This is a genomic window from Rhizobium sp. CAU 1783 (assembly GCF_054551725.1).
Genome location: NZ_JBTOLM010000002.1, coordinates 115,344 through 171,049, shown reverse-complemented (window position 1 = coordinate 171,049; position 55,706 = coordinate 115,344). Strand labels below are relative to the sequence as shown.

Sequence of the window (55,706 nt, the reverse complement as noted above, 5' to 3'; positions counted from 1 at the left end):
ATGCCCGGGCGCAAAGCCCGTGGCTCATTTCGCGGCCGCTTTCGACCACCACACCGTCGGGAAGCCGATCGCGTAGGTCGGCAATTCCGCCGGGTGTTCGAACTTGTCCCAATAGGCGATGCGCGCCGTGCTGCCATAATAGAGCGGGACGACATAATCGTGGGCCAACAGGACCCGGTCCAACGCCTTCGTCGCGGCGACCAGTTCGTCACGCCCCTTCGCAAAGATCACCTTGTCGATCAGGGCGTCGACGCCGGGATCGGCGATGCCGGCATAGTTGCGCGAGCCGGGTCGATCGAGGGAGGTCGAGCCCCAAAAGTCGCGCTGCTCGTTTCCGGGGTTGAGTGTCTGGGCCCACACGATCCAGGTCATGTCGTAGTCGAAACTGCGGGTACGGTTGGCATATTGGGAATCGTCGACGGTCCGGACACGGGCCTCGATGCCAATCTTGCGCAGCGCTTCACCATAAGGAACGGCAACGACCTCAAGCATCGGATTGGACAGCAGGATCTCGAAACTGAGGGGCGCCCCGGTCTTGGCGTTGACCATCCTGCCTCCCCTGATCTCGTAGCCGGCCTCCTTCAGCAGGCCGACCGCCTTGCGAAGGTTTTCCCGCTGGGCCTGCGGGTTTCCGCCGACGGGGTTGGCGTATGGCGTCGCAAAAACTTCGGCCGGAACCTTGTCCTTGATCTCGTTCAGGATTTCCAGCTCGCGCCCCTCCGGCAGGCCCTTCGACGCAAGCTCGGTGCCGAAGAAGAAGCTGTCGACACGCTTATAGGCGCCATGGAAGACCGTGCGGTTCATTTCCTCGAAATCGAAGACGTAGTTCAGCGCCTCGCGGACCCGCTGGTCCTTGAACTGTTCGCGCCGCATGTTGGGCACGAGCGCCTGCATCACACCCGTGGCGCGGAAGGGATTGGGCAGTTCCTCGCGTTTGACCCGGCCATCCTTCACTGCCGGAAAATCATAGGCCGTCGCCCAGCGCGCAGCCTTGGTCTCCATCCAATAGTCGAAATTGCCGGACCGGAAGGCCTCGAACTGGACGTCGAGATCGCCGAACATGGTGTAGCCAACCGAGCGGAAGTTGTTCTGCCCGACGTTCACATTGAGGTCCTTGCCCCAATAGTCATCGCGCAACTCGTAGCGAACCGTCGCGCCGGCCTTGAACTCGGCAATGCGATAGGGGCCGGACCCCATGACCGGTTCCAGCGTGGTCCGGTTGATGTCGCGCGGCTTGCCGTCGGCGCCGTTCGCCTCCCACCAATGTTTCGGCAGGATCTGGAACTGGCCGAGGATCATCGGCAGTTCGTGATTGTTCTTTTCGTCGAAACGGAAGGTCACGTCGCGTTCGCCGGTCTTTTCGACCGCAACGACATGCCTGTAGTAGCTCATGTAAAGCGGATTGAGTTCCTTCGACTTCTCGAAGCTGAAGATTACGTCTTCCGGGGAGACGGGTTTGCCGTCCGCCCACTTGGCCTCGACCCGCAGCCGGAAGGTCGCTGACGAGACGTCCTCGGGATAGGAGACACCCTCGGCGAGCAGACCGTAGGAGGTCGAGATCTCGTCGTCTGCATCCTTCATCAGCGTGTCGAACACCAGGTTCAGCCCGGGCGCCGCCTCTCCCTTTTCGAGGGTCGGATTGAAGGTATCGAAGGTGCCGGTCGCGGCGAGCTTCAGCTCTCCACCCTTGGGCGCGGCCGGGTTCACGTAGTCGAAATGGCCGAAGCCGGCGGGGTACTTCACTTCACCCGACAGTGACACTCCGTGACGCAGCGGTTCGTCTGCCGAAAGCGCGGCAGGCGCATGACCGGAAATGATCAGGAAAAACGCCAGGAACAAACCCGCCTGCGCCCTAGACAATCCCATGCAAATCACCCCACAAAATTACTGGATTGAAAGAACAATAAGCCAAACCGCGGCAAAAAACAGACGTCCACCACGGCCGCGATGCGCAATCGCGGAAAACACGGATTCACCAAAATCCCGTTGCAGGCTATCTTTCTGGCAAATCACCCGCGGACAGGCGGGCGATCCTATTCGCGGTGGAAGACTGGATGACGATGACGCATGGACGATGGAGAGGCCTGGCAAAGGGCCTTGCAGTGGCGGCGGGCCTGATCGGCGCGGTTGCCGACGGCGCGCTGGCCGAAAGCCGGCCCGCGAAGGAACTGTTCGGCGGCATGAAACTGCCCGTGCGCGCGGCCCCCGCCCCCTACGGGTCCTATGCGAAGGGCTGCATCTCCGGTGCGGTCGCCATTCCAGTCGACGGACCCAACTGGCAGGCCATGCGCCTTTCGCGCAACCGTCGCTGGGGTCATCCCCAAATGATCTCGCTGATTGAACGATTTTCAAAGGATGCGCCGAGCGTCGGATGGCCGGGCATCCTGATCGGTGACGTGTCGCAGCCTCGCGGCGGGCCGATGCTGTCCGGGCACGCCTCGCACCAGATCGGCCTCGACGCGGACATCTGGCTCACACCGATGCCCAACCAGCGCTTGTCGGCCAAGCAGCGCGAAGACCTGCCCTTCACGAGCATGCTCAGGGAAAACAAGTTCCTCACCGTCGATGACCGGGTCTGGAAGCCGGCCCATGCCAGGCTGATCATGCTGGCGGCGAGCTATCCGCAGGTCGAGCGCATCTTCGTCAATCCGGCGATCAAGAAGAAGCTCTGCGACACCTGGACCGGCGACCGCTCGGCACTCGGGAAGGTTAGGCCCATCTACGGGCACGACGCCCATTTCCATATCCGCATCAAGTGTCCCCAGGGCGCCAAGGGGTGCCAACCTCAGGCTGCCGTTCCTGCAGGAGACGGTTGCGACAAGTCGCTGGCATGGTGGTTCACCGACGAACCCTGGGCAAAGCCGAAGAAGGATCCGAACGCGCCGCCGCCGAAGCCCCCGCGGCCGATGCAACTCACGGACCTTCCAAAAGCCTGCGCGGCCGTACTGAAGGGACCAGCCGCCGACAGCGAATTGGCCGCCACCTACGGCGGAGATGCGGGGCTCGTGTCGGCGCTTGCCGCCGCACCGGCAACCCAGAACGACGCGGTTCCCGCGATCTCGGCGCAGATGCCGCTGGAGCTGCCGGACATCGTGCCGATCCCGCTTCCGCGTCCCGCCGGCTACTGACCCGAGCCGGCGCCGATGGCGGGCTTTTCAAGCGAACCGTCCTGAGCTAGAAGGCAATCAAATCGATTTAAACCGGCAGGCACCCATGACATCGTCCCGCTGCATCGCCTTGATTGCCCATGACCAGAAGAAGGACGACATGGCGGATTTCGCCGCCCGTCATCAGTCGACCCTTGCCGACTGGCGCATCGTCGCGACCGGCACCACGGGCGGAAGGATCAAGGCCGCCTGCCCGGAGCTCGAGGTGACGCGGCTCAAAAGCGGCCCCCTCGGCGGTGACCAGCAGATCGGCGCATTGATTGCCACGGGCGAAGTGGACATGCTGATCTTCCTCGTCGATCCTTTGACATCCATGCCTCATGATGTCGATGTAAAGGCGTTGATGCGGCTCGCAACCGTCTACGACATTCCGATGGCGCTCAACCGCGCCACCGCCGAAATCCTGATGACCATGCACGCGCACTGAGGAGCCCTCCGACAGTCGCAGCCCGAAACGGAACCGGACATGCCCAAGCCCATCGACAACGACCAGCTGACGTTTCCCATCCTGATCGGTGACATCGGGGGAACGAATGCGCGCTTTTCCATCCTGATCGACGCCTATGCCGAGCCGAAGCAGTTTCCCATCGTGCACACGGCGGATTTCGCCACGATTGACGAGGCGATCCAGGCTACAGTGCTGGACAAGACGTCCGTGCAACCGCGTTCGGCCATTCTCGCGATTGCCGGACCGATCAAGGGTGACGAGATACCGCTCACCAATTGCGACTGGGTGGTTCGGCCGAAGGCGATGATCTCCGATCTCGGCTTCGGCGAGGTCATGGTGGTCAACGATTTCGAGGCCCAGGCGCTGGCGGTGGCTTCGCTTTCGGAGGAAAACCGGGAGACAATCGGCGACAATCCGATGAGCCCTATTGCCTCGCGCGTGGTGCTCGGCCCGGGAACCGGCCTCGGCGTCGCCGGCCTCGTCCATGCCCAGCATACCTGGTTCCCGGTTCCTGGCGAAGGCGGCCATGTGGACATCGGCCCGCGCAGCGCCCGCGATTTCGCGATCTTCCCGCATCTGACGCCGATCGAGGGACGGATTTCGGCCGAGCAGCTGCTCTGCGGGCGCGGCATTGTCAACATTTACACGGCCGTCTGCATCGCCGACGGCGTCGAGCCGAAGTTCACCAATCCGGCGGACATCACCGCCACGGCCCTTTCGGGTGTCGATCCCCAGGCGGAGGAAACCATCAGCCTGTTCGTCACCTATCTGGGGCGCCTCGCCGGTGACCTTGCCTTGATCTTCATGGCGCGTGGCGGGGTCTTCCTGTCAGGCGGCATCTCGCAGAAGATCATCCCGGCGCTGAAGCGTCCGGAATTCCGGCTCGCCTTCGAAGACAAAGCGCCGCATTCCGCCCTGATGCGGTCGATCCCGACCTTCGTCGTGACGCATCCGCTCGCCGCCCTTTCGGGCCTTGCCGCCTTCGCCCGGACGCCGAGCAATTTCGGCCTGGCGGTCGAGGGGCGGCGCTGGCGGGGCTAGTTGGCGATCCGGCTGCAACGGAATGACTATGGCCAAAAGGGTTCCGACTGGCTATAGAGCGGCCAGCGCGGCCCAAAGGGACCTGCCGCGGCCCATTTCCACGGGGAACGCCCTTATTTGAACGCCAGCAGGACACACCACGAACCGGTCAGCTCCACAAGCGTGACAGCGATCCTCAAGCGCATCATCGCGGAAAACGGCCGCGAACATGTGCGGGGCTACATCTTTGCCATCATCTGCCTTGCAACGGTGGCGCTGACGACTGCCTTCACGGCATGGATCATGGAATCGGTGGTCAACGAAGCCTTCGCCAACAAGCGGGCGGACCTCGTCTGGCTGATCTGCGGATCGATCCTCGGCGCCTTCGTGCTGCGCGGCTTTGCCGGCTATGGCCAGGCGGTGACGCTTTCCTACATCGGCAACAACATCGTTGCCCGTTACCAGCGCCGCCTCTTCTCGCATCTGATGACGCTGTCGCTCGGCTATTTCACGGAGTCGCGCTCGGCCCACCTCGCGGCCCAGATCAGTCAGAACATCAACGGCATCCGCGACGTCCTCAACCTGACCGTTACCTCGACCGCACGCGACCTTCTGAGCCTCGTCGCCCTGATCGGGGTGATGATCTTCAAGGACCCGATGCTGACGCTGATCGTCTTCGTCGCGGCGCCACCGTTGCTCTATGCATTGCGCTACATCTCCAAGCGGCTGCGCAGCGCGACGAAGGAATCCATCATCTTCAACAGCCATGTGCTGGGGGCGATGCAGGAGACAGTTCAGGGTATCGCGATCGTCAAGGCCTTCACGATGGAAAGCGCGCTCGAGAGCAAGATCGGCACGACGATCGACGCGGCCGAGAAGCGTTCGAACCGGATTGCCAGGCTCAGCGAGCGGACGTCCCCGATCACCGAGACCTTTGCCGGCGTCGCGATCTCCAGCGTGCTCGCCTATGCCGCGTTCCGGTCGATCTATGGCGGCATGCTGCCGGGCGCATTCTTCTCTTTCGTCACCGCGCTGCTGATGGCCTATGAACCGGCCAAACGGCTTGCGAAGCTGCAGGTGCAGATGGAACGCGCCGTCGTCAACGCGCGGATGATCTACGAGATCCTCGACATGCAGCCGCATCAGCGCGAAAAGCCCGGAGCGACCGACCTCGTCGTCAGCGAGGCAAGGATCGAGTTTCGCGGCGTTTCCTTCGCCTACGCGAACGGCGAAGCCGTGCTCAAGGGCATCGACTTCGTGGCTGAGGGCGGCAAGACGACCGCGCTGGTGGGGCCGTCGGGCGCCGGCAAGTCGACGGTCATCACGCTCATCCCGCGTTTCTACGATCCCAGCGCCGGCGAGATCCTGATCGACGGACAGAACATCGCCGACGTCACGAAGTCCTCGCTGCGCAAGCACATCGCCTATGTCTCGCAACAGCCTTACCTCTTCGAAGGCACGATCCGCGACAACATCCGCTACGGCCGGCCGGAAGCGACCGATGCCGAGATCGAAGAGGCCGCAAGGCTCGCCTATGCACACGATTTCATCAAGGGCCAGCCTCTCGGCTACGACACGCCGGTCGGCGAGAACGGCGTGACACTTTCGGGCGGGCAGCGGCAGCGCCTGTCGATCGCCCGCGCACTGGTTAGAAACGCTCCGATCCTGCTGCTCGACGAGGCGACATCCGCCCTCGACACGGAATCGGAGGCTGCGGTGCAGAAGGCGCTCGACACGGCCATGACCGGACGCACCGTCGTGGTCATCGCGCATCGCCTCTCGACCATCATTAAGGCCAACAAGATCATCGTGATGCAGGCGGGCGCGATTGCCGAGGAAGGCACGCATGACAGCCTTGCACAGCGTCAGGACGGCATTTACGCTCGACTGAACCAACTGCAGCCGAAAGCCGCTGCGGACGACTTCATCTAGGAAACGCCATGCAGGATGCAATGAAACTCGTCGTCGTGGGTGCCGGTGGCCGCATGGGCCAGACGCTGATCCGCATCATCCATGCCACCGACGGCGCGACACTGCACGCCGCCGTCGAGCGTCCGGGCTCGCCCCTGATCGGCCGGGACGCGGGAGAGGTCGCCGGGCTCGGGCAGAACGGCATTGTGATCGGCGACGATCCACTCTCCGCCTTTCTCCATGCCGACGGCGTGATCGACTTCACGTCGCCGCAGGCTTCGACCGACTATGCCGGCCTTGCCGCGCAAGCGCGTATTGTGCACGTGATCGGCACCACGGGATGCCTGCCCGAACACGATGCGGCGATCGAGGCCGCGGCAAGACACGCCCGGATCGTGAAGTCCGGCAATATGAGCCTCGGCGTCAACCTGCTCTCGGTCCTCGTCCAGCAGGCGGCACGCGCTCTCGATGCCGCAGGCTGGGACATCGAGGTCCTGGAGATGCATCACAAGCACAAGGTCGACGCGCCCTCCGGTACGGCACTTCTGCTCGGCGAGGCGGCAGCCCGTGGCCGCGGCATCGACCTTGCGGAAAATTCGGTGCGCGTGCGCGACGGACATACCGGCGCCCGCGAGGCGGGGTCGATCGGTTTTGCCACGCTGCGCGGCGGTTCGGTGATCGGCGAGCATTCGGTGATCTTGGCCGGCGAAGGCGAACTCGTGACGCTCAGCCACAGTGCCGGCGACCGCTCGATCTTCGCGCGCGGCGCGGTCAAGGCTGCACTCTGGGCCCGCGACAAGAAGCCCGGTTTCTATTCGATGCTCGACGTGCTCGGGTTGTCTTCATCCATCTGACATCAATGCGGAGGATTTTCCGATGAGTGGTACCCTCGTGCTCGTGCGCCACGGCCAGAGCGAATGGAATCTCAAGAACCTGTTCACCGGCTGGAAGGACCCGGGCTTGACCGAGCTCGGCGTGCAGGAAGCCAATGCCGGCGGCAAGGCGCTCGCCGACTACGGCATCAAGTTCGACATCGCGTTCACGTCCGCCCTCTCGCGCGCCCAGAGGACCTGCCAGATCGTTCTCGACAATGTCGGCCAGCCTGATCTCGAAACCATTCGCGACGAAGCGCTCAACGAGCGTGATTATGGCGACCTCTCGGGCCTCAACAAGGACGACGCCCGCGCCAAGTGGGGCGAAGAGCAGGTGCATGTCTGGCGTCGTTCCTACGACGTCCCGCCGCCCGGCGGCGAAAGCCTGCGCGATACCGGCGCCCGCGTCTGGCCCTACTTCATGACCGAGATCCTGCCGCGCGTGCTCCGGGGCGAGACCGTGCTGGTCGCCGCCCACGGCAACTCGCTGCGTGCGCTGGTGATGGTGCTCGACCGCCTGTCCAAGGAAGAGATCCTGAAGCTCAACCTCGCGACCGGCGTGCCGATGGTCTACAAGCTCAACCCGGACTCGACGGTCAAGTCGAAGGAAGTCCTGGGCGACATGTCGGGCGCGCACTGACGCGCCCCTTCTCCGTCAGTTGTTGATGGTGAATTCGACGCGGTCAGCGGGAAACCGTGTGACCGCGTATTGCATCGGAACACCATCCATGTCGGTGTTGAGCGCCCGCGTCACGAGAACGATCGCACCCGGCGTCAAAGCCAGTTCCGCCACATCGTCGGGTTCGGCATGGGTGGCCGAGATCTCGGTCGTCGCGCGGAGGTAATCGCCGACCCCGAACTCGCCGAGCGCCCGGGTGATCGAGCCAGAACGCCGGAACGCCTCATCGATGCCGGCGAAACGCAGATCGGGAAACCAGATCGTCGAGCGCGACAGCGGTCGCCCATCGGCTTTGCGGACCACTTCGAGCCGCACGACCTTAACCTCCAGCGCAACTCCGAGCCACCGGCCGACCTCGCGACCGGCGTCCTCGACGCCGGAGGCCAGCAGCACCCCTTCGAGATCCTTGGCCTGATCGCCGATGCCCTCGGTGAAACGGGTGCGTCGTGCAATCGGGAAGGAGAATTTTTCCTTGCGGTCGATCATCGTTCCGCGCCCCTGCACGGCACGCACGATCCCCTCCTGGGCGAGCGCCGCCAGGGCGCTGCGAACCGTGTGGCGATTGACACCGAACTCCGCCGCCAGCTGTGTTTCGGGAGGCACCATGCCACTGGCATCGTAGTCTCCACGGGCGATCGACGCCCGGATCCGGTCGGCGATCTGACGCCAGACCGCCACTCCCTTGAGCCTCTCGACTGATTTCAGCTCCATCATGTCACACGCTTGTCATGCCCGATTGCTAGCCATAAAGTCACTTGTATGGTTGTCTATATTACTAGACATTTAGAGGCCTGACAATGGAAGCAAGAGAAGAAATCGCGGCAAGCCCGGCGCCGGAGCGCAAACGCGTGGTGGACCTGCTCGCCCGCGCCACGACCGAGGATCTGACCCGCGTCTGGAGCAGTCTCGACGCCGTGCCGGAGGTGCAGATGCTGCGCGGGCCGGAGATCGGTCTCGTAATGGTGCGCGGCCGGATCGGCGGCGGCGGTTCGCCGTTCAACCTCGGCGAGGCAACCGTCTCGCGCGCAACCGTCCGGCTCGGCAGCGGTCTCGTCGGCCATGGCCATGTGCTGGGCGCCGATCTCAAGCGCGCCCGCCTCGCCGCGATCTTCGATGCGCTGTGGCAGGATCCGGCGCATCGCGCGCTGGTCGAACGCGAACTGCTCGAACCGGCCGATGCCCACCGAACCGCCGAGGCCCGCCGCAAGGCACAGGAGACGGCCGCGACCCGCGTCGATTTCTTCACCATGGTACGGGGAGAGGACTGATGAACCCGAAGATCGAGGCACTCACCGGCGGCTTCGCCGAGCCCGTACATCAGGCGCAAAGCGTCTTCCGCATGATGATGGATTGCCTGGCCCGCCCGGGCACGATCCAGTCCATTCTTCCCGAGATCGAACCGCCGGCGCCGATGGGGGCCGCTGCCGGCGCGATCGCACTCACACTCTGCGACCATGATACGCCCGTCTGGCTGACGCCGACGCTCGCCAAATCGGCGGTCGCGGACTGGATCGGCTTCCACACCGGCGCTCCGCTGACACGCGAGAAGTCGGATGCCCGATTTGCCTTTGCCGAGGCCGGCAGCGTGATTTCGTCCTTCGGCTGCTTTGCCGCCGGTACGCAGGAGTATCCGGACAGGTCGACCACGATCGTTCTCGAAGTCGCAAATCTCGATCGCGGGGCGCCGCTGCTCCTGACAGGTCCGGGCATCCGCGACACCGCGCGCATCGCACCGCAGGGATTGCCGGAGATGTTCCTCAGGCAATGGTCCGACAACCGGGCCCTCTTTCCGCGCGGCGTCGACGTCATCCTCACCGCCGGACGCCACATGCTCGGCCTGCCGCGCACCTGCAAGATCACGTCCAGGGAGGTCTGAACCATGTATGTTGCCGTGAAGGGCGGGGAAGCCGCCATCGACAATGCACACAGGCTGCTTGCTCACAAGCGTCGCGGGGATCGCTCCCTGCCGGCCCTAACTATCAACCAGATCGTCGAGCAGCTGGGGCTCGCCGTCGACCGCGTGATGGCCGAAGCCTCGCTGCATGATCGGGCGCTCGCAGCCCTTGCCGTAAAGCAGGCGCGGGGCGACATGATCGAGGCGATCTTCCTGCTGCGCGCCTATCGCACCACGCTGCCGCGGTTCGGCTATTCGGTCCCGATCGAGACCGGTCGCATGCAGGTCGAACGCCGCGTTTCGGCCACCTACAAGGACCTGCCCGGCGGGCAGCTGCTCGGGCCGACCTTCGACTACACCCATCGCCTGCTGGACACCTCGCTGCTCGACGACGGCGAGGTGAGCGAACCGGTACACAAGGAACCGCTCGGCGAAGCCGTGATGCGGGTCTCCGATATCCTCGACGGCGAGGGCCTGATCGAATCCGACGGGGACATGCCAGAAGACCACATCGCCGGCGACATTACCCGCGAACCCATCGAATTTCCGATGGAGCGCGACACGCGACTGCAGGCGCTGGCACGTGGCGACGAAGGCTTCCTGCTGGCACTCGCCTATTCCACCCAGCGCGGCTACGGCCGCACGCATCCCTTCGTCGGCGAGATCCGGATCGGCGAGGTCGAGGTGGAGATAGAGATTGCCGAACTCGGCTTCGCCGTCTCGCTCGGCACCATTCGCGTGACCGAATGCCAGATGGTCAACCAGTTCAAGGGATCGGCCAAGGCGCCGCCGCAGTTCACGCGGGGATACGGACTGGTGTTAGGCCAGAGCGAACGCAAGGCCATGGCCATGTCACTCGTCGACCGTGCGCTGCGCGCCACGGAATTCGGCGAGGACATCGTCGCGCCCGCGCAGGACGAGGAATTCGTCATCTCGCATTCGGACAATGTCCAGGCGACGGGCTTCGTCGAACACCTCAAGCTGCCGCACTATGTCGACTTCCAAGCCGAACTCGATCTGGTTCGCCGCATGCGCGGAGAGTTCGAAGCGACACGGAAGCGTCAGCAGGGCAGCCTTGCCGAGGCGGCCGAATGACCGGGCACCCGTCAATCGTGGTTCTGCTCGTTGAACCAGTAAGCACTGCCGACCGTGGAGGCGATCATGACCGCGATGATGATCGTGAGAATGACACTGATTTCCATTTCCAGCACTCCCTTCTGATCCAGGATAACGCCCGATGACGCAGGAAGTTTCACAGCATTCCGGCCTGGCGACCTACAATTTCGCCTATCTCGACGAACAGACCAAACGGATGATCCGCCGGGCGATCCTGAAGGCGATCGCCATTCCGGGCTATCAGGTACCGTTTGCCAGCCGTGAGATGCCCATGCCTTACGGCTGGGGCACGGGCGGCGTACAGGTTACCGCCTCGATCATCGGCGCCGACGACGTGCTGAAGGTGATCGACCAGGGGGCCGACGACACCACCAATGCAGTCTCGATCCGCGCCTTCTTCCAGAAGGTGGCAAACGTCGCCGTGACCACCCATACCCGGGACGCGACGATCATCCAGACGCGCCATCGTATCCCCGAGGAGAAGCTCCAGGGAAACCAGGTGCTCGTCTACCAGGTACCGATTCCCGAGCCCTTGCGCTTCCTCGAGCCCCGCGAGACCGAGACGCGCAAGATGCATGCACTCGAAGAATACGGCCTGATGCATGTGAAGCTCTACGAGGACATCGCCAAGAACGGACGGATCGCCACAACCTATGCCTATCCGGTGAAGGTCGCCGGACGCTATGTCATGGATCCGTCGCCGACGCCGAAGTTCGACAATCCGAAGATGCACATGTCGGAGGCGCTCCAACTCTTCGGCGCGGGCCGCGAGAAACGCATCTATGCGGTGCCACCCTTCACGGAAGTCGTCAGCCTCGATTTCGAGGACCATCCGTTCGAGATCCAGAAATTCGACAAGCCCTGCGCGCTCTGCGGTGCCGAGCAGGTCTATCTCGACGAGGTCGTCCTCGACGACAAGGGCGGACGGATGTTCGTCTGCTCCGACACCGATCACTGCGAAGAACGGCGCGAGCACGGCCATGTGGGCCACCTCGGCGTCGCGAAGGAGGCCGCCGAATGACCGACATGCCGCTTCTCAAGGTCCGTGACCTTTCCAAGTTCTACGGCAAGCGCATCGGCTGCTCCAATGTCGCATTCGAGCTCTGGCCGGGCGAGGTTCTGGCGATCGTCGGCGAATCCGGATCGGGCAAGACGACGCTTCTCAACTGCCTGTCGACCCGGCTCATGCCGACGACCGGGACCGTCGAATACCACATGCGGGACGGAGCCTATCGCGACCTCTACCACATGAGCGAGGCCGAGCGCCGGTTCCTGATGCGCACCGACTGGGGCTTCGTCCACCAGAACCCGGCCGACGGGCTCCGGATGACGGTCTCGGCCGGCGCCAATGTCGGCGAACGGCTGATGGCCGTCGGCAACCGGCATTACGGCAATATTCGCCGCACGGCCAGCGAGTGGCTGGAGCGGGTGGAGATCTCTACCGACCGCATCGACGACCAGCCGCGCGCCTTCTCCGGCGGCATGCGCCAGCGCCTGCAGATCGCCCGCAACCTGGTGACCGGGCCGCGCCTCGTCTTCATGGACGAACCGACCGGCGGTCTCGACGTCTCGGTGCAAGCGCGCCTGCTCGACCTGGTCCGTGGCCTGGTGAACGACCTCGGGCTTTCCGCCATCGTCGTCACCCACGATCTCGCGGTGGCGCGCCTGCTGTCGCACCGGATGATGGTCATGAAGGACGGCCATGTCATCGAGCAGGGGCTGACCGATCGCGTGCTCGACGATCCGCGCGAGCCCTATACCCAGCTCCTCGTCTCTTCGATCCTGCAAGTCTGACAGCCTGGAGAGGAATTACCCATGGCAACGCCCCTCGTCGTCTCGGAAGTCTCCAAGAGCTTCACCATGCACCTGCGCGACGGCCTCCGCCTCCCGGTGGTGGCCAACGTGTCCTTCTCCGTCGCCAGCGGCGAATGCGTCGTGCTCGGCGGCCCCTCCGGCATCGGCAAGAGTTCCATTCTGAAGATGCTCTACGGCAACTATGCCGTCGACAGCGGGCAGATCCTGATCGACCATCAGGGACGGATCATCGACATCGCCAGTGCCGACCCGCGGTCGGTGCTCGACGTGCGGCGAACGACGCTCGGTTATGTAAGCCAGTTCCTGCGCACCGTGCCGCGCGTCGCAACCATCGACGTCGTGGCAGAACCGCTCGTTGCCCGTGGAGTTGCTGCCGAAGAGGCGCGCGCCCGCGCCGCCGAACTGCTGGCCAAGCTCAACCTGCCGCGCGACCTCTGGCAGCTTCCTCCGGCCACCTTCTCCGGTGGCGAGCAGCAGCGCGTCAACATCGCGCGCGGCTTCATCACCGACCACCGCGTTCTTCTGCTCGATGAACCGACGGCATCGCTCGACGCTGCAAACCGCGCCGTGGTCGTCGAGATGATCCGCGCCAAGAAGGCCGCCGGCATCGCGCTTCTCGGCATCTTCCATGACGAAGAAGTGCGCGAAGCGGTCGCCGACCGCATTCTCGACGTCTCGCAGTTCTCGCCGCGAAAGGCCGCCGCATGAGCAAGAAGCTTGGACTGGAACCGCATATCCACGAGACCGCCAGCGTAAAGAACTCGACCCTCGGTCGCTATACGGAAGTCTCCGAGCGCACGCGCCTCGACGAGGTGGAGATGGGCGACTATTCCTACATCATGCAGGACGGCTCGATCTGGTGCGCAACGATCGGCAAGTTTGCCAATATCGCTGCGGCCGTGCGCATCAACGCCACTAATCATCCGACATGGCGCGCCACGCTCCATCACTTCACCTACCGTGCCGCCGACTATTTCGACGGCGCCGACATGGAGACCGACTTCTTTGCCTGGCGCCGCGAAAACCGGGTGGTGATTGGCCACGACGTATGGATCGGCCATGGCGCGACCGTTCTTCCCGGCGTCACCGTCGGCAACGGCGCGGTGATCGGTGCCGGGGCCGTCGTTTCCCGCGATGTGGCCCCCTACACCATCGTCGGCGGGGTGCCTGCCCGGCTGATCCGCGAGCGCTTTTCCGCCGAGACGGCCGAGGGAATGGAAAAACTTGCCTGGTGGGACTGGGACCACGAGCGCCTGTTTGCCGCTCTCGGCGATTTCCGCTCCCTCGACGCTTCGGAATTCGTCGCGAAATATTCCTGATTTTCAAAAAAATTCAATAGCTTGGTCAATTTAACAAATTCTACACAAATCTGACATTGGCACTTCATGGACCCCCGCTAAAGCCATTCTCGATCGAATGGACATGACGCCGAAAGAGCCGAGATGAGATTTCAGCTGAAGAATGTGACCCGCAAGTTTGGCCAGCACGTCGCCGTCGACGGTGTCAATGTCGACATCGAGCGGGGCGAGATGGTCGGGGTCATCGGTCGCTCGGGCGCCGGCAAGTCGACGCTTCTGCGCATGATTAACCGTCTTGTCGATCCGTCCGACGGCTCGATCCACTTCGGCGACGTCGAGGTGTCCGCCCTGCGCGGCGCCGGCCTTCGCAACTGGCAGCGTGACTGCGCAATGATCTTCCAGCAGTTCAATCTGGTCCCCCGCCTCGACGTACTGACGAACGTGCTTCTCGGCCGGCTCAACCACCGCCCGACCGCGCTCAGCATCCTCAACATTTTCACCCGCGAAGAGCGGCTGATGGCGATCGCCGCACTCGAGCGCCTCGGCATCGAGCAGACCGCATTGCAGCCGGCCGGCACGCTGTCCGGCGGACAGCAGCAGCGCGTCGCAATCGCCCGCGCGCTGATGCAAGGTCCCAAGGTCGTGCTGGCCGACGAACCGATCGCATCGCTCGATCCGCTCAACGCCAAGATCGTCATGGACGCGCTCAAGGACATCAACGAGCGCGAGGGCATTACCGTGATGACCAACCTGCACACACTCGACACCGCCCGCAACTATTGCTCGCGCATCATCGGCATGGCGCGCGGCCGGGTCGTCTTCGACGGCACACCGGACGAACTCACCGCCGAGACGGTCCAGGAAATCTACGGCGCCGACAGCCATGGCGCCGGCATCGACGAGAGCATGACGTCGACCAGCATCCGCATTCCCACCGCTGCGAATGCAGCCGCTGCCCAATCCGCTGATTTCAAGGCCCTGGCCGTCGCCGAGGCCTGAGATCACGACGATCGAACGCCCGCGTGAAGGGCAACCCCGATAACAGACAAGATTCTCACCGGAACATCCGGAAAACAGGAGATGGACTCATGTTGAAGAAGACCCTTCTTGCCGCCGTGGCACTCGTATCGCTCGCCGGCGCCGCTGCTGCCGAAGACCTCAAGGAGTTCCGCATCGGTATCCTTGGCGGTGAAAACGAAGCCGACCGCCTGCGCAACTACCAGTGCATGGTCGACAAGCTGCCTGCCGTTCTCGGCGTCGAAAAGGTATCGCTGTTCCCGGCCGCCGACTATGACGGCGTCATCCAGGGCCTGCTCGGCGGCACCCTCGACTACGCCGAACTCGGCGCTTCCGGCTTCGCCAAGATCTACCTCGCCGACGCCAAGGCCGTCGAGCCGATCCTGACGACCGTCCAGACCGACGGCTCGATGGGCTACTACTCCATCATGGTCGCCCGCAAGGATTCGGGCATGACCAAGGTCACCGACATCAAGGGCAAGAAGCTCGGCTTCGCCGACCCGGACTCGACCTCTGGCTACCTGATCCCGACCGTCACGCTTCCGGAAGCGCTCGGCGGCCCGGTCAAGGAATATGTTGCTGAGACCGGCTTCGGCGGCGGCCACGAAAACCTCGTCCTCGAAGTCCTGAAGGGCACCTTCGACGCCGGCACGACCTTCGGTTCGGGCGTTGGCGAATTCAAGGACGGCTACACCTCGGGCAACCTGAAGAAGATGGTCGACAAGGGTGTTCTGAACATGGACGACCTCGTCGAACTCTGGAAGTCGCCGCTGATCCCGAACGGTCCGATCGTTATCCGCACTTCGATGAACGACGACATGAAGGCCAAGTTCAAGACCTTCATGATGGACCTGCCGAAGACCGACGCTGCCTGCTTCTCGGCCATCCAGGGCGGCGACTTCACCGGCTTCACCGAAGTCAACGTCGACTTCTACAAGCCGATCATCGACGCCCGCAAGGCCACCATCGGCGGCTGATAGCCACCCCATCGATCGCCGCCGGATGACAAACCTTCCGGCGGCGATTTCATGTCATGCCATCCCCGAGCGGTCGAAAGCGGTACCCCATGAGTGCTTCCCTCTTGCAGCCCGGCCTCAGCGAACGGGGCTCCGTCGTCGAGCGCCACTGGCAGGAACTCGCCCGCAGCCGGCGTCTTTATACGGCAATCGGTTTCATCGGGTTGGCAGTGGTCCTGTTCGGATCGCTGTGGTTTGCCAACGAGAGCAATTCCGGGAAGTTCATCGAACGCCTGCCCCATGTCTTCGATTTCGTCGGCGATCTCGTGCCGCGTGACGGCATGGAGATCTGGCGGGCGATGTTCGACCTGCCCTCCCCCTATTACGACGGCAGCCTGCAATACGACTATACCGAAGGCCGCTACTACGTCACCGAGACGCTCTACATTCCCGAATACTTCTACAAGATGGCAGAGACGCTCAACATCGCCATCCTGTCGACGCTGATCGGCTTCATCTTCGGATCCGGCCTCGCCTTCTTCGCGGCGCGCAACATGACGCACAACCGGATTGTCAGGATGGCCGTGCGCCGTTTCATGGAGATCCTGCGTGCCTTCCCGGAGATCGTTCTCGCCGGTTTCTTTCTCGCGATCCTGTCGCTCGGCCCCATTCCGGCGATCATCGCGGTGTCGATCCACACCATCGGCGCGCTCGGCAAGCTGTTCTTCGAGGTGATCGAAAACGCCGACATGAAACCGGACGAAGGCCTGAAGGCCGTCGGCGCCAGCTGGATCGAGCGGGCGTGGTTCGGCATGGTGCCGCAGGTACTGCCGAACTTCATGAGTTACTTCCTGATGCGCCTTGAGATCAACGTTCGCGCCTCGACGATCATCGGCGCGGTCGGCGGCGGCGGCATCGGCGAGCAGCTTCGCCTGTCGATCAGCCGCGGCCATGAAGCAAAGACCCTCGCAATCGTCCTTTTGCTCTTCTTGACGATCATCGCCGTAGACCAGCTTTCCGCATGGCTTCGCCGCAAGCTCGTCGGCGACCAGGCCTTCCAGGCCGTGATCTGAGGAACACCCCATGAAAACGCTGAGCCCCGCCGAACTCGACGCGATCGCCGCCCGCCACGGAAACCTGTTGCAGCCCTCGTTCTGGATGCGTTTCCGCCTCCTGCTGATCGGCGGCGCAGTTTTGCTCTATTTCCTCTTCTGCTGGTGGTTCTTCGCGATCGGCCAGGTGCTCGGTACCGCCAACTGGGGCATTGCCGGCACGTATCTGGCGGACTGGGTCTCCTATGAAGTCCGGCCCGACATCGAGATCGGCGCCGACGGCAATATGAGCATCGTCTATCCGCGCTTCGATCCGATCGGCCCCAATCCCAATCCGGACTGGCTGGTCGCCGAGCGCGAGACCGTGACCCGCACGATCGAGATCCCGGCAGAAGGACAGGGTTCGGCGCCCAAGACCAGCTCGTCGTTCTCATTCATGGCGCCGAACACCGCGCAACAGGCGCTCTCCGCGGCGCGGACGGAAACGCGCACCGAGGAGGTCGTGACCCGGGCCAGCGTCCAGTTCAACACCTCCGACCGCATCGACGTCTCTCGCGACGGCGTTCGCGTGACCCGGGGAGACGAAGTACTTCAGCTGACCCTTTCGAAGGATGGCCGCGTCGACACCGATACCGCGTTGCCGACATGGGCGACACAGCGTGCCCCCGGCGAGAAGATCGTTCTGGCCTTCGGTTTCTCCGGCTGGGCGGAGGTTCGCGGCGACGTGGTCAAGATCCACAAGCGCTTCCTGGGCTGGGCAAACTTTTTCTTCGACACCAACTCCGCCTTCTTCGGCAAGAGCTTTGGCGAGGTGACGCAACTCGTTCTTTCCGGCGAACGGCTCGATCCGGCGCAGAGCAACCTGTCGCTGGCATGGACCGACATTCTCTACAATCCGTCCTGGCAACACCTCGACGTCTGGACGAAGCTGCTGCAGACCATCGTGATGGCTTTCGTCGGCACCTTCTTCGCCATGCTGGTCGCCTTCCCGCTGTCCTTCATCGCCGCGCGCAACATCATGCACAACGGCGTCATCAACCAGCTGACGAAGCGCTTCTTCGACTTCCAGCGCTCCGTCGACATGTTCATCTGGGCGCTGTTCTTCACCCGCGCCTTCGGGCCGGGGCCGCTCGCGGGGATTTCGGCGATCTTCTTCACCGACACGGGCACGCTCGGCAAGCTCTATTCGGAAGCGCTCGAAAACATTGACGACAAGCAGCGCGAAGGGGTCAAATCGGTGGGCGCGAGCCCACTCGCCGTACAGCGCTTCGGCGTGCTGCCGCAAGTCATGCCGCTCTTTGCATCGCAGGCTCTCTACTTCTGGGAATCCAACACCCGTTCGGCCACGATCATCGGCGCGGTCGGCGCCGGCGGCATCGGTCTCAAGCTGTGGGAAGCCATGCGGACCAATTCCGACTGGGAAAACGTCGCCTACATGGTGGTGCTCATCCTGGTCGTCGTCTTCATCTTCGACGGCATCTCGAACGCCCTTCGCTCGCGACTGATGGGCACGCACCACTGATTTCGACGAAACGCCGAAATCATCATTAATCTGTCATGCGCATCGGCTAGCGAAACCGGCTTGTACGGCGCATGCCTGAAAGGTCATTCTGGCGGCGCCCACCGACACGAGGATTTGCCCCTTGCGCTATGCGCTCTACTTTACCCCTCCCGCCGATGATCCCCTGACGCAGACAGCCGCCGCCTGGCTCGGTCGCGATGCCTTCCACGGTCGGGATCTGCCGATCGGCAAGACCGGGACCTTTCCGACCGAGGTCTTTCACGGCCTGACCGCCGATCCGCGACGCTACGGTTTTCACGCGACGATCAAGGCACCCTTTTCCCTCGCGAACGACCGCAGCGAGGCGGATCTCGTCGAAGCGTTCGGCAGGTTCTGCAGCGCGCAGCCTGCCTTCGACATTCCCTCCGTCGTGGTGGATCAACTCGGGCCATTCTTTGCCATCGTTCCCGCCGACACCCACAAGCCGCTCCAGGATTTTGCCGCCGCCGCCGTCGAGGCGTTCGAGCCGTTTCGCGCGCCGCTGTCGGACGCCGACGTCGCAAGGCGCAAGCCCGAGCGCCTGTCGGAGGCGCAGCGGGATAACCTGATGCGCTGGGGCTATCCTTACGTGATGGATGAGTTCCGTTTCCACATGACGCTTAGCGGTCCCGTGGAAACGCACCTTGCTCCGGCGATGAAGGCGCTCGCGACCGAATGTTTTTCCTCTTTCACCCAAAGGCCAATTCGCATTTCCGGCCTCGCGCTCTTTGTCGAACCCGAACGGGGCGCACCCTTTACCGTCCATACCTGGAAGCCGCTTACCGGCACAGAAACCCTCTGAAAGCTCGCCCATGTCCGCCGAAACCATCTTTTCCAACGCCCGCATCGTCCTGGATGACCAGATCATCGAGGGCTCCATACAGATCCGCGACGGCCTGATCGCCGACGTTTCGGAAGGCAGCACGCGCGCCGGCGAGGATTTCGGCGGCGACTACCTCATCCCCGGCCTCATCGAACTCCATACCGACCATCTGGAATCACACTACTCGCCGCGCCCCGGCGTCCGCTGGCACAAGACCTCGGCGATCCAGGCCCATGATGCCCAGGTCGTGACGTCCGGCATAACCACCGTGTTCGACTGCCTGCGGATGGGGTCCGACGAGGACGGCGGCTTCGACAAGGGCGAGATGCGCGACATGGCCGACGCCATCCAGGCCGCGGAACGCGAGGACCGGCTGCGTGCCCAGCATTTCATCCACCTGCGCTGCGAGGTGGCTTCCGACAACGTTCTCGACCATTTCGCCGACTTCGAGAGCGATCCGCATGTAAGGCTCGCCTCGCTGATGGACCACTCTCCGGGTCAGCGCCAGTTCCAGACGATGGATCAATACACACTCTACTACAAGACTAAGCGCGGACTGACGGACGAAGCCTTTGCCCGTTTCGTCGAGAGCCGGCTGGCGCTCTCCGCGCGCTATTCCGCCCATCATCGCGACACGCTGGCAGGGATCTGCGCAGCGCGCGGGATCACCGTTGCCAGCCATGACGATGCGACGCTCGCGCATGTCGAGGAAGCCAAGGGACACGGGGTCAAGCTCGCCGAATTCCCGACCAGCCTTGAGGCTGCCGAAGCCTCGCACAAGGCCGGCATGAGCGTCCTGATGGGGGCGCCGAACGTCGTTCGCGGCAAGTCGCATTCCGGCAACATCGCCGCGCGCGACCTCGCCGAGCGCGGCGTTCTCGACGTTCTCTCCTCCGATTACGTGCCGCTCAGCCTGCTGCATGCCGCCTTCGTCCTTGCAGACGAATTCGGTACGATTTCGCTACCGCGGGCGCTTGCCATGGTGACTTCGACGCCGGCGCGCACCGTCGGCCTCGATGATCGCGGCAGGATCGCGGCCGGATTGCGCGCTGACCTCGTTCGCGTCCGGCGCCCGGACGGCGTGCCGGTGGTTCGCTCGGTATGGCGCGAAGGACAGAGGGTCGCCTGATGGACGGAAAGCCGGCGGCAGCGATGTCGAGGAACGCGGCCGGCACGATGGTCGCGATCGTCGGTCCGAGCGGCGCTGGCAAGGACAGCCTCATCCACATCGCAAAGGCGCATTTCGCCGGGCGGCCCGAGGTGGATTTCGTCCGCCGCGTGATCACCCGACCGACCGACGCCGGCGGGGAGGCGCATCTCGGCGTTTCGACGTCCGACTTTTCCACGCTCAAGCAAGGCGGCGCATTCGCCGTCGACTGGGACGCTCACGGCCTGCGTTACGGTATTCCGGCGGCCGTGCACGAGAAGCTGGCGCTCGGTCACCTGGTGATCGCCAACGGTTCCCGCTCGGCGCTTCCTCACTTCGCCAGGGCTTTCTCGCCGCTGGTGGTCGTCAACGTCACCGCCTCCCCCGAGGTACTCGCCGAGAGGCTGACCGCTCGCGGCCGCGAGAGCCGGGCGGAAATCCTCGAACGCCTGAAGCGTGGGTCGCTGGCAGTCGACGGCGACTACGATGTGGTCGACATCGACAACAGCGGACTGCTCGCCGACGCAGGCGGAAAACTGATCGCGGCGCTGGAGGACATCCTGGCAGGCCGCCGCAATCGATAAGCCATCACGCCGGACGTCCCCGTTCCTTTTCAGAACGGGGAGCGCTGCCGTTGGTCAGGCCTTCTTGAGAAAGCGCTGCAACAGGTCAGCCAGATCCTCCGGCTGCTCGACGCAGGGGATATGGCCACAGCCCTCGATGACCTCGAGGCGCGCGCCCGGAATCCGGTCCGCGGTTGCCTTCACGACATCCAGCGGCGTCGAGCCGTCCTGATCGCCGACGACGCAGAGGACCGGCACGGAAATCGTCTCCAGGACATCGGAGAAATCGGCATCGCGGATGGCCGCGCAGGTGGTGGCGTATCCGGCTGCCGACTGGCGGGTCATCATGGTCCGGTAGCCGGCCAGTTCGTCGGCGCGCTCGGCGTGGAAGTCCGCCGTGAACCAGCGCTGCATCACATCGTCGGCTATGCTTTCCAGGCCACCCTTGGCAATTGCATCAATGCGGGCGTTCCAGGTGTCGGCCGTGCCGATCTTCGCGGCGGTGTCACAGAGGGCGAGTTTCTTGACGAGATCCGGCCGCTTCTTCCAGACACCTTGGGCGACAAGACCGCCGACGGAAAGGCCGCAGAACACGGCGCGCTTGATGCCGAGATGCTCGACCAGCGCAATCTGGTCATCGACGAGGTCGTCGATGCCAAAGACCGTGTCGGCCCCGCCGGTCAAGCCATGGCCGCGGGAATCGTAGAGCAGGACAGACACGTCGTCGCCCAGCTCATCGAAGACCGGGAGCCAAATGCGGAAATCGGTGCCAAGCGAATTCGAAAAGACGACGAGGTTCTTCGCGTTCGCTTCCCCGATCAGTTCGTGATGCACGTTGATTCCGTTGATGGTGGCGAATGCCATGGCGGTTTCCTTGGGTGGTGCCGGTACGTCTTCGCTGCGGCTTGATTGTTTCGACGGATTTTGACGGCCAGACGGGTAAAGGCCGAAGAGGCGCCCCTGTCAGTGCGCCTCGTCCCAGTTGTGGGCGGCCCGGGCATCGACCTTCAGCGGCACGCGCATTGCGATTGCCGGCATGGCTGCGTGCTCCATGGTCTCAACGATGATCGGCATGGCGGCCTCGATGGCCTCGTCCTCGACTTCGAAGATCAATTCGTCGTGGACCTGCAAAAGCATCCGCACCCTTTCGCCGAGCCCCGCCCCCGCAAGCACCGGCTCGATCTTGATCATGGCCCGGCGGATGATGTCCGCCGCCGATCCCTGGATCGGAGCATTGATCGCGGCACGCTCGTTAAAGGCCCGCATCGACGGGTTGGACGACTTTATCTCCGGATAATGGGCACGTCGGCCGAAGATCGTCTCGACATAGCCGTTCTCGCGGGCAAAGGCCTTGGTGCTCTCCATGTAGTCCTTGATGCCGGGGAACCGCTCGAAATACTTCTTGATGTAGTCACCCGCCTCGGAACGCTCGATGCCGAGCTGGTTGGCCAGACCGAAGGCTGAAATGCCGTAGATGATGCCGAAATTGATGGCCTTGGCGCGACGTCGGACTTCCGACGGCATGCCTTCGACCGGGACACCGAACATTTCGGAAGCCGTCATAGCGTGAATGTCGACACCATCCGCAAACGCCTGACGCAGCTGCGGGATCTCGGCGACATGGGCGAGCACGCGCAACTCGATCTGGCTGTAGTCGGCGGAGAGCAGCTTGTGGCCCGGGGTCGCGATGAAGGCGGTGCGGATCTTGCGGCCCTCGGCGGTCCGCACCGGAATGTTCTGCAGGTTCGGTTCCGACGACGAGAGGCGGCCAGTCGTGGTGGCGGCCAGCGAGTAACTCGTATGGACCCGTTTCGTCTGCGGATGGACATAACCCGGCAGGGCGTCGGTATAGGTGGATTTCAGCTTGGTCAGCTGGCGCCAGTCGACGATCTTGCGCGGGAGCGGCGCACCTTCCGCGGCCAGGTCTTCGAGAACCTGGGCCGAGGTCGACCACTGGCCGGTCTTGGTCTTCGATCCGCCCGGCAGGCCCATCTTGCCGAACAGGATATCACCCAGCTGCTTGGGCGAGCCGACGTTGAAGCGCTCACCGGCCAGTTCGTAGATCTCGTCCTCGAAGGCCGCGGCCTTCTGCCCGAGTTCGCCGGATAGGCGCGAGAGGATCTGGCGGTCAATCGAGATGCCGCGCTCTTCCATATCGGCAAGCACGGGCACCAGCGGACGTTCCAGACGTTCGTAGATGCGGGTCAGCTTTTCGGCGGCCAGGCGGGGCTTCAGCACCATCCACAGCCGCAAGGTCACGTCGGCATCTTCCGCCGCATAGGCGGTCGCCTTGTCGATGTCGACCAGATCGAACGTCAGGGACGACTTTCCGCTGCCGGCCACATCCTTGTAGGCAATCGGCGTGTGACCGAGCCAGCGCTCGGAGAGCCCGTCCATGCCGTGGTTTCCCTTGCCGGCATCCAGCACGTAGGACATCAGCATGGTGTCGTCGAAGCCCTTGATGACCACGCCGTAGCGCTTCATCAGCAGGTAGTCGTATTTCAGGTTCTGTGCGACCTTGAGGATCGAGGGGTCTTCCAGCATGTCCTTGAGAACGGCCAGTGCCTCGGCCATCGGGATCTGCCCGTCCGCCATGCCGCCACCCAGGAGATCTCCGACACCGGTCTTGTGGGTCAAAGGCACATAGGCCGCACGGATCTCGGGCGAGCCCGACTGCAGGGCATTGTCGGCGATCGCGAGCGAGAAGCCGACGAGATCGGCGAGCATGGGATCGATGTTCGTCGTTTCCGTATCGAAGGCGACGAGGCCGGTTTCGCGCGCGGCGGCGATCCAGCCCCTCAGAGTGTCGAGATCACGGATCGTCTGGTAGCTTGTGATGTCGATCTTGCGCCCGTGGAACGCGGCTGCGCGAGCGGCTGCGAGATCGGAGGGCGTCGGATCGCCGTTGGCAGCAGTAGTAGCCGGCGATACAGCCGGTGCGCCGGAAACAGCGCCCGGTGCCGCTTCGGAGGTCGGCGCTGCTGCGTCGAGATCGGGGCCGTGAGCAGCCCGCCCCCATTCGATCTTGACGATCGAAGGCTCGATCGCCGAGGCGTCGCAATCACAGGCTTCCGCCACACGACGCGTGAGCGTGGTGAATTCCATGGTCTTCAGGAAGCCGATCAAGCGCGGGCCGTCCTGCTTCTCCAGCGACAGCGCATCGAGCGGCAGGTCGAGCGGAACATCCGTCCGCAAGGTGACGAGCTGGCGCGACAGGCGGGCCAGTTCGGCATTCGCGACGATGTTTTCGCGGCGCTTGACCTGCTTGATCTCCTCGGCGCGGGCGAGCAAAGTGTCCAGATCGCCATATTCCTCGAGCAACTGCGCCGCCGTCTTCGGGCCGATGCCGGGAATGCCTGGAATGTTGTCGGTCGAATCTCCGGTCAGCGACTGGAGGTCGATCATCTTTTCCGGCGGCACGCCCCATTTCTCGACGACGTCGGGAATGCCAATCTGCTTGTCCTTCATGCTGTCATACATGTGGACGTTCGACGTGACGAGCTGCATCAGGTCCTTGTCCGAGGAGACGATCGTCACGTCGGCGCCGATCGCCTCGGCTGCACGGGCATAGGTGGCAATGATGTCGTCCGCTTCGAAGCCTTCGGTCTCGATGCAGGGCAGATTGAAGGCGCGGGTCGCCTCGCGGATCAGGCCAAACTGGGGAACCAACTCTTCCGGTGGTGCCGAACGGTTCGCCTTGTATTCCGGGTAGAGCTCCTTGCGGAAGGTCTTCGAGGAATAGTCGAAGATGACCGCGAGGTGGCTCGGTGTCACCCCGACGCTGGTGTCACGTGCGTCTGTCAGCAGCTTCCACAACATGTTGCAAAAGCCCGAAACCGCGCCGACCGGCAAACCGTCGGATTTGCGGGTCAGCGGCGGCAGCGCGTGAAAGGCCCGAAAGATGAATCCGGAGCCGTCGATGAGGAAGAGATGATCGCCTTTTTTCATGGCTGCATGGATAGCGCGAGGCGTTCGGGGCGTCCATACAAAGTTCGAAATCCCGAAGACGGCGCCGAACACGCAAACGTTACAAATTTGTAATCCGGCCTTCCCTTGAAAAACCATATTCTGCCGCACATTTCTTAGTCACCGGCGCCTGATCACGCCGCTGTCTGAAAGAGGCCCGTCCCCCGCCGCTTCAGACTGGACAAAGGCCTTATCCCCCTCTCCGGGCCTTTGTCCCCTTATTTCGAAGCCGCCATGGCGTCCGCCTCCAAGCCATGGCGGCTTCTGAAATCCTCCCCCACATTTGTATTTCCAAAAATCGTCATATGAGAACTATATCGCCTGCGATTTAATCTTGAGAGCGGCGACGAACCGGCCTATCGATTGTCATGGCTTTCAATCGTTCCGATTCCGCCACCTACCTCGCCGGCCAACTGGCCAAGGAATTTGCCCGCGCCCTGCAGACGCGTGCGGCAAAGCTGGGATTTTCGGCCGGCCAGTTCCCGATCCTCCTCGAACTCTGGAACGAGGAAGGACTGACCCAGAAACAGCTCCTGGAACGTGTAGACGTCGAGCAGGCGACGATGGCCAACACGCTGGCCCGCATGGAGCGGGACGGGCTGATCGAGCGACGTCCTCACCCCTCCGATCGCCGCGCGCAGCTGGTCTTCCTGACCATCAAGGCACGAAACCTGAAGGACGAGGCGCTTTCGGCGGCCAGCGAGGCCGACCAAGCGCTGTTTGCCGGGTTCCGCCGTTTCGAGAAGGAGCTCATGCTCGAATACATGCGCTGGGCGATCGAGAACGCCCGCAAGCTGTAGAGCCTCAGCACAGCACCCCAACCGCGAGATTTTGTTTCAACCGCCCTCGAAACGGGCGGACCTTTGGTCTATCGTCCGGCCGATTTGCAATGTCCAGGATGGATACCATGACCGATATTTCCGCCGTACTCGACAGCGCCGACAAGGCCCTGCCGCAAAGCCTCGACCGCCTGTTCGACCTGGTGAAGATCCGTTCGATCTCCACCGACCCGGCCTTCAAGGCGGAGTGCCGCAAGGCGGCCGAATGGCTGGTGAAGGAGCTTACGGCGCTCGGCTTCGACGCCTCGGTGCGTGACACCCCCGGCCACCCGATGGTGGTCGCCCATCATGCCGGTGCCAAGACTGACGCACCGCATGTGCTGTTCTACGGCCATTACGACGTCCAGCCCGTCGATCCGCTCAATCTTTGGGAGGATGACCCCTTTGCGCCGGCGATCAAGGAGATCGAGCCAGGCCGCAAGGTGATCACCGGCCGCGGCACCTCCGACGACAAGGGCCAGCTGCTCACCTTCCTGGAGGCCTGCCGCGCCTACAAGGCAATCCATGACAGCCTGCCGGTCAAGGTCACCATCCTGTTCGAAGGGGAGGAGGAGTCCGGTTCGCCGTCACTCAAGCCCTTCCTGTCGGCCAACGCAGACGAACTGAAGGCCGACTATGCGTTGGTCTGCGACACCAGCATGTGGGACCGCGAGACGCCGGCGATCGCCGCCGCGCTGCGCGGACTGGTCGGCGAGGAGGTCACCGTCACCGCCGCCGACCGCGACCTTCATTCCGGTCTTTTCGGCGGTGCTGCCGCCAATCCGATCCATATCCTTGTCGACATTCTCGCCGGCCTGCATGACGAAACGGGACGCATCACGCTTTCCGGTTTCTACGAGGGCGTCGAAGAAACTCCGGCCAACATCAAGGCCTCGTGGGAATCGCTCGGCCGCACCGCCGAGAGCTTTCTCGGTGAGGTGGGGCTTTCGGTCCCGTCGGGTGAAAAGGGCCGCTCCGTTCTCGAACTGACCTGGGCCCGTCCGACTGCGGAAGTGAACGGCATCACGGGTGGCTACACGGGGGAAGGCTTCAAGACCGTGATCGCCGCCAAGGCCTCTGCCAAGGTTTCGTTCCGCCTGGTCGGGGAGCAGGATGCGGCCAAGATCCGCGAAAGCTTCCGCGCCTATGTACGCTCCAGGATCCCTGCGGACTGCTCGGTCGATTTCCACGAGCACGGCGGCTCGCCGGCCATCCAGCTTTCCTATGATTCACCCGTGCTGACCAAGGCAAGGAACGCGCTGTCGGACGAATGGCCGAAGCCGGCCGTGGTCATCGGCATGGGTGGCTCGATCCCGATCGTCGGCGATTTCCAGAAGATGCTGGGCATGGATTCGTTGCTCGTCGGCTTCGGCCTGACCGACGACCGCATCCATTCACCGAACGAGAAGTACGACCTCAACTCCTTCCACAAGGGCATCCGGTCGTGGATCCGCATCATGGATGCGCTGGCCTCGTCGTAAGAGGCCCGAAAAAAGCAAAAAGGCCGGGGGTTACCCGACCTTTCGTCCCTTGTTTCGACGCCCCTGCCAGTACATCCGTGGTCAGGGGCGGAAACAAGCAATGCACATTTTCGAACGTCGGAGCCTTGAAGGTTTCCTTCGTTCCATGATCAGCAGGATGGCGCGAAGTGATTAACCGATGGTTAATGCCGCGCTGCCGCTGATCCGAAATGCTGCAACTCATCTTTCGGCGGCCGCTGCACTGGTTGACCTTAAAGTGGGGTTGCCGGGACACGATATCAAGAGGACGGCGAAAACCCGTCTTGTCGACCGGCCGCGGTTGCGCATAGAAATACCGCATGAGCCTCGAATCCGTCCGTTCCTTCTTCGCCGAAAAAGCCCCCGACATCGATGTGATCGTCACCGACGCGAGTTCCGCGACCGTGGCGCTTGCCGCAGAGGCCCATGGTGTCGAACCCGACCAGATCGCCAAGACGATATGCCTGCGGATCGGCGAAGAGGTCGTGCTCGTGGTCGCAGCTGGGACGAAGCGTCTCGACAACCGTAAATTCAAGGATCGCTTCGGCGTGAAGCCGCGCATGCTGGGCGCCGAAGAGGTCGTCGAGGCGACGAGCCATCCGGTCGGCGGTGTCTGCCCGTTCGGACTGCCCGGGACGCTCAAGGTCTATTGCGACGTGTCGCTCCAGTCTTTCGACCAGGTGGTTCCGGCGGCGGGTGCGACCAACTCGGCCGTCCATATCGCGCCCTCTCGCATGGCGGAACTGACCAATGCCGAATGGGCCGATCTCTGCCAGTAGGACCGGATACCCGCGCCTAAAGCGGCAAACGGGCGATTTTCGATTTGTTTACCGGCTGTTAACCCCCCCTTAAATCGCCGTATTTAAAATGCAATTCTTCGGCCGCGCCTTCCTGCTTGTCATGCGGCCGCAACATTTCGCGTCGAACGCGCTCCGGGCATCACCGGATCGGGGACGCTCAGGTTTCTGGAGCACGATCGCCAGCCATGGCAAGCAGAGGAAAATCCCGCGAACGCGTCGAGCCGACCTTCGGGGACGGCCCCGAGGAAGACGACGACGAGATCCGTCTGGATGCCGGCGACCGCATCGGCGGGAAACGCACGGCCAGCCGTTCGAAAACCCGTGCCGCCAAATCCGAGCCGAAGACATCACGCGGGAGCAAGCAAAAGCGCGGCCGGAAGCGCCGTTCCTCCGGGGGACTGTCCGGGCTGATCAGCCGGATGATCTACTGGTGCATCGTGCTCGGCATCTGGGGCGGCATCGGCATTGCCGGCGTCGTCGCCTATTACGGCGCGCGCATGCCGAGCGCCAATGTCTGGTCGATCCCGGAACGCCCGCCGAACGTCAAGATCGTCTCGGTCGAAGGTACGGTGATCGCCAATCGCGGTGCGACGGGCGGCGAAGCTCTCGCGCTCGAAGACATGTCGCCCTTCATCCCGCAGGCCGTCATCGCCATCGAGGATCGTCGCTTCTATTCGCATTTCGGTGTCGACCCGCTGGGGCTCGCGCGTGCCGTGGTGACCAATCTTGTCAGCGGACGCACCGTGCAGGGTGGCTCGACGCTTACCCAGCAGCTGGCAAAGAACCTCTTCCTCTCGCCGGAACGCACGCTGGAACGAAAGGTGCAGGAGGTTCTGCTCTCCTTCTGGCTCGAGCACAAGTTCACCAAGGATCAGATCCTCGCGATGTATCTCAACCGGGTCTATTTCGGGTCGAACGCCTATGGCGTCGAGGCGGCCTCGCGGCGCTACTTCTCGAAATCGGCGCGTGACGTCAATCTCGGCGAGGCAGCCCTTCTCGCCGGCCTGCTGAAAGCCCCGTCCCGCCTTTCGCCGGCGCGCGATCCGGAGGCTGCCGAAGCGCGCGCCCAGGTCGTTCTCGGCGCGATGCGCGAGGAAGGCTTCATCAGCGAAGACGAGATCAAGACCGCGATGTCGCAACCACCCACCCAGGCCAAGCGCTATTGGACGGGTGCAGGCCAGTACGTGGCCGACATGGTGCTCGACGAGGTGAAGATGCTGGTCGGCACGGTCGGCGAGGATCTAGTGGTCGAGACGACCATCGACATGAACCTCGAAAGGAAAGCCGAAGAGGCGATCGTCGAGACGCTGGAGGCCGAAGGCGACAAGCTCAAGGCGTCGCAGGCCGCACTGGTGTCAATCGACGGAACCGGGGCCATCCGGGCGCTGGTGGGCGGCAAGGACTATGCCGACAGCCAGTTCAACCGTGCGGTCAAGGCCAAGCGCCAGCCGGGTTCGGCCTTCAAGCCCTTCGTCTATGCAGCCGCGCTCGAGATGGGAGCACGCCCCGATTCGACACGCAACGACGCACCGATCAGGATCGGCGCCTGGACGCCGGAAAACTATGACGAAAAATATCGGGGGCCGGTGACGCTCAGCAAGGCGCTCGCCGAGTCGCTGAACACGATCGCCGCCCAGCTGGTCATGGAGGTCGGCCCCGACCACGTGATCAAGCTCGCCCACCGGCTGGGCATCGAATCCGAACTCCAGTCGAACGCCTCGATTGCGCTCGGCACGTCGGAGGTCTCGCTGCTCGAACTCACGGCGGCCTATGCGCCCTTCATGAACGGCGGCTACAAGGCGACGCCGCACATCGTGCGTCGCATTTCCAACGTCGACGGCAAGGTGCTCTACGAGAACGACTATGCCGAGCCGCCACGCGTGCTCGGAGAACCGATCGTCGCGAACATGAACCGCATGATGAAAGGCGTCATCGAAGAGGGCACCGGCAAGAAGGCGCGCCTTGAGCGCTGGGAAGCGGCCGGCAAGACGGGTACGACGCAGTCGTTCCGCGACGCGCTGTTCGTCGGCTATACCAGCAACCTGACGACGGGCGTGTGGTTCGGCAACGACGACGGCCAGTCGATGAAGAAGGTGACCGGCGGCGGCCTGCCCGCGAAAGCCTGGCACGACTTCATGACAGCGGCCCATGCCGGGCTGACGCCGGTACCGCTTGCCGGCGAAGGCTATGTCGAGCCTCAACCCGAACCGACCACGATCGGAACGATCATTTCGGATGTGTTTTCCGGCGGGGAGGAACGTTATCCGACGGCCCGCCCAACAGCGCAACAGGGGCTTCCTCCGGAAGACCTACCGCCCGCGGGACCGCCGCAGGACAACTCCGAACAGGGTGGCTACGACGGGCCGGTCCCACCGGCCGACGTCGGCGGCGGATCGCCCGTGCAGCCCGCGACCCGGCGCACGACACTCCTCGACATCATCATGGGCCAGTGATCGAGCGGGAACCACGTCCGGGCGCTTGCAAAGCGGCACTGCCCGCTCCATCTTTCGGATGCAGCCCGGCGCAAGGCTTGCCTGCTAGCCCTCCTTGCCAACGGGACGGTTTTCGTGCGCCACAAAAGGCGGGGAAACAAGGCGCCAATCTGTTCTTTTTACTGGATTACAGCCGATTTCCAGCCTTGCAGTCGGAAAAACCGCTTCTTATATACGCGACATAAACCGCAGCCAGACTGCGAAATCCCAGACCATCCACGTCGAGGGGCCGTCAGGGGAATGCCTTACCGGGGTTCCGACGGCCTGCTTCAAGGAGAGAATGACATGGCTAAAGTAATCGGTATCGACCTTGGAACGACCAATTCCTGCGTCTCCGTCATGGACGGCAAGGATGCGAAGGTCATCGAAAATTCGGAAGGTGCACGCACCACCCCGTCGATGGTTGCCTTCACGGAAGATGGCGAACGCCTCGTTGGCCAGCCGGCCAAGCGCCAGGCGGTCACCAACCCGACCAACACCCTCTTCGCCGTCAAGCGCCTGATCGGCCGCCGCTACGAAGATCCGACCGTCGAGAAGGACAAGGGTCTCGTCCCCTTCCATATCGTCAAGGGTGACAACGGCGACGCGTGGGTCGAAGCTCAGGGCAAGGGCTATTCGCCGTCGCAGATCTCGGCCATGGTTCTCCAGAAGATGAAGGAAACCGCGGAAGCCTATCTCGGCGAGAAGGTCGAAAAGGCCGTCATCACCGTTCCGGCCTACTTCAACGACGCCCAGCGCCAGGCAACCAAGGACGCAGGCCGCATCGCCGGCCTTGAAGTCCTGCGCATCATCAACGAGCCGACCGCAGCCGCCCTCGCCTATGGCATGGACAAGCGCGAAGGCAAGACGATTGCCGTCTACGACCTTGGCGGCGGTACTTTCGATATCTCCATCCTCGAAATCGGTGACGGCGTCTTCGAAGTGAAGTCGACCAACGGCGATACCTTCCTCGGCGGCGAAGACTTCGACATGCGCCTCGTCGAGTACCTCGCAGCTGAGTTCAAGAAGGACAACGGCATCGACCTGAAGAACGACAAGCTCGCTCTGCAGCGCCTGAAGGAAGCTGCGGAAAAGGCCAAGATCGAGCTCTCCTCGTCGCAGCAGACCGAAATCAACCTGCCGTTCATCACGGCTGACGCTTCCGGTCCGAAGCACCTGACGATGAAGCTGACCCGCGCCAAGTTCGAGAGCCTGGTCGACGACCTCGTCCAGCGCACCGTCGCTCCGTGCAAGGCAGCTCTCAAGGACGCCGGCGTTTCCGCCAGCGAAATCGAGGAAGTGGTTCTCGTCGGCGGCATGAGCCGCATGCCGAAGGTCCAGGAAATCGTCAAGCAGCTGTTCGGCAAGGAGCCGCACAAGGGCGTGAACCCGGATGAAGTGGTTGCCATGGGCGCCGCGATCCAGGCTGGCGTTCTGCAGGGCGACGTCAAGGACGTTCTGCTTCTCGACGTGACCCCGCTGTCGCTCGGCATCGAAACGCTCGGTGGCGTGTTCACCCGCCTGATCGATCGCAACACCACGATCCCGACCAAGAAGAGCCAGACCTTCTCGACCGCGGAAGACAACCAGAATGCCGTGACCATCCGCGTCAGCCAGGGCGAGCGCGAAATGGCGGCGGACAACAAGCTGCTCGGCCAGTTCGACCTCGTCGGCCTGCCGCCGGCACCGCGCGGCATGCCGCAGATCGAAGTCACCTTCGACATCGACGCCAACGGCATCGTCCAGGTTTCGGCCAAGGACAAGGGCACCGGCAAGGAGCAGCAGATCCGCATCCAGGCTTCCGGTGGTCTGTCTGACGCCGACATCGAGAAGATGGTCAAGGACGCCGAGGCTCACGCCGAGGACGACAAGAAGCGTCGTGCTGCAGTCGAAGCCAAGAACCATGCGGAGAGCCTTGTCCACTCGACCGAAAAGTCGCTCAAGGACTATGGCGACAAGGTTTCCGAGGCCGACCGCAAGTCCATCGAGGATGCGATCGCAACCCTGAAGACCGCCATCGAGGCTTCCGAGCCCGATGCCGACGACATTCAGGCCAAGACGCAGTCGCTGATGGAAGTGTCCATGAAGCTCGGTCAGGCGATCTACGAGGCCCAGCAGGCCGAGGAAGGCGCCGGCGCTTCGGAAGGCGGCAAGGATGACGATGTCGTCGATGCCGACTACGAAGAGGTCAAGGACGAAGACGCGAAGAAGTCGGCCTGATGCAGCGGCCGCAGCGACGCTTCACCTTCAAGGGGCTGGCCTTCGGGCCAGCCGCATTTTCATTGGCCCTCTGCACAAGCGCCGTCCTGGCGCAGGACAAGGGGCAGATGGAAACCGTCTTTCGCAAGGTGAGTGCCGCTGAGGCCACCATCGTCAAGGCGATCGGCGCCGGCGACAGTCGGCAGCTTTCCAAGACAGGCAGCGACCTCGGCCGCGTCATCGAAGCAGCGCTCAAGCGCCGCGAAGAAGGCGGCAGCGTGACCTCCTGCGACATGGCAGCCCATTCGCTCGCCTTTCTCGCCGTTTCTGCGGCGGACGGACTGGCGAACAAGGGCGAGCCTCGCCGCATGCTGATCGAGGATGCCCGCGCCGCGGCTTCCGACTTCCAGAAAGACATGGCAGCCTGCGAGAAGCAGGCAGGCAAGAAGACTGGCAGCCACACGAGTGTGGAGAAGGCTTTGAGAGCTTTGTAAGACCATGGCAAAAGCAGATTTTTACGAGACCCTCGGGGTCGCCAAGACGGCTGACGAGAAGGAGCTGAAGAGCGCCTTCCGCAAGCTGGCGATGAAGTATCATCCGGACAAGAATCCGGACGACGCCGAAGCTGAAAAGAAGTTCAAGGAAATCAACGAGGCCTATGAGACGCTGAAGGATCCGCAGAAACGCGCGGCCTATGATCGTTTCGGCCATGCCGCCTTTGAACAGGGCGGTGGCGGCGGCTTCCATCCGGGTGGCGGCGGATTTGCCGGCGGCGGCTTCTCCGACATCTTCGAGGATATCTTCGGCGAGATGATGGGCGGCGGTCGCGGTGGCCGTGCACGCTCGAGCGGCGGTCGCGAACGCGGCGCCGATCTTCGCTACAACATGGAGATCTCGCTCGAGGAGTCCTTCACGGGCAAGACGGCGCAGATCCGCGTGCCGACCTCAATCACCTGCGAGGCCTGCACCGGCACCGGCGCCAAGCCGGGCACCAAGCCGACCACCTGCACCACCTGTCAGGGCAGCGGCCGCATCCGGGCGGCCCAGGGCTTCTTCTCCGTCGAGCGGACCTGCCCGACCTGTCACGGTCGCGGCCAGACGATTTCCGACCCCTGCGGCAAGTGCCACGGTCAGGGTCGCGTGACGGAAGAACGCTCGCTTTCGGTGAACATCCCTGCCGGGATCGAGGACGGCACCCGCATCCGCCTGCAGGGCGAAGGCGAGGCAGGCCTGAGGGGTGGTCCTTCGGGCGACCTCTACATCTTCCTGTCGGTCAAGCCGCACGAGTTCTTCCAGCGTGATGGCGCGGATCTCTATTGCTCGGTGCCAATCTCGATGACGACGGCGGCGCTCGGCGGGACGTTCGACGTGGTGACGCTCGACGGCGCCAAGTCGCGTGTGACGGTTCCGGAAGGCACGCAGGCGGGCAAGCAGTTCCGCCTGAAGGGCAAGGGCATGCCGGTCCTGCGTTCGGCGCAGACGGGCGACCTTTACATCCAGATCCAGATCGAGACCCCGCAGAAGCTGACCAAGCGCCAGCGCGAACTGCTGCAAGAGTTCGAACAGTTGTCGTCGAAGGAGAACAATCCGGAGTCGACGGGCTTTTTCGCCCGGATGAAGGATTTCTTCGACACGCTGAGCGACTGAAGTCACTTGACGTCGTCAATTGAATGCAAAGCGAGCCGGAAACCTCTCCGGCTCGCTTTTCTGTTTGTTCATGCGGCCACGGCGCGGGGCTGGCGCAGGATGAACCAGCTGAACCGCCGCTGGATGGCAGGGGCGATCGCGTAGACGATGCTGAATACCATTACCGGTGCCAGAATGAGGGTGCGCGCCCAGATCGGCCATCCTTCGGTCAGAGGCAGCAACACATAGAGAATTGCCGTTACGAACGGGTAGACCGCGGCCAGCATGAGTAGAGCCAGACGAAGCTTGGACGGGATCGGTCGGGAGGCATTTTCGGTAGACATATCTTTCTCCATAGAAACGAGACGTTTCGTTCTATATAGAAACGGATCGTTCCGTTCAATAGAAATTTGTGCTAAGGCTCAAGAAAATGGAGACCAAGAGCCAGATGGCCAAACAGACAGCGGATCGCCGTACTTCGATCGGATCGCAGCGCAACCCCGCAAGCGAAGAGGCGATCCTTGCCGCCGCCGAAGCCATTCTGCTCGAGGGCGGTCTGAACGCCTTTTCGATCGAAGCGGTCGCAAAGCGCGCCAAGGCGGGCAAACCGACGATCTATCGCTGGTGGCCGTCAAAGGCAGCCCTGCTTCTCGATCTCTACCACCGGCAGAAGGATGTCGTTCCCCATCTCGACAGCGGCGACGTGAAGAACGATCTCACGCAGTTTCTCAGGGGCCTGATCGGCTTCTGGCGGGACGGCGGCGGCGCGATCTTCCGCTCGATTATCGCCGAGGCACAAAGCGATCCGGCAGCGCTCGACGCCCTGCGCGACTATGCAGTGTCCCGTTGCCGCCAGAGCGGCTCGATCCTCGCCCGGGCCCAGGCGCGGGGCGAGATCCGCAACGACGTCGATCCGGAACTGCTGATCGAACTCTTCTCGAGTTTTGCCTGGAACCGGCTGCTCACCAGCCGGCTCGACGTGACGGACGCGGAGATCCGGCAGATCGTCTCGGCCATCGTGGACGGTGTGGCGGTTCGGACCTAGCGCTCAGTAGTGTGGCGGCCTGGTGATCGCCGGCGCTTCGAGCGCCTGCTCCTCCAGGGAAAGAAACCGTTCGGTCAGCCGGTCAAGCTTGGCGCGCGTCTGCTCGACGACCTTCCACTGTTCCGCCAGCTGGTCGGAGAGTTCCTCGATCACGCGGGTCTGGTGTGCGACCGTTTCTTCCAGCCGCAGGACGCGGTCATCGTTTTCGGTCATGGCCTTTCGCTCCGTGGGTTCGACCGCGCGGTTCTGGCGGATCGGAACAAGACCGTCAATCGAAAAGGAATGGCGTTCAGGGTCGACTAGCGCTGTTTCTTCTTCTTGTAGGGCATCAGCATGATCGCGGAGGCTGTGACGGCAGCGGCGAAGGTGAGTGCCAGCGGTACGGCGATCATCGCGGCGGGCAGGAAGGGATTACGGGCGCGCGCAAGGTGGCTGCCCAAGCCGCCGATGTCGAGCCATATCAAAGCGACGGCCACCATCATTCCGATCCCCGCGCCGAATAGGGCATTGCCGGCAAGGAACCGCAGCATTTCCCAGTGGTCGCGGCGCGCCTCTTCCGGCGTCAGTTCGTCTCGATCGGGAGCCATTCGGTGATCTCCGCTTTTGCGTCCTGCCCATTTCCATACACCTGCCCCATGCACCGGTCCATGCGTCGCAACGTCTCCCAGCCCCGGTCCCGTTCCGCCCATGCTTAGGGAAAACAGTCGAACCGCCTTGTCATGGGACGGCTTTACGCCTAGCTCATGGGACGACCAAGACCGGACCATCATGACGCACAAGACAACGATCCATCGGCTGAAGCTCACGGATTTCCGCAATTATGCCGCGGCTTCGCTGTCGCTGGACGGTCGGCATGTCGTGCTTACCGGCGAGAACGGGGCCGGCAAGACCAATCTCATGGAGGCGGTCTCCTTCCTGTCGCCGGGCCGAGGCCTTCGCCGCGCCAGCCTTGCCGATGTCGCCCGGGTCGGCGCACCCGGCGGATTCTCGATCTTCGCCGAGGTGGACGGCATGGAGGGCGAGGTCGAGATCGGCACCGGGAGCGACGGAGAAGGCGAAGCCGTCGTCCGGCGCCTCCGTATCAACGGCACCGCGGCCAAGTCCGTCGATGAACTTACCGATCACCTCCGCGTCCTCTGGCTCACGCCGGCGATGGACGGGCTCTTCACCGGCCCGGCAGCAGACCGGCGACGGTTCCTTGACCGGCTGGTCCTTTCGCTGGATCCGGCCCATGGCCGGCGCGCCAGCAATTTCGAGCGCGCCATGCGCAGCCGCAACAAGCTACTCGCAGAAGGTCGTTTCGATCCGGCCTGGCTCTCCGGCCTCGAGCGGCAGATGGCAGGCCTGGGCGTTGCCATGACCCTGGCGCGCAGAGAAATGCTGGGGCTGCTCGCGGGCCTGACCAGGCGCACCGACGAGGCTTCGACCTTCCCGTCCGCCATGCTGGCGCTCCGCGGCTTTCTCGACGAGGAGGGCGATGTCCCGGCCATCGAGATCGAGGATCGTTACATGGAAATGCTCGCGGCCGGGCGTCATCGCGACGCGGGCGCCGGGCGGACCCTCGAAGGCCCCCACCGTGCCGACCTGCTGGTGCGCCATGCCGACAAGGACATCGAGGCGGAGCGGTGTTCTACCGGCGAACAGAAGGCATTGCTGGTCGGGCTGGTACTCGCCCATGCCAGGCTGGTCGCCACCATGACCGGCCACGCCCCGGTTCTCCTGCTCGATGAAATCGCCGCGCATTTGGACGAAGGCCGCCGCGCCGCACTCTTCGACCGGATCGATGCCCTGGGCGGCCAGGCCTTCATGACCGGCACGGACAGATCGATGTTCTCCGCCCTCGGCGAGCGCGCGCAGTTCGTCAGCGTGCACGACAGCGTACTGACGGCCTAGGCTTTCGCCCGTCCGACAACCGTGCCATCATTGTCGCCATGGACCCGCTCAGCCCCGAAGAGATCTCCCGTTACCATCGCCATATCCTGCTGCCCGAAATCGGGGGGCAAGGACAGCAGCGCCTGAAATCCTCCCGCGTCCTGGTGATCGGCGCGGGAGGCCTCGGCGCACCGGTACTGCAATATCTCGCGGCGGCAGGCGTCGGCACGCTCGGCATCGCCGACGACGACCGGGTTTCGCTCTCGAACCTGCAGCGGCAGGTGATTCACGACACCGGAACGATCGGCGAGGAGAAGACGGAGAGCGCCGCGCGCGCCATTGCGCGCCTCAACCCGAATGTGCGGGTCCGTCGCTATGAGGAACGCTTCGGCCCCGCGTTTGCCCGGACGCATCTCGGCAGCTTCGACCTCCTGATCGATGGCTCCGACAACTTCGACACGCGTTACGCGGCGGCGGACGCCGCCGAACAGGCGGGCATCCCGCTGGTGACCGGTGCCGTCGGCCGGTTCGATGGCTCGCTGACAGTCCTCAAACCCTATGAACACTGCCCGGACGGGCAGCAGAACCCCTGCTATCGCGACCTCTTCCCCGAAGCGCCGCCCGAGGGGCTCGTGCCGGCCTGCGCCGAAGCCGGGATCGTCGGCGCCTTGACCGGTGTCATCGGCACGCTGATGGCGATGGAAGCGATCAAGCTGATCACCGGTGTCGGCGCCCCCCTGGTCGGGCGACTGCTGCTTTACGACGCGCTGTCGGCCCGCTTCGAGACCATCCGCTATCGCCGGCGTGCTGCAAGATCGTCCAGATGAAAATCGAGATCCGCCGCGTCGACCAGGACTTCAACCGCCATGGCGACTTGTTGGAACTCATACTGCGCGCCTTCGCTTACATGGACGGGCGTATAGACCCTCCCTCCTCCGCCCACCGACTGACGCCTGCATTGCTGAAGAAGAAAGCTTCACAGGAGTGCGCCTTCGTCGCACAGGACGGTGAGCACCTCGCCGGCTGCATCTTCCTGAAGCCGGAGCCGGACGCGCTTTACATTGGTAAGCTCGCGGTCGAACCGACGATGCAAGGCCGCGGCATCGGGCGGCGTCTGCTCGCGACAGCTGAGGCGACGGCGTGGCAGTACGGCCTCAAGGCTCTTCGCCTCGATACACGGATCGAACTTATCGAGAACCACCGCGTGTTTTCCGGCTGGGGCTTTCGCAAGACGGCAGAGAACCGGCATGCCGGTTTCGACCGGACCACATCGATCGAGATGCGTCGAGATCTCGACTGACCTGCCCTCAGGTCCGGCTCGGCAGAACCCGGTTCGGGGGACGGTGGCCGTCGAAATAGGTCCGGATGTTGATGATGACCTTGTCGCCCATGTCGATACGGCCTTCGATCGTCGCGGATCCCGTATGCGGCAGCAGGACAACCTTGCCCTCCCCCGCGAGCCTGATGAGCTTCGGATTTACCGCGGGTTCGTTCTCGAAGACATCGAGACCGGCGCCGGCGATCCGGCCCTCGCGCAGGCACTGGATCAGCGCATCCTCGTCGATGATGTCGCCGCGGGCGGTGTTGACGATGTAGCTGGTCGGCTGCATGAGCGCCAGTCGGCGCGCCGACAGGAGATGGAAGGTCGCCGGGGTTGAAGGGCAGTTCACCGAGACGATGTCGACACGGGCGAGCATCTGGTCGAGGCTGTCCCAATAGGTCGCTTCGAGCTCGTCCTCGGTGGCAGGGTTGACGCGCTTGCGATTGTGGTAGTGGATCGACAGGCCGAAGGCCTTGGCACGGCGCGCAACCGCGGTGCCGATCCGCCCCATGCCGATGATGCCTATGCGCTTGCCCCAGATGCGGCGGCCGAGCATCCAGGTGGGCGACCAGCCGGTCCACTCGCCGGGCTTCTCGATCAGCACGCGCGCACCCTCCACCAGACGGCGGGGCACGGCAAGGATCAGCGCCATGGTCATGTCGGCCGTGTCTTCCGTCAGGACGTTCGGCGTATTGGTTACGGTGATGCCCTTTCGTGCGGCAGCATCGACGTCGATGTGGTCGAAGCCGTTCGAGAAACTGGCGATCAGCTTGAGCTGTGGCCCGGCCTGCTCGATCAGCGCCGCGTCGATGCGATCCGTGACGGTCGGCACGAGAACATCGGCGGTCTTCACGGCAGCGACCAGCTCCGGCTGGGTGCGGGGCGTGTCGTCGATGTTGAGCTCCGCCTCGAACAATTCGCGCATCCGGGTTTCCACGGCGTCCGGCAGTTTCCGGGTTATGTAAACCTTGGGTCGTTTCCTGTTCGTCATGGAAGATTCGAGGCCTTGTTCAGAGGTCATTAACCAAGACGGGGATAATTTCCCCGTTCAGGGCATTTTCTACCAAACCCGTTGGCGAAGACAAACAAAACCTCACGGCTTCGTGTCCGATTTATCGCGAAGCGCGTGCAACCGTCGGGGAACTGCAGGAAATACCCTTGAATTCGTTGAGGGATCGGAACAGCCATGCGTCATTTCGTGCTTCGTGCCCTGCTCGCCGGCTGCACCGCGCTGGGGACTACGGCGACCGGGACGGCACCGGTCAAAGCCCAGGCCGTTTCGAAGGGATCGAGCGGACTGCCGCTTCCCCGCTTCGTCAGCCTGAAGGCCAAACGCGTCAACCTGCGCATCGGCCCAAGCACCGACTACGCGGTGTCCTGGCTGTACCTCAAATCCGGGCTGCCGGTCGAGATCATCCAGGAATACGAGAACTGGCGCCGCATCCGTGACGCGGACGGCACCGAGGGCTGGGTCAGCCAGACGCTGCTGTCGGGCGAGCGGTCGGCGATTGCCGCCCCGTGGATGCGGGGCAACAACGTCTTCGTCAACATGCGGGTCGATTCCCAGACGACGGCCGGCGTGGTGGCCAAGCTCGAACCCGGCGTGGTGATCCGCCTCGACGAATGCAACGGTAACTGGTGCCGGGCCGAAGCCGGCGGCGTCACAGGCTGGGTCTCGCAGGGCGAGATTTGGGGCGCCTATCCGGGCGAAGCCTTCAAATAAGGCCGGCTTCGCTCGCCGCCTTCGACAGCGAGCCTAGCGGGCGCGGACCGATCTGCTGGATCACGATGCCTGCCGCCAGGCAGCCGATGCGGCCGCAGTCATAAAGCGAACGCCCCTGGGTGTAGCCATAGAGAAAGCCGGCCGCGAACAGATCGCCGGCACCGGTGGTGTCAACCAGTTCCTTGATCACGGAAGCTTCGACCCGGATGCGCTCGTCACCCTTCAGGATAATCGCCCCTTCCTCGCTCATCGTCACGGCGGCGAGCTTGCAATCCCGCGCCATCAGATCAAGCGCCTTGTCGAAATCTTCCGTCTCGTAGAGCGACAGCGCTTCCTGCTTGTTGGAGAAGACGATATCGACGGTGCCCGAGCGCATGAGATCAAGGAACTCATCGCGGTAACGCCCGACGCAGAAACTGTCGGACAGCGTCATCGACATTTCCCGGCCGTTCTCGTGGGCAATGCGGGCGCAATCGAGAATCGCCTGCTTGGCGCGCGGCGGGTCCCAAAGATAGCCTTCGAAATAGGTAACCTTGGACTGTGCGACGACCTCGGGCTCGACATCTTCCGGGCCAAGCTCGACGCAGGCGCCGAGATAGGTGTTCATCGAGCGCTCGCCATCCGGCGTGACGAAGATCATGCTGCGCGCGGTCGGCGGGTTCGAGCCTTCCGGCCGGGTTTCATAGTGGACGCCCTGGGCGCGAATGTCATGAATGAAGATCTTGCCGAGCTGGTCTTCGGCAACCTTGCCGAAATAGGCGGCCTTGCCGCCCAGGCTGGCAATGCCTGCGGCCGTGTTGCCGGCGCTGCCTCCGGATGCCTCGACGGCCGGCCCCATCAGCGAATAGAGCTTCTCGGCACGATCGGCATCGATCAGGTTCATCGCTCCCTTGGTGATGTCATTGTCGATCAGAAAGGCATCCTCGCAGCGCGAGATGATATCGACGATGGCGTTGCCGACGGTGAGGACATCGAACCTGCTCATGAATTGCGGATCTCCGGTGGGTTGGGTTTTTCCGGTCATAGCCGTTTTTGGCCGGCATGGAAGGGAAAACAGCACGCCTCGGACGAAATGCCGAGCCGTCATTCAGCTGTCACGCACATAGCCTAAACAAACGCCAAGTCAGGACGGCATCAGAGTATCTGCGTAAGCCGTCGCGAGGGACATGATCTGTCCCACCATTCGAACTGCGCTCGACCACGGATGTACTGGCGATGCGGTTCCAAGTCCCGGCAGGATCGGGCGAGGGAAGCGGGGTCTCCCCGCTTTTTTTCGTGGTCCGGCTGTCTGACAAAGATCAATCCGCACTGGTAGCACACGTCGCATCGCGCTAGACCTTGGTTCTGCTTTCCCCTCCCCCCAAGGTTTGCCCCGCAGATGTATGCCATCGCCCACGACGTCTTTCCCATTTTCATCCTCATCCTGTTCGGCTGGAGCCTCGTGAAAACGGGTGTTCTGAATGCCGAGATCGGCGACGGCCTCGGAGAATTCGTGTTCCGCGTCGCCGTCCCGGTCCTGCTCTTCCACACGATCTCCCAGGCCGATTTTCACGGCGCTTCGCCGTTCAGGCTGTGGGTCGCCTATTTCTCCGGTGTCGCTGTCACCTGGACAGTCGGCCATCTCGTGGCAACGCGACTTTTCCAGCGCGATGCGCGCGTGGGCGTTCTTGCCGGCGTTTCTTCGGCATTCGCCAACAACATCTTTATCGGCCTGCCGCTCGTGCAGCGCACGGTGGGGAGCGACGGCATCGTCGCCGTCTCGATCCTGCTCGCGGTTCACCTGCCCCTGATGATGGTGATCGGCACGGTGCTGATGGAACGCGCCGAGCACAAGGTGAATGGCGGCAGTGCGCGCGGGATCGGTAGCGTGCTCAGGCAGATCGGCACCAACCTTATGCACAATCCGTTGGTGATCGGCCTGGTCGCTGGACTGGCGCTTCATCTGTCCGGCCTCGCGCTGCCGGAGGTCCTGGCGGGCGTCACCGAACAGATCACCGCGATGGCGGCACCGGCCGCGCTGATCTCGCTCGGTATGGCGCTCAACAAATACGGCGTAAAGGGCAACCTGCAGATCTCGACCGTCATCGGCGCGCTTAAGCTGATCCTAATGCCCGCCTGCGTGTGGGCCGCCTGCCGGCTGCTCGGCCTCAACACCGAATGGACAGCCGCCCTGGTGCTAACCTCCTCCGTGCCGACGGGTATCAACGCCTGGCTGATCGCCAACCGCTTTGGGGTCGGCCATGGACTTGCGGCCTCGACCATCACGCTGACGACCGCCATCGGCGTCGTCAGCGTCACCTTCTGGGCCTGGATGCTGCAGTAGGAAAGCGTAGCCACAAACGAAAAATGCCCGGCCAGGCCGGGCATTCAATTCGAGACGGTGCGGAAGGACCGCAGATCCTAGTTGTTCGTTGCCGGAGCTTCTGCCGGAGCCGGGGCAGCAGGTGCTGCTTCCGCCGGAGCGGCCGGGGCGGCAGCGGCAGCCGGGGCGGCAGCGGCATCAGCGGCCGGAGCGGTTTCGGCAGCCGGAGCAGCAGCAGCATCAGCCGACGGCAGAGCGACCGGGCTGTCGGACAGCGTGCGCAGGTAGGCGATCAGGTTGGCGCGCTCGTCTTCTTTCTTGATACCGGCAAAGCCCATCGCCGTGCCCGCGATGAACTTCTTCGGCGCAGTCAGGAAATGGTTGAGGTTTTCGAAGGTCCAGGTGACCGAACCACCCTGGGAGAAGTCCTTCATGCCAGCGGAATAGCCGAAGCCTTCATGCGAAGCGACCGGACGCTCGACGAGACCGAACAAGTTCGGGCCAACCTTGTTGGCACCGCCCTTGTCGGCGGTGTGACAGCTCGTGCACTTCTTGAAGACGGTTTCGCCGGCAGCAGCATCGGCGCTGGCCAGGAGCGTAGCGATCGGGGTTTCGGCAGCAGCAGCGGCTTCGCCCTCGGCGGCACCTTCGGAAGCACCTTCAGCAACGATGGCATAGCCTTCCTTTTCCGGCTCGGGCGAGTGGAAAATGCCTTCCGACGCGATGGATACGGACATCAGGACGAAAACGGTACCCAAAAGAGCACCAACGCCCATGTTCACATATGAGTTCATCTGCAAACGCTCCCATGCAGCCGGCGGATCAGCAACCGGACGATCTTGAAATCGCGCGGAACCTATGTCTTTTGCTTGACAGTTGCAACACGATTGTGATCCCCAGACTGGGACTTTTTGACACTTTTTCGTCGGGTTTTGAAGGGACTGGGCATGAATAACGTCGATTCGAGAAAGACCCTCGTTCTTATCCCCGCCCGAATGGCTTCGACCCGCCTTCCGGGCAAGCCGCTGGCCGATATCTGCGGCCTGCCGATGATCGTCCAGGTCGCGCTGCGCGCCCGCGAGGCCGATGTCGGGCGAATCATTGTGGCAGTCGATGATGCTCGAACCTTCGACGCCGTTTCGGCCGCAGGTTTCGAGGTCGTGATGACACGGCTCGACCACCAGTCGGGTTCGGATCGCATCCACGAGGCGCTTACCAAGACCGACCCGGAAGGCCGGATCGAAACCGTGATCAACGTCCAGGGTGATCTGCCGACCATCGAACCGGAAACGATCCGTGCAGCCCTCCGACCGCTCGAGGAACCGGCCGTCGACATCGCCACCTTGACAGTCGAGATCACTGACGAGGAAGAGAAGACCAATCCCAACGTCGTCAAGGTGGTCGGCTCGCCGCTTTCGGAAAGCCGCCTGCGCGCACTTTATTTCACGCGCGCCACCGCACCCTACGGCGATGGTCCGCTTTACCACCACATCGGCCTCTATGCCTATCGCCGCAAGGCGCTGGAGCGCTTCGTCGCGCTGTCACCGTCAACGCTGGAGAAGCGCGAGTCGCTCGAGCAGTTGAGAGCACTCGAGGCCGGCATGCGGATCGACGTGGAGATCGTCAAATCCATCCCGCTCGGCGTCGACACGCCGGCCGACCTCGAAAAGGCGCGGCAGATTCTGGGCCGCAAGACTTCCTAAGAGAACGGACATACCCAATGAGCAACAAGACCAACAGGATCGCCTTCCAGGGCGAATTCGGCGCGAACTCCGACATGGCCTGCCGCGACATGTTTCCGGACATGTCGCCCCTTCCCTGCCCCACGTTCGAGGATGCCTTCGTCGCGGTGGAGAACGGTGAAGCCGATCTTGCGATGATACCGATCGAAAACACGATCGCCGGACGCGTCGCCGACATCCACTACCTGCTTCCCGAATCGCGTCTGCATATCATCGGCGAGTATTTCATGCCGATCCGCTTCCAGCTGATGGTGCTTCCGGGCGTCTCGATCGACGAGATCCGGACTGTCCATAGCCATATCCATGCGCTCGGCCAGTGCCGCAAGATCATGCGAGCCAACGGCTGGAAGCCTGTGGTCGCAGGGGATACCGCAGGCGCTGCAAAGCTGGTCGCGGAACGGGGCGACCGGACGATGGGCGCGCTCGCCCCGCGCCTCGCTGCCGACCTTTACGGACTCGATATCGTCGCCGAAAACGTCGAGGACACGGAAAACAACGTCACCCGCTTCGTCGTGCTGTCACGCGAGGAGCAGATCGCCCAGCGCAAGAACGCCGACGAACTTTTCGTCACGACCTTCGTCTTCAACGTCCGCAACATTCCGGCCGCGCTCTACAAGGCCATGGGCGGCTTTGCGACCAACGGCATCAACATGACGAAGCTCGAAAGCTACCAGATCGGCGGCAAGTTCGTCGCGACGCAATTCTACGCCGATATCGAGGGCCATCCCGACGACGCACCGGTTCGCCGGGCGCTCGAAGAGCTGCGCTTCTTCTCGGAGAAGGTCCGCATCCTCGGCGTCTACAAAGGCCACCCGATGCGGGGCAAGCTTGGCAACTGAGGCCCGAGGCCTCAGCGCTTCCACTCCAGCCAGTCGACGATCAGGCGGCGAGCGATCGTACCTTCGATCGGTATGCTCTTGCCGTCGATCTGGGCGTTGCGGGCCAGTTCGGCGATTTCGTCGCGGGTGAACCAGCGGCAGTCGGCCAGCTCCGCCTCGTCCGCGGCGATGTCGAACGAGATCGCTTCGGCAAAACAGCCGATCATCAGCTGATGCGGCATCGGCCAAGGCTGGGAGGCGTGATACCGAACGCGGCCGATCTCGATCCCGGATTCCTCCCGCGTCTCGCGGCGCACGGCATTCTCGATCGTTTCCCCCGGCTCGACGAAGCCCGCGAGGCTCGAATACATGCCCTCAGGAAACCGGTGGTTTCGGCCGAGCAGGCAGCGGTCGCGCTTCTCGTCGATCGCCAGCATGATCGCAACGGGGTCGGTGCGGGGAAACATCTCGTGGCCGCAGCCCGTGCAGATTCGCTTGTAGCCGCCGATCCGGCTTTCGGCCACCGAACCGCAGCGACCGCAGAACCGATTGTCGGCATTCCAGCGCAGCAGGCTGAGCGCCTGGGCAGTCTCGCCGAGCAGATCCTCGCCGACCAGCCGGTCGCGAAACAGCGCGCGGGGATCGGCCGGCTTGTAGTGGCCTGCGAGATCGTCGGCCGGGCAGCGGACCGGAACCGCGATACGAGGCTCGCCCGAGGGCTGGAAGCCGAGTAGCACTGCGTTTTCGAAGTCGGGATCGAGTTCTGCCAGTTCGTAAGGTGCAAAGAGCGGATCAAGCACCTGACCGTCGTGCTTCAGCACCAGCTTTGAATCGCAGAAGGCGAGTATGTGGGTTCCCTCGACGGCAAGCGCCTTTTCGAGGGAGGTTTCGTCGCGGTGTTCACTGTCGCGTTCGAGCGCATTGCGCGAAAAGGCCGTGAGTTCGCTCGGTTCGGGATGGGGGCCGTTGCCGTCGAAAATCGATTTTTTCATGAGTGAAGGGCTTCGAGTATCTTCTGCTGGAGTTGGCGGCGGGCATCTTCGCCATAGGGTATGGCAGTTCCGTGACCCCAGACGGGGCCAGGCCAGTTTGGATCACCCTCGACGCGGGCGATCACATGGACATGCAGCTGGCGAACGATGTTGCCGATCGCCGCAATGTTGATCTTGGTGGCACCGGTCACCGTCTTCAATGCGGCGGCGACGGTATTCTGCTCGAAGGTCAGGACCGCCTGGTCGAGGGGTGTCAGGTCAAACACCTCTGAAATGCCCGGCCGCTTGGGCACGAGAACCAGCCAGGGCCACCGGCTGTCGTTGATCAGGCGCAGCTCGCAGAGACCCAAGTGGACAAGGAGGCCACTGTCACGCGCAAGCCGTTCGTCGAGCACGAATTGGTTCAAGGTGTTCCTCCTGTCGTTTTCTTTCTTCATAACAGTTTTTTGCGGGCTTGGCTTGCATTTGATCGCGTAATTGCCGATATGTGCCTCGGGAGGTTGGTGGTGGACGAGCCACTCGCCAACCGGGTCAGGTCCGGAAGGAAGCAGCCCTAACGAGCGCGGCACGGGTCATCGTGCCAGCCTCCCACCTTCCATTCCTTTTGGCCGGCCATGGCGCTGGCCAGGTCGTACCCGGACACGGGTCTTCCAGTGACGCTGGCAGGGGCGATGAGCGATTTCGAGCCGAAAGCATCGACTCCCGAGGGTGGCACGACCGGCTACCGGGTTCTCGCCCGCAAGTATCGCCCCAAGGATTTCACGGACCTGATGGTCGGCCAGGAGCCGATGGTGAGAACCCTCACCAACGCCTTCGAAACCGGTCGCATCGCGCAGGCCTACATGCTGACCGGCGTACGCGGTGTCGGCAAGACGACGACCGCCCGCATCCTGGCGCGCGCGCTCAACTATAAGACGGCCGATATCGACAAGCCGACGATCGACCTGCGCGTGCCCGGCGATCACTGCCAGGCCATCATGGAAGGCCGCCATGTCGACGTGATCGAGATGGACGCCGCCTCGCACACCGGCATCGACGACATTCGCGAAATCATCGAGCAGGTCCGCTACCGGCCTGTATCGGCGCGCTACAAGGTCTACATCATCGACGAAGTGCACATGCTCTCGACGCAGGCCTTCAACGGCCTGCTGAAGACGCTCGAAGAGCCGCCGGAGCATGTGAAGTTCATCTTCGCGACGACGGAAATCCGCAAGGTTCCGATCACGGTCCTGTCGCGCTGCCAGCGCTTTGACCTGCGCCGCATCAGCGCCGGCGATCTCGTCGGGCTTTTCTCGACGATCGCCGCCAAGGAAGGCATCGAGGCCGAAGAAGAAGCGCTCGCGATGATCGCGCGGGCGGCGGAAGGCTCGGCACGCGACGGCCTGTCGCTGCTCGACCAGGCGATTGCCCACGGAGGCGGTACCGTGCGGGCCGAGGCCGTGCGCGGCATGCTTGGTCTTGCCGACCGGGCGCGCATCGTCGACCTCTTCGACCATGTCGTGCGCGGTGACGTTTCGGCCGCCCTTGCCGAGTTCGGCAGCCAGTACGAGGCGGGCGCCAATCCGACGGTTGTCCTGACGGATCTCGCCGATTTCACCCATCTGGTGACGCGCCTCAAATACATCCCCTCTGCCGCACAGGACCCCTCGCTCAGCGAAGTCGAGCGCGTCAGGGGTGCGGAGCTTGCCGACAGCGTTTCCGTCTCGACGCTCTCGCGCATCTGGCAGATGCTGCTCAAGGGAATTCCGGAAGCAGAGAACTCCTCGCGGCCGGCCGGAGCGGCAGAGATGGTGATCATCCGGCTTTCACATGCGGCGCACCTGCCGTCGCCGGAAGATGCCGCACGCCGGCTGCTTGAACTCTCCGACGGAACCGACACAACACAGCCGGGCGGCGCGCCGCGGGGCGGCAATGGCGGCGGCGCCTCGGCCTCCTACCGCACGGCCGCGGTCTCGCAGCAGGCATTCGAAGCCGCGCCGAGACCGTCCAGCCCACAGCCGGCCGCCCGACTGCACAGCGTGCCGCAGCCTGAAGGGGCACCGATGGCACTGGGCCGCGCCGAGGCAAGGCCGGCCGAGGCCCAACCGCAGCCGAAGGTCCAGATCAACTCGCTCGAAGAACTGGCCGAACTCTGCACCAAGAATCGAGACCCGAAACTTCGGGCATTGCTGCGCAACTTCGTGCGGCTGGTGGGTATCGAGCCCGGCCGGCTCGAAATCAACCTTCCGCCGGAGGCTCCGAAGTCGCTGGTCAGCGACCTGCAGAAGCGCCTGGAGGAATGGACCGAAATCCGCTGGATGGTGATCCTCAGCCGCGAACAGGGCCAGCCGACGCTGGTCGAGGCGGATGCCTCGATGCGGGAGGCGCGCCTCATGGACGCCCGGCAGGATCCCGACGTCGTCGCGATCCTCGCCCGCTTCCCGGGCGCGAAGATCACCGACGTCCGCATTCGTGCAGCCGCCGTCGAGGAAGAAACACCAAGCCTGCCGGCAGCGGCGGAATCGGCCGAAGGCGACATCCTGCCCGGCGACGACATCGAATTCTGACGTAAGACCGATCCGAGTTTAGACTTCAAGGAGATACCGACGATGCGCGACATCATGGGCATGATGGGCAAGGTCAAGGAAATGCAGGCCAAGATGGAGAAGATGCAGGCGGAGATCGCCGCACTCGAAGTCGAGGGCAAGTCCGGCGGCGGGCTCGTCTCGGTCACGATGACCGGCAAGGGCGAGCTGAAAGGCATCAAGATCGACCCCTCACTGTTCAAGGAAGAGGAAGTCGAAATCCTTGAGGATCTGATCGTCGCCGCGCACAAGGACGCCAAGGACAAGGCGGAGAGCGTCATGGCCGAGAAGACCAAGGAAATGACGGCCGGCCTGCCGATCCCGCCCGGCATGAAGCTGCCGTTCTGACCGACTTCGAACACGTCCATCCGATATCATGGCCGCCTTCGGGCGGCCGTGGCACTTATGCGGTGAGGAATGCCTTCAGCCTGTAATGCACGGGCGCTGCAAGATATCGATCCCTATCCTCACCCTCGAGACGCCGGCCGAACGTCTCCATCATCTCCGGCAGCATGATCCGATCGCCTGCATAGGGCGACATCGCTACGGCCATGCCCCTCTCGATCAGACCTCCGGCCAGCACGCGCGCATAGGCACCGGGGCGCGCCGCCTCGGTGTAGCGGCGGACGAACCGGGGATCCTGCATCTTCGCAGCGAAGGTCGCGCAGGGAATGCGCGCGGACGTCACCTCCAGCAGGACATCGCCGATCAGGAATCGGTCACCGGCCGTGACATCCCGGTTGTCGAGGCCTTCGACGATAAGATTTTCGCCGAACTCGCCCGGCGCCAGCTGTCTTCCCAACTCATTGGACCACCAGTCGAGGGTCAGCGAGCCCTCCAGATAAACGGCCTGGTCGACACCGCCATGGTGCTTGCGATTGCAGATCCGGTCGCCGACGAAGCCTTCGGAATCGACCATCACCGGGCCTGAGACCGGCAGCTTGTTGATGCCGGTCTTGTACTTCTTGCCGGGAAGCGTCTCGGCGCTTCCCAGGCAGACCGCGAGGATTTTCATCCGGTCGTGCTCCTTTGGACGATTCCGTTTCGCAAGGATATGGGATAGAAGCGGCCAATGGCAAAGCGAGTCACCGGCCCCGAAATCGAGAAACTGATCCAACTCCTGGCGAAGGTCCCGGGGCTAGGCCCGCGTTCGGCGCGCCGCGCCGCGCTGCACCTGATTAAGAAGAAGGATCAGCTGATGGGGCCGCTTGCCCACGCGATGGGCGACGCCTTCGACAAGGTCAAGGTCTGTTCGCATTGCGGCAATGTCGACACCGTCGATCCCTGCACCGTCTGCACCGACGACCGCCGCGACCAGTCGGTGATCATCGTCGTCGAGGACGTTTCCGATCTCTGGGCGCTCGAACGCGCCGGCGCGATGAATGCGGCCTATCATGTTCTGGGTGGCACGCTGTCGCCACTCGACGGGGTCGGCCCGGACGACCTCAACATCAAGGGCCTTATCGACAGGGTGGCAAAGGGCGGCATCCGCGAGATCATCATCGCGGTCAATGCCACCGTCGAGGGTCAAACCACAGCACACTATATAACCGACCATCTGGCCGGCCTCGACGTGAAGATCACGCGGCTTGCGCATGGCGTGCCGGTCGGTGGCGAGCTCGACTATCTCGACGAAGGCACGCTTTCGGCCGCGCTCAGGGCGAGAACGGCAATCTGATCTTTCAAGGAGAACCGTTGATGGGCGAAAGCACCCCCCTCTGCCCTGCCGGGCATCTCCCCCTCAATGGGGGAGATCGACGTGCGGATCGCCCCCGGCAATCTCCGACGCCGGTGCAATCTGGAAAGACGGCCCTCCGGCTGATCTCTCCCGTCGAGCGTGAGATTCACGGCGGCGCCAAGCGGGGTATATTCCGTCTCACCCGCCTGGCCATAATGACGCTTGCGCTTGCCTTTGCCGTGCCAGCCGCTCACGCGGCACCGTCGAAAGCGGAGGTGGAGAAGCTCTTCCGCACATGGCTCGCGAACGATCTCTGGCCCGAAGCGCAAGGTGCCGGGATTTCGCGCGGAGCCTTCGACAAGGCGATGGCGGGCCTCAAGCTCAACTGGGACCTTCCCGACCTCGTGCCGCCGGGCAGCGCGCCACCGAAGGACCAGAAGCAGAGCCAGGCCGAGTTTTCCTCGCCCGGCAGCTATTTTTCGGAAAAGCGCCTTCAGGGTCTCGCCGGCACGGGCCGCGGTCTGGCCGACCGCCATGCCTCCACGCTGCGCAAGATCGAGGCCGCCTATGGTGTTCCGGGCTCGATCATCGTGGCCATATGGGGCCGTGAATCCGGTTTCGGTGGAGCGAAGCTCCCCTATTCCGCAGTCGAGGTCCTCGCCACCAAGGCCTTCATGTCGACGCGAAAGGATCTTTTCCGACGCGAACTGATCTCGGCGCTCCACATCATCGAGGGCGGCGACATCGGTGCGACCGAGATGAAGGGTTCGTGGGCCGGGGCTCTCGGACAGCCGCAGTTCATGCCGACGAGCTATCTCAAATATGCGGTTGACTTCGATGGCGACGGCCATCGCGACATCTGGAACTCCGTACCGGACAGTCTGGCTTCCATAGCCAACTATCTGAAGAAGAGCGGCTGGCAGGCGGGGCGCGGATGGGGCTTCGAGGTGGCGATCCCCGACGGCGTTTCCTGCGCACAGGAAGGCCCCGACCGGGCAAAACCACTCTCCGACTGGGCGGCTCAGGGCATTACCCGCATCTCGGGAAAGGCCTTCCCGTCCAAGGAACTCTCCGCCTCGACCATGATGCTGGTGCCTGCCGGAACGCATGGTCCCGAATTCCTTGTCAGCCCGAATTTCTACGTGCTGAAAGAATATAACAACTCGGACCTCTACGCACTTTTCATCGGCAACCTGGCCGACCGCATCGCCTATGGCGGCGGTGCCTTCAAGGCCCCGTTCGGCGACGTCGGCAAGATGCTGCGCTCGGACGTTCTGGCGATGCAGAAGGCCCTCGTCGCAAAGGGCTATGACGTCGGGAATGTCGACGGGCTGCCGGGCTTCAAGACCCGACGGGCGCTCGGAGACTGGCAGGCGAAAAACGGGCTTGCGCCGACCTGCTTTCCAGACGCTTCGCTGAAGGGCAAGCTGCGCTAGAAATCAGCCTCAATGCGGGTCGATATGCGTCTTGTGAAAGACGTCGTCGGCCGGCGGTATGGCCTGCCGCTCGATCATGCGGTGGACGCGGGGCGTTGAAGCTCCCTTGTGAAGCGCCAGCAGTCGGTCCGTTGTGTCGGCATCGGCCTTGGTGCGCCGCTGGTTGTGTCGCACATATTCGACCCAGGTCGGGGTGTGATAGGTTTCCGTCCAGATGTCCGGATTCTCGAGATCCCGCATCAGCGCCCAGTTCCTCGCGCCGTCACGGATGCGGATGCGGCGGCGCTCGACCATCACGCGCAGGAATTCCGGCAGGTCCTCGTCGGCGATCTCGTAGTCGATCTGGATGACGATCGGGCCACTGCGCGGGCGGATGTCCAGCCTCAGCGGCGGCTCGTTGAAGCGATTGAGCGGATCGAGATCGAGCGAGGCGAAGGCCGGCATCGGCAGCCAAAGGCCGATCGCCACGCCGACCACCATCATCAGGCTGGAGGCGAAGAAAGCGTCGGTCACCCCCTGGCTCTCGGCCATAACGCCCCAGATCCAGCTGCCTGCCGCCATGCCGCCGAAGGTCGCGGTCTGGTAGAGCGACAGGGCACGGCCGACGACCCAGCGCGGCGTGGAAAGCTGGACGACGGTGTTGAACAGCGAGAGTGCCAGTACCCAGCAGGCACCGGCAAGGAGAAGGGCGAGGCATGTCAGGGCGGCATGGGTGCTCACGCCGATGACGGCGGCGCTCAGGGCAAAGCCGGCAAAGGCGCAGCGCACGATGTCCTCGCTCGTCAGGTTTTCGCGCAGCCGCGAATTGGCAAGCGCTCCCGCGATAGCGCCCGCGCCGAAAGCGCCGAGCATGACGCCGTAGGTGAGCGCTCCGCCGCCGACCAGATCACGAGCGACGACAGGCAGCAGCGCCAGGACGGCACTCGCCGTCAGACCGAAGACGAAACCGCGAAACAGGACCTTTCCAAGGTTCGGCGACATTGCGACATAACGCAGCCCGGCCGAGATCGCCTGGCCCAGCGCCTCGCGCGGAAGCGTGCGCTCGGGAATATCCGGCTGCCAGCGGTAGAGAGCCGAGACGAGGGCGAAATAGCTGACCGCATTCGCGGCAAAGGCAGCCGCGGCACCCGCTGCGGCGACGATCATGCCGCCGATCGCCGGGCCGACGCTGCGGGTGATGTTGAAACCGACGCTGTTGAGCGACACCGCACCCGGCAGATCCTCGCGCGGCACCATGTCCCCGACTGAAGCCTGCCAGGAGGGGTTGTTCAGCGCCGTTCCACTGCCGATCAGAAACGTGAAGAACAACAGCAGCCAAGGCGTGACGAGGCCGAAATAGGCGCAGGCCGTCAGCAGGACGGATGTAGCGAACATGAAGATCTGCGCGATCAACATCACGCGGCGTCGATCATAGTTGTCGGCAATCGCGCCAGAAACCAGGGAGAAGAGCATCAGCGGGAGCGTGGTCGAGGCCTGGACAAGGGCGACCATGTTTTCCGACTGCGAGATCGAGGCCATCATCCATGCGGCACCGACGCCCTGGATCAACCCGCCCAGGTTCGAGGCGATGCTGGCGCTCCATATGCTGCGATAAACCGGGTGCCGGAGCGGCGACAGGAAGGACTTGCGGGCGGGCATCTCGACATCCCTTTTCATTGCCGTCCTATATGGAACCGAATGCGCGGCAATGCCACCCTCCGAATTTCCGCGGACGAGAACGACCCGGCCTCCGAGAGCCAAAAGCAGTCCCCGTCGAAAAGCTTGCAATTGCGTCGAAACAAGCGTATACAGCGTCCAAATTCTTGATCGACAGATGAAGGGTGGGGCCGCAAGGACCCGCTCTTTTTTGTTGGCGATCGGATCCATCCGGGAGTATTACGATTGACTGACAGCATGCCGACGCCGGAAGCCGGCGAAGCGCGTATCATCATAGAGACCGGCCTTGACCGGCGCATTGCCGAGATCATCGAGCCTGTGCTCGTCGGGATGGGTTTCAAGCTGGTGCGTGCTCGGCTGATGAACCAGAACGGCCTGACGCTGCAGGTGATGGCCGAGCGCAATGACGGGACGATGACCGTCACGGATTGCGAAGAGGTCTCGATGGCGATCTCTCCCGTTCTCGACGTCGAAGATCCGGTGGACAAGGCCTATCACCTCGAAGTGTCGTCGCCGGGCATCGATCGCCCGTTGGTGCGCAAGTCCGATTTCGCGCGCTGGCAGGGCCACATCGTCAAGTGCGAAACCTCGATCCTGGTCGACAACCGCAAGCGTTTCCGCGGCAAGATCACCGAGGTCGACATGGACGGTTTCACGCTCGAGCGTGACCAGGTCGCCTATGGCGAAGAGCCGCGCGTGAAGATCCCGTTCAACACGCTCAGCGAAGCAAAGCTGATCCTGACGGACGACCTCATTCGCGATGCACTTCGGGCAGACAAGCTCGCAAAGGCTGAAGCCGCGAACCAGAACGACGAAGACAGCGAAGCATAACGTTTGACTAACCGCCTCGAGGGCCGCGGCCCCGGCAGGAAGACGGAGACTTAAGACAATGGCAGTCAGTGCTAACCGGCTCGAGCTCTTGCAGATCGCGGATGCGGTCGCCCGTGAGAAGGTCATCGACCGCGAAATCGTTCTCGCCGCGATGGCCGACGCCATCCAGAAAGCCGCCCGTTCGCGCTACGGCTCCGAAACCAACATCCGCGCCGACATCAACTCGAAGACCGGCGAAATCCGCCTGCAGCGCCTGCTCGAAGTGGTCGAGAAGGTCGAGGATTATTCGACCCAGATCGCTCTGGAACTTGCCCGCGACCGCAACCCGGACGCCAAGCTCGGCGACTTCATCGCCGATCCGCTGCCGCCGATGGATTTCGGCCGTATCGCCGCCCAGTCGGCCAAGCAGGTCATCGTGCAGAAGGTGCGCGAGGCCGAGCGTGACCGCCAGTTCGACGAGTTCAAGGACCGCGTCGGCGAAATCGTCAACGGCACCGTGAAGCGCGTCGAATACGGCAACGTCATCGTCGACCTCGGCCGTGGCGAAGGCATCATCCGTCGCGACGAGATGATCCCGCGCGAAGCCTTCCGCTACGGCGACCGCGTTCGTGCCTATGTCTACGACGTGCGCCGCGAACAGCGCGGCCCGCAGATCTTCCTGTCGCGCACCCATCCGCAGTTCATGGTGAAGCTCTTCACCATGGAAGTGCCGGAAATCTACGACGGCATCATCCAGATCAAGTCGGTTGCCCGCGATCCGGGTTCGCGCGCCAAGATCGCCGTCATCTCGAACGATAGCTCCATCGATCCGGTCGGTGCCTGCGTCGGTATGCGTGGTAGCCGCGTCCAGGCCGTCGTAGGCGAACTGCAGGGCGAGAAGATCGACATCATTCCGTGGTCGAACGATCCGGCGTCCTTCATCGTCAACGCCCTCCAGCCGGCAGAAGTCGCCAAGGTCGTTCTCGACGAGGATGCAGAGCGCATCGAAGTCGTCGTTCCGGACGAACAGCTGTCGCTCGCCATCGGCCG

General features: G+C 63.3%; 55 protein-coding genes and 1 other RNA gene (1 of these 56 only partly in view). 42 read left to right on the top strand and 14 right to left on the bottom strand.

Annotated elements, in window-relative coordinates:
- Positions 1 to 24: 24 nt before the first annotated feature.
- Positions 25 to 1,866 (bottom strand): extracellular solute-binding protein, encoded by a 1,842-nt coding sequence (locus tag ACX93L_RS07555; protein ID WP_459404289.1) that lies wholly within the window; start codon positions 1,864 to 1,866, stop codon positions 25 to 27.
- Between the two features lie 188 nt (positions 1,867 to 2,054).
- On the opposite strand from ACX93L_RS07555, the gene mepA reads away from it, so the two are divergent.
- From mepA to ACX93L_RS07525, 6 genes are all read left to right on the top strand, one after another.
- On the top strand, positions 2,055 to 3,128 hold the full coding sequence (gene mepA, locus ACX93L_RS07550; protein WP_459404288.1) for a penicillin-insensitive murein endopeptidase: 1,074 nt from the start codon (positions 2,055 to 2,057) through the stop codon (positions 3,126 to 3,128).
- Between the two features lie 85 nt (positions 3,129 to 3,213).
- Positions 3,214 to 3,594 carry a methylglyoxal synthase gene (locus ACX93L_RS07545; RefSeq protein ID WP_459404287.1) on the top strand — a complete coding sequence of 127 codons (381 nt, stop codon included), beginning with the start codon at positions 3,214 to 3,216 and terminating at the stop codon, positions 3,592 to 3,594.
- A gap of 39 nt (positions 3,595 to 3,633) precedes the next feature.
- Positions 3,634 to 4,656, top strand: a complete 1,023-nt coding sequence (locus ACX93L_RS07540; RefSeq protein WP_459404286.1) for a glucokinase — start codon at positions 3,634 to 3,636, stop codon at positions 4,654 to 4,656.
- Between the two features lie 117 nt (positions 4,657 to 4,773).
- Positions 4,774 to 6,567, top strand: a complete 1,794-nt coding sequence (locus tag ACX93L_RS07535; protein ID WP_459404285.1) for an ABC transporter ATP-binding protein — start codon at positions 4,774 to 4,776, stop codon at positions 6,565 to 6,567.
- A gap of 8 nt (positions 6,568 to 6,575) precedes the next feature.
- Complete coding sequence (dapB, locus tag ACX93L_RS07530; protein WP_459404284.1) at positions 6,576 to 7,400, top strand: 4-hydroxy-tetrahydrodipicolinate reductase; 825 nt, start codon at positions 6,576 to 6,578, stop codon at positions 7,398 to 7,400.
- A 22-nt stretch (positions 7,401 to 7,422) separates the two neighbouring features.
- Positions 7,423 to 8,058, top strand: coding sequence for a 2,3-bisphosphoglycerate-dependent phosphoglycerate mutase (locus tag ACX93L_RS07525; protein WP_459404283.1), 636 nt, complete (start codon positions 7,423 to 7,425; stop codon positions 8,056 to 8,058).
- A 15-nt stretch (positions 8,059 to 8,073) separates the two neighbouring features.
- Here ACX93L_RS07525 and phnF read toward each other — a convergent pair whose 3' ends face one another.
- On the bottom strand, positions 8,074 to 8,811 hold the full coding sequence (gene phnF, locus ACX93L_RS07520; RefSeq protein ID WP_459404282.1) for a phosphonate metabolism transcriptional regulator PhnF: 738 nt from the start codon (positions 8,809 to 8,811) through the stop codon (positions 8,074 to 8,076).
- Between the two features lie 83 nt (positions 8,812 to 8,894).
- Between phnF and phnG the strand changes: the two genes are divergently transcribed.
- The 14 genes from phnG (at position 8,895) to phnN (ending at position 21,339) form a co-directional block, all read left to right on the top strand.
- Positions 8,895 to 9,365 carry a phosphonate C-P lyase system protein PhnG gene (phnG, locus tag ACX93L_RS07515; protein ID WP_459404281.1) on the top strand — a complete coding sequence of 157 codons (471 nt, stop codon included), beginning with the start codon at positions 8,895 to 8,897 and terminating at the stop codon, positions 9,363 to 9,365.
- Complete coding sequence (gene phnH, locus ACX93L_RS07510; protein ID WP_459404280.1) at positions 9,365 to 9,973, top strand: phosphonate C-P lyase system protein PhnH; 609 nt, start codon at positions 9,365 to 9,367, stop codon at positions 9,971 to 9,973. Before phnG ends, phnH begins: the two co-directional genes overlap by 1 nt.
- A 3-nt stretch (positions 9,974 to 9,976) precedes the next feature.
- The gene (locus tag ACX93L_RS07505; RefSeq protein WP_459404279.1) at positions 9,977 to 11,086 is read left to right on the top strand and encodes a carbon-phosphorus lyase complex subunit; all 1,110 of its coding nucleotides are present in this window, start codon (positions 9,977 to 9,979) and stop codon (positions 11,084 to 11,086) included.
- Positions 11,087 to 11,228: 142 nt separating this feature from the next.
- Positions 11,229 to 12,128, top strand: coding sequence for an alpha-D-ribose 1-methylphosphonate 5-phosphate C-P-lyase PhnJ (locus ACX93L_RS07500; protein ID WP_459404278.1), 900 nt, complete (start codon positions 11,229 to 11,231; stop codon positions 12,126 to 12,128).
- Positions 12,125 to 12,901: a phosphonate C-P lyase system protein PhnK gene (gene phnK, locus ACX93L_RS07495; RefSeq protein ID WP_459404277.1), complete on the top strand. Its 777-nt coding sequence runs from the start codon at positions 12,125 to 12,127 to the stop codon at positions 12,899 to 12,901. Before ACX93L_RS07500 ends, phnK begins: the two co-directional genes overlap by 4 nt.
- A 21-nt stretch (positions 12,902 to 12,922) precedes the next feature.
- A complete protein-coding gene (phnL, locus tag ACX93L_RS07490; protein WP_459404276.1) occupies positions 12,923 to 13,630 on the top strand; it encodes a phosphonate C-P lyase system protein PhnL in 708 nt (235 codons plus the stop codon).
- A complete protein-coding gene (locus ACX93L_RS07485; protein ID WP_459404275.1) occupies positions 13,627 to 14,241 on the top strand; it encodes a DapH/DapD/GlmU-related protein in 615 nt (204 codons plus the stop codon). Before phnL ends, ACX93L_RS07485 begins: the two co-directional genes overlap by 4 nt.
- A gap of 123 nt (positions 14,242 to 14,364) precedes the next feature.
- Entirely contained in the window at positions 14,365 to 15,219 is an 855-nt protein-coding gene (gene phnC / locus ACX93L_RS07480; RefSeq protein ID WP_459404274.1) for a phosphonate ABC transporter ATP-binding protein, read from the top strand.
- Between the two features lie 89 nt (positions 15,220 to 15,308).
- A complete protein-coding gene (phnD, locus tag ACX93L_RS07475; protein ID WP_459404273.1) occupies positions 15,309 to 16,214 on the top strand; it encodes a phosphonate ABC transporter substrate-binding protein in 906 nt (301 codons plus the stop codon).
- An 89-nt stretch (positions 16,215 to 16,303) separates the two neighbouring features.
- Entirely contained in the window at positions 16,304 to 17,266 is a 963-nt protein-coding gene (gene phnE, locus ACX93L_RS07470; RefSeq protein ID WP_459404272.1) for a phosphonate ABC transporter, permease protein PhnE, read from the top strand.
- Between the two features lie 10 nt (positions 17,267 to 17,276).
- On the top strand, positions 17,277 to 18,767 hold the full coding sequence (gene phnE / locus ACX93L_RS07465; RefSeq protein ID WP_459404271.1) for a phosphonate ABC transporter, permease protein PhnE: 1,491 nt from the start codon (positions 17,277 to 17,279) through the stop codon (positions 18,765 to 18,767).
- A gap of 121 nt (positions 18,768 to 18,888) precedes the next feature.
- Positions 18,889 to 19,587, top strand: coding sequence for a DUF1045 domain-containing protein (locus ACX93L_RS07460; RefSeq protein WP_459404270.1), 699 nt, complete (start codon positions 18,889 to 18,891; stop codon positions 19,585 to 19,587).
- Between the two features lie 10 nt (positions 19,588 to 19,597).
- Positions 19,598 to 20,737: an alpha-D-ribose 1-methylphosphonate 5-triphosphate diphosphatase gene (locus ACX93L_RS07455; RefSeq protein ID WP_459404269.1), complete on the top strand. Its 1,140-nt coding sequence runs from the start codon at positions 19,598 to 19,600 to the stop codon at positions 20,735 to 20,737.
- Positions 20,738 to 20,760: 23 nt separating this feature from the next.
- Positions 20,761 to 21,339, top strand: coding sequence for a phosphonate metabolism protein/1,5-bisphosphokinase (PRPP-forming) PhnN (phnN, locus tag ACX93L_RS07450; protein WP_459404268.1), 579 nt, complete (start codon positions 20,761 to 20,763; stop codon positions 21,337 to 21,339).
- A 54-nt stretch (positions 21,340 to 21,393) separates the two neighbouring features.
- Here the strand turns inward: phnN and pcaD are convergent, their stop codons facing one another.
- Positions 21,394 to 22,182, bottom strand: coding sequence for a 3-oxoadipate enol-lactonase (pcaD, locus tag ACX93L_RS07445; RefSeq protein WP_459404267.1), 789 nt, complete (start codon positions 22,180 to 22,182; stop codon positions 21,394 to 21,396).
- Between the two features lie 99 nt (positions 22,183 to 22,281).
- Positions 22,282 to 25,266, bottom strand: coding sequence for a DNA polymerase I (gene polA / locus ACX93L_RS07440; protein ID WP_459404266.1), 2,985 nt, complete (start codon positions 25,264 to 25,266; stop codon positions 22,282 to 22,284).
- A 386-nt stretch (positions 25,267 to 25,652) separates the two neighbouring features.
- Here polA and ACX93L_RS07435 point away from each other — a divergent pair, with 386 nt between their 5' ends.
- The 7 genes from ACX93L_RS07435 (at position 25,653) to dnaJ (ending at position 34,718) form a co-directional block, all read left to right on the top strand.
- Complete coding sequence (locus ACX93L_RS07435; protein ID WP_169592249.1) at positions 25,653 to 26,084, top strand: MarR family winged helix-turn-helix transcriptional regulator; 432 nt, start codon at positions 25,653 to 25,655, stop codon at positions 26,082 to 26,084.
- Positions 26,085 to 26,191: 107 nt separating this feature from the next.
- Positions 26,192 to 27,583, top strand: coding sequence for a M20/M25/M40 family metallo-hydrolase (locus tag ACX93L_RS07430; RefSeq protein ID WP_459404265.1), 1,392 nt, complete (start codon positions 26,192 to 26,194; stop codon positions 27,581 to 27,583).
- 338 nt (positions 27,584 to 27,921) lie between these two features.
- Positions 27,922 to 28,380, top strand: a complete 459-nt coding sequence (locus ACX93L_RS07425) for a YbaK/EbsC family protein (protein WP_459404264.1) — start codon at positions 27,922 to 27,924, stop codon at positions 28,378 to 28,380.
- Positions 28,381 to 28,586: 206 nt separating this feature from the next.
- Positions 28,587 to 30,854, top strand: a complete 2,268-nt coding sequence (locus ACX93L_RS07420; RefSeq protein WP_459404263.1) for a transglycosylase domain-containing protein — start codon at positions 28,587 to 28,589, stop codon at positions 30,852 to 30,854.
- Positions 30,855 to 31,178: 324 nt separating this feature from the next.
- The gene (dnaK, locus tag ACX93L_RS07415; protein WP_169592260.1) at positions 31,179 to 33,092 is read left to right on the top strand and encodes a molecular chaperone DnaK; all 1,914 of its coding nucleotides are present in this window, start codon (positions 31,179 to 31,181) and stop codon (positions 33,090 to 33,092) included.
- Complete coding sequence (locus ACX93L_RS07410; protein ID WP_459404262.1) at positions 33,092 to 33,565, top strand: hypothetical protein; 474 nt, start codon at positions 33,092 to 33,094, stop codon at positions 33,563 to 33,565. Before dnaK ends, ACX93L_RS07410 begins: the two co-directional genes overlap by 1 nt.
- A gap of 4 nt (positions 33,566 to 33,569) precedes the next feature.
- Complete coding sequence (dnaJ, locus tag ACX93L_RS07405) at positions 33,570 to 34,718, top strand: molecular chaperone DnaJ (RefSeq protein ID WP_459404261.1); 1,149 nt, start codon at positions 33,570 to 33,572, stop codon at positions 34,716 to 34,718.
- A 68-nt stretch (positions 34,719 to 34,786) separates the two neighbouring features.
- On the opposite strand, the gene ACX93L_RS07400 is transcribed toward dnaJ, so the two are convergent.
- Positions 34,787 to 35,041 carry a hypothetical protein gene (locus tag ACX93L_RS07400; RefSeq protein WP_459404260.1) on the bottom strand — a complete coding sequence of 85 codons (255 nt, stop codon included), beginning with the start codon at positions 35,039 to 35,041 and terminating at the stop codon, positions 34,787 to 34,789.
- 104 nt (positions 35,042 to 35,145) lie between these two features.
- On the opposite strand from ACX93L_RS07400, the gene ACX93L_RS07395 reads away from it, so the two are divergent.
- Entirely contained in the window at positions 35,146 to 35,742 is a 597-nt protein-coding gene (locus tag ACX93L_RS07395; RefSeq protein ID WP_459404259.1) for a TetR/AcrR family transcriptional regulator, read from the top strand.
- Between the two features lie 3 nt (positions 35,743 to 35,745).
- Here the strand turns inward: ACX93L_RS07395 and ACX93L_RS07390 are convergent, their stop codons facing one another.
- Together ACX93L_RS07390 and ACX93L_RS07385 are read right to left on the bottom strand one after the other, a co-directional pair.
- Complete coding sequence (locus ACX93L_RS07390; protein ID WP_459404258.1) at positions 35,746 to 35,955, bottom strand: SlyX family protein; 210 nt, start codon at positions 35,953 to 35,955, stop codon at positions 35,746 to 35,748.
- A gap of 86 nt (positions 35,956 to 36,041) precedes the next feature.
- Positions 36,042 to 36,329 (bottom strand): hypothetical protein, encoded by a 288-nt coding sequence (locus ACX93L_RS07385; protein WP_459404257.1) that lies wholly within the window; start codon positions 36,327 to 36,329, stop codon positions 36,042 to 36,044.
- Between the two features lie 181 nt (positions 36,330 to 36,510).
- Between ACX93L_RS07385 and recF the strand changes: the two genes are divergently transcribed.
- Genes recF through ACX93L_RS07370 form a run of 3 tightly spaced genes read left to right on the top strand, consistent with a single transcriptional unit; the run spans position 36,511 to position 38,914 of the window.
- Positions 36,511 to 37,635: a DNA replication/repair protein RecF gene (gene recF / locus ACX93L_RS07380; protein ID WP_459404256.1), complete on the top strand. Its 1,125-nt coding sequence runs from the start codon at positions 36,511 to 36,513 to the stop codon at positions 37,633 to 37,635.
- Between the two features lie 38 nt (positions 37,636 to 37,673).
- A complete protein-coding gene (locus ACX93L_RS07375; protein WP_459404255.1) occupies positions 37,674 to 38,441 on the top strand; it encodes a molybdopterin-synthase adenylyltransferase MoeB in 768 nt (255 codons plus the stop codon).
- On the top strand, positions 38,438 to 38,914 hold the full coding sequence (locus tag ACX93L_RS07370; RefSeq protein WP_459404254.1) for a GNAT family N-acetyltransferase: 477 nt from the start codon (positions 38,438 to 38,440) through the stop codon (positions 38,912 to 38,914). Before ACX93L_RS07375 ends, ACX93L_RS07370 begins: the two co-directional genes overlap by 4 nt.
- A 7-nt stretch (positions 38,915 to 38,921) precedes the next feature.
- Here the strand turns inward: ACX93L_RS07370 and ACX93L_RS07365 are convergent, their stop codons facing one another.
- Entirely contained in the window at positions 38,922 to 39,926 is a 1,005-nt protein-coding gene (locus ACX93L_RS07365; protein ID WP_459404253.1) for a 2-hydroxyacid dehydrogenase, read from the bottom strand.
- 195 nt (positions 39,927 to 40,121) lie between these two features.
- Between ACX93L_RS07365 and ACX93L_RS07360 the strand changes: the two genes are divergently transcribed.
- Positions 40,122 to 40,658, top strand: a complete 537-nt coding sequence (locus ACX93L_RS07360; protein WP_459404252.1) for an SH3 domain-containing protein — start codon at positions 40,122 to 40,124, stop codon at positions 40,656 to 40,658.
- On the opposite strand, the gene ACX93L_RS07355 is transcribed toward ACX93L_RS07360, so the two are convergent.
- Positions 40,651 to 41,643 (bottom strand): adenosine kinase, encoded by a 993-nt coding sequence (locus ACX93L_RS07355; protein ID WP_459404251.1) that lies wholly within the window; start codon positions 41,641 to 41,643, stop codon positions 40,651 to 40,653. The genes ACX93L_RS07360 and ACX93L_RS07355 overlap by 8 nt on opposite strands.
- Before the next feature lie 393 nt (positions 41,644 to 42,036).
- On the opposite strand from ACX93L_RS07355, the gene ACX93L_RS07350 reads away from it, so the two are divergent.
- Positions 42,037 to 42,981 carry an AEC family transporter gene (locus tag ACX93L_RS07350; protein ID WP_459404250.1) on the top strand — a complete coding sequence of 315 codons (945 nt, stop codon included), beginning with the start codon at positions 42,037 to 42,039 and terminating at the stop codon, positions 42,979 to 42,981.
- Between the two features lie 77 nt (positions 42,982 to 43,058).
- On the opposite strand, the gene ACX93L_RS07345 is transcribed toward ACX93L_RS07350, so the two are convergent.
- Positions 43,059 to 43,754: a c-type cytochrome gene (locus ACX93L_RS07345; protein WP_459404249.1), complete on the bottom strand. Its 696-nt coding sequence runs from the start codon at positions 43,752 to 43,754 to the stop codon at positions 43,059 to 43,061.
- A gap of 153 nt (positions 43,755 to 43,907) precedes the next feature.
- Here ACX93L_RS07345 and ACX93L_RS07340 point away from each other — a divergent pair, with 153 nt between their 5' ends.
- Positions 43,908 to 44,663 (top strand): 3-deoxy-manno-octulosonate cytidylyltransferase, encoded by a 756-nt coding sequence (locus ACX93L_RS07340; protein WP_459404248.1) that lies wholly within the window; start codon positions 43,908 to 43,910, stop codon positions 44,661 to 44,663.
- Positions 44,664 to 44,680: 17 nt separating this feature from the next.
- Positions 44,681 to 45,541, top strand: a complete 861-nt coding sequence (locus ACX93L_RS07335) for a prephenate dehydratase (protein ID WP_459404247.1) — start codon at positions 44,681 to 44,683, stop codon at positions 45,539 to 45,541.
- Positions 45,542 to 45,552: 11 nt separating this feature from the next.
- On the opposite strand, the gene nudC is transcribed toward ACX93L_RS07335, so the two are convergent.
- Both nudC and ACX93L_RS07325 read right to left on the bottom strand, forming a co-directional pair.
- A complete protein-coding gene (gene nudC / locus ACX93L_RS07330) occupies positions 45,553 to 46,512 on the bottom strand; it encodes an NAD(+) diphosphatase (protein ID WP_459404246.1) in 960 nt (319 codons plus the stop codon).
- Positions 46,509 to 46,949 (bottom strand): HIT family protein, encoded by a 441-nt coding sequence (locus ACX93L_RS07325; RefSeq protein ID WP_459404245.1) that lies wholly within the window; start codon positions 46,947 to 46,949, stop codon positions 46,509 to 46,511. Before ACX93L_RS07325 ends, nudC begins: the two co-directional genes overlap by 4 nt.
- A 58-nt stretch (positions 46,950 to 47,007) precedes the next feature.
- Between ACX93L_RS07325 and ffs the strand changes: the two genes are divergently transcribed.
- From ffs to ACX93L_RS07310, 3 genes are all read left to right on the top strand, one after another.
- Positions 47,008 to 47,104: signal recognition particle sRNA small type (ffs, locus tag ACX93L_RS07320), an RNA gene on the top strand.
- A 79-nt stretch (positions 47,105 to 47,183) separates the two neighbouring features.
- A complete protein-coding gene (locus ACX93L_RS07315) occupies positions 47,184 to 49,058 on the top strand; it encodes a DNA polymerase III subunit gamma/tau (RefSeq protein ID WP_459404244.1) in 1,875 nt (624 codons plus the stop codon).
- Between the two features lie 42 nt (positions 49,059 to 49,100).
- Complete coding sequence (locus ACX93L_RS07310) at positions 49,101 to 49,424, top strand: YbaB/EbfC family nucleoid-associated protein (RefSeq protein WP_169592326.1); 324 nt, start codon at positions 49,101 to 49,103, stop codon at positions 49,422 to 49,424.
- 55 nt (positions 49,425 to 49,479) lie between these two features.
- Here ACX93L_RS07310 and ACX93L_RS07305 read toward each other — a convergent pair whose 3' ends face one another.
- Positions 49,480 to 50,091, bottom strand: a complete 612-nt coding sequence (locus ACX93L_RS07305; RefSeq protein ID WP_459404243.1) for an MOSC domain-containing protein — start codon at positions 50,089 to 50,091, stop codon at positions 49,480 to 49,482.
- Positions 50,092 to 50,148: 57 nt separating this feature from the next.
- On the opposite strand from ACX93L_RS07305, the gene recR reads away from it, so the two are divergent.
- A complete protein-coding gene (gene recR, locus ACX93L_RS07300; protein ID WP_169592333.1) occupies positions 50,149 to 50,754 on the top strand; it encodes a recombination mediator RecR in 606 nt (201 codons plus the stop codon).
- A gap of 215 nt (positions 50,755 to 50,969) precedes the next feature.
- Positions 50,970 to 52,190 carry a lytic murein transglycosylase gene (locus ACX93L_RS07295; RefSeq protein WP_459405346.1) on the top strand — a complete coding sequence of 407 codons (1,221 nt, stop codon included), beginning with the start codon at positions 50,970 to 50,972 and terminating at the stop codon, positions 52,188 to 52,190.
- A 9-nt stretch (positions 52,191 to 52,199) separates the two neighbouring features.
- On the opposite strand, the gene ACX93L_RS07290 is transcribed toward ACX93L_RS07295, so the two are convergent.
- Positions 52,200 to 53,828, bottom strand: a complete 1,629-nt coding sequence (locus ACX93L_RS07290; RefSeq protein ID WP_459404242.1) for an MFS transporter — start codon at positions 53,826 to 53,828, stop codon at positions 52,200 to 52,202.
- Positions 53,829 to 54,083: 255 nt separating this feature from the next.
- Between ACX93L_RS07290 and rimP the strand changes: the two genes are divergently transcribed.
- Complete coding sequence (gene rimP / locus ACX93L_RS07285) at positions 54,084 to 54,677, top strand: ribosome maturation factor RimP (RefSeq protein ID WP_459405345.1); 594 nt, start codon at positions 54,084 to 54,086, stop codon at positions 54,675 to 54,677.
- A 58-nt stretch (positions 54,678 to 54,735) separates the two neighbouring features.
- On the top strand, positions 54,736 to 55,706 hold the 5' portion of the coding sequence (gene nusA / locus ACX93L_RS07280; protein ID WP_459404241.1) for a transcription termination factor NusA. 646 nt of this gene lie beyond the right edge of the window; only the first 971 of its 1,617 coding nucleotides appear in the window; it begins with the start codon at positions 54,736 to 54,738; its stop codon lies beyond the right edge, outside the window.

Coding starts and splice junctions, on each gene's coding strand:
- ACX93L_RS07555 (WP_459404289.1), bottom strand. CDS start 1,866: ATGGGATTGTCTAGGGCGCAGGCGGGTTTGTTCCTGGCGTTTTTCCTG.
- mepA (WP_459404288.1), top strand. CDS start 2,055: ATGACGATGACGCATGGACGATGGAGAGGCCTGGCAAAGGGCCTTGCA.
- ACX93L_RS07545 (WP_459404287.1), top strand. CDS start 3,214: ATGACATCGTCCCGCTGCATCGCCTTGATTGCCCATGACCAGAAGAAG.
- ACX93L_RS07540 (WP_459404286.1), top strand. CDS start 3,634: ATGCCCAAGCCCATCGACAACGACCAGCTGACGTTTCCCATCCTGATC.
- dapB (WP_459404284.1), top strand. CDS start 6,576: ATGCAGGATGCAATGAAACTCGTCGTCGTGGGTGCCGGTGGCCGCATG.
- ACX93L_RS07525 (WP_459404283.1), top strand. CDS start 7,423: ATGAGTGGTACCCTCGTGCTCGTGCGCCACGGCCAGAGCGAATGGAAT.
- phnF (WP_459404282.1), bottom strand. CDS start 8,811: ATGATGGAGCTGAAATCAGTCGAGAGGCTCAAGGGAGTGGCGGTCTGG.
- phnG (WP_459404281.1), top strand. CDS start 8,895: ATGGAAGCAAGAGAAGAAATCGCGGCAAGCCCGGCGCCGGAGCGCAAA.
- phnH (WP_459404280.1), top strand. CDS start 9,365: ATGAACCCGAAGATCGAGGCACTCACCGGCGGCTTCGCCGAGCCCGTA.
- ACX93L_RS07505 (WP_459404279.1), top strand. CDS start 9,977: ATGTATGTTGCCGTGAAGGGCGGGGAAGCCGCCATCGACAATGCACAC.
- ACX93L_RS07500 (WP_459404278.1), top strand. CDS start 11,229: ATGACGCAGGAAGTTTCACAGCATTCCGGCCTGGCGACCTACAATTTC.
- phnK (WP_459404277.1), top strand. CDS start 12,125: ATGACCGACATGCCGCTTCTCAAGGTCCGTGACCTTTCCAAGTTCTAC.
- phnL (WP_459404276.1), top strand. CDS start 12,923: ATGGCAACGCCCCTCGTCGTCTCGGAAGTCTCCAAGAGCTTCACCATG.
- ACX93L_RS07485 (WP_459404275.1), top strand. CDS start 13,627: ATGAGCAAGAAGCTTGGACTGGAACCGCATATCCACGAGACCGCCAGC.
- phnC (WP_459404274.1), top strand. CDS start 14,365: ATGAGATTTCAGCTGAAGAATGTGACCCGCAAGTTTGGCCAGCACGTC.
- phnD (WP_459404273.1), top strand. CDS start 15,309: ATGTTGAAGAAGACCCTTCTTGCCGCCGTGGCACTCGTATCGCTCGCC.
- phnE (WP_459404272.1), top strand. CDS start 16,304: ATGAGTGCTTCCCTCTTGCAGCCCGGCCTCAGCGAACGGGGCTCCGTC.
- phnE (WP_459404271.1), top strand. CDS start 17,277: ATGAAAACGCTGAGCCCCGCCGAACTCGACGCGATCGCCGCCCGCCAC.
- ACX93L_RS07455 (WP_459404269.1), top strand. CDS start 19,598: ATGTCCGCCGAAACCATCTTTTCCAACGCCCGCATCGTCCTGGATGAC.
- phnN (WP_459404268.1), top strand. CDS start 20,761: ATGTCGAGGAACGCGGCCGGCACGATGGTCGCGATCGTCGGTCCGAGC.
- pcaD (WP_459404267.1), bottom strand. CDS start 22,182: ATGGCATTCGCCACCATCAACGGAATCAACGTGCATCACGAACTGATC.
- polA (WP_459404266.1), bottom strand. CDS start 25,266: ATGAAAAAAGGCGATCATCTCTTCCTCATCGACGGCTCCGGATTCATC.
- ACX93L_RS07435 (WP_169592249.1), top strand. CDS start 25,653: ATGGCTTTCAATCGTTCCGATTCCGCCACCTACCTCGCCGGCCAACTG.
- ACX93L_RS07430 (WP_459404265.1), top strand. CDS start 26,192: ATGACCGATATTTCCGCCGTACTCGACAGCGCCGACAAGGCCCTGCCG.
- ACX93L_RS07425 (WP_459404264.1), top strand. CDS start 27,922: ATGAGCCTCGAATCCGTCCGTTCCTTCTTCGCCGAAAAAGCCCCCGAC.
- ACX93L_RS07420 (WP_459404263.1), top strand. CDS start 28,587: ATGGCAAGCAGAGGAAAATCCCGCGAACGCGTCGAGCCGACCTTCGGG.
- dnaK (WP_169592260.1), top strand. CDS start 31,179: ATGGCTAAAGTAATCGGTATCGACCTTGGAACGACCAATTCCTGCGTC.
- ACX93L_RS07410 (WP_459404262.1), top strand. CDS start 33,092: ATGCAGCGGCCGCAGCGACGCTTCACCTTCAAGGGGCTGGCCTTCGGG.
- dnaJ (WP_459404261.1), top strand. CDS start 33,570: ATGGCAAAAGCAGATTTTTACGAGACCCTCGGGGTCGCCAAGACGGCT.
- ACX93L_RS07400 (WP_459404260.1), bottom strand. CDS start 35,041: ATGTCTACCGAAAATGCCTCCCGACCGATCCCGTCCAAGCTTCGTCTG.
- ACX93L_RS07395 (WP_459404259.1), top strand. CDS start 35,146: ATGGCCAAACAGACAGCGGATCGCCGTACTTCGATCGGATCGCAGCGC.
- ACX93L_RS07390 (WP_459404258.1), bottom strand. CDS start 35,955: ATGACCGAAAACGATGACCGCGTCCTGCGGCTGGAAGAAACGGTCGCA.
- ACX93L_RS07385 (WP_459404257.1), bottom strand. CDS start 36,329: ATGGCTCCCGATCGAGACGAACTGACGCCGGAAGAGGCGCGCCGCGAC.
- recF (WP_459404256.1), top strand. CDS start 36,511: ATGACGCACAAGACAACGATCCATCGGCTGAAGCTCACGGATTTCCGC.
- ACX93L_RS07375 (WP_459404255.1), top strand. CDS start 37,674: ATGGACCCGCTCAGCCCCGAAGAGATCTCCCGTTACCATCGCCATATC.
- ACX93L_RS07370 (WP_459404254.1), top strand. CDS start 38,438: ATGAAAATCGAGATCCGCCGCGTCGACCAGGACTTCAACCGCCATGGC.
- ACX93L_RS07365 (WP_459404253.1), bottom strand. CDS start 39,926: ATGACGAACAGGAAACGACCCAAGGTTTACATAACCCGGAAACTGCCG.
- ACX93L_RS07360 (WP_459404252.1), top strand. CDS start 40,122: ATGCGTCATTTCGTGCTTCGTGCCCTGCTCGCCGGCTGCACCGCGCTG.
- ACX93L_RS07355 (WP_459404251.1), bottom strand. CDS start 41,643: ATGAGCAGGTTCGATGTCCTCACCGTCGGCAACGCCATCGTCGATATC.
- ACX93L_RS07350 (WP_459404250.1), top strand. CDS start 42,037: ATGTATGCCATCGCCCACGACGTCTTTCCCATTTTCATCCTCATCCTG.
- ACX93L_RS07345 (WP_459404249.1), bottom strand. CDS start 43,754: ATGAACTCATATGTGAACATGGGCGTTGGTGCTCTTTTGGGTACCGTT.
- ACX93L_RS07340 (WP_459404248.1), top strand. CDS start 43,908: ATGAATAACGTCGATTCGAGAAAGACCCTCGTTCTTATCCCCGCCCGA.
- ACX93L_RS07335 (WP_459404247.1), top strand. CDS start 44,681: ATGAGCAACAAGACCAACAGGATCGCCTTCCAGGGCGAATTCGGCGCG.
- nudC (WP_459404246.1), bottom strand. CDS start 46,512: ATGAAAAAATCGATTTTCGACGGCAACGGCCCCCATCCCGAACCGAGC.
- ACX93L_RS07325 (WP_459404245.1), bottom strand. CDS start 46,949: ATGAAGAAAGAAAACGACAGGAGGAACACCTTGAACCAATTCGTGCTC.
- ACX93L_RS07315 (WP_459404244.1), top strand. CDS start 47,184: ATGAGCGATTTCGAGCCGAAAGCATCGACTCCCGAGGGTGGCACGACC.
- ACX93L_RS07310 (WP_169592326.1), top strand. CDS start 49,101: ATGCGCGACATCATGGGCATGATGGGCAAGGTCAAGGAAATGCAGGCC.
- ACX93L_RS07305 (WP_459404243.1), bottom strand. CDS start 50,091: ATGAAAATCCTCGCGGTCTGCCTGGGAAGCGCCGAGACGCTTCCCGGC.
- recR (WP_169592333.1), top strand. CDS start 50,149: ATGGCAAAGCGAGTCACCGGCCCCGAAATCGAGAAACTGATCCAACTC.
- ACX93L_RS07295 (WP_459405346.1), top strand. CDS start 50,970: ATGACGCTTGCGCTTGCCTTTGCCGTGCCAGCCGCTCACGCGGCACCG.
- ACX93L_RS07290 (WP_459404242.1), bottom strand. CDS start 53,828: ATGCCCGCCCGCAAGTCCTTCCTGTCGCCGCTCCGGCACCCGGTTTAT.
- rimP (WP_459405345.1), top strand. CDS start 54,084: ATGCCGACGCCGGAAGCCGGCGAAGCGCGTATCATCATAGAGACCGGC.